We start from the raw sequence: 53,866 nt of genomic DNA on the forward strand, positions 1-53,866 counted from the left end.
CCCCTCCGCGGGCTGTGGGGGGGGGGGTGGGGTGGGGTGTGTCTGGGGGGGGGGGGGCGGGGGGGGGCCGGCCGGGGGGGGGGGGGGGCCCCCCGGGGCCGGTGGGGTGGTGGGCTGGTGGGTCAGGACGGGGTGGCGGGGTCCGTGGACATCGCCGGGGCCGGTGCCGCGGCGGCCGCCGCGACGATCGCGGAGACCAGGGCGCGCGGCTTGCGCCCCCGCATCGTCGTCGGGTCGAGGGCGGCGCGGCGCAGCGCCCTGGTGTACGGCTCGGCGGGGGCGGCGAGGACCGTCTCCGTGGAGCCGGACTCCACGACCCGTCCACCGCGCATCACCATGACCTCGGAGCTGATCTCGCGGACCACTCCGAGGTTGTGGGAGATCACGATGTAGGCCAGCTGCCGCTCGGCCTGGAGATCGCGCAGCAGCCGGAGCACCTGCGCCTGGACGGAGACGTCCAGCGCGGAGGTGGCCTCGTCGCAGACCAGCAGCTCGGGGTCGCTGGCCAGGGCGCGGGCGATGCCGATGCGCTGCCGCTGCCCGCCGGAGAACTCGCCGGGGCGCCGGTGGAGTGCGCTGGAGGGCAGCCCGACCTGGTCGATCAGCTCCGCCGCCCGGCGGGCCCGCTCGGCCTTGGAGGCGACGCCTGCCAGCCGCAGCGGCTCGGCCACGATCTCCTCGGCGCTCAGATGCGGGTCCAGGGAGCCGTACGGGTCCTGGAAGACCATCTGCACCCGGCGGCGCAGCGGGCGCAGCCGCCGCTCCGGCAGGGTGGCGATGTCGGTGCCGTCGAGCAGGATGCGGCCCTCGGTGGGGCGCAGCAGCCGGACGAGGGAGCGGGCGATGGTGGACTTGCCGCAGCCGGACTCGCCGACGATGGCGAGCGACCCGCCGCGCCCGACGGTGAAGCCGACGCCGTCCACGGCGCGGAAGTTCCCGCCGTGGACGGGGTATTCGACGACGAGGTTCTCGACGGCCAGCAGGGGTGTGGTCACAGCGCCTCCCGGTGTGCGGCGGCGGGGTCCTGGGGAGCGTCCTCGTCCCAGGGGCCCAGGGTGGGGACGGCGGCGAGCAGGCCGCGGGTGTACGGCTCGGCGGGGTGGTCGACGATCCGCTCGACGGGGCCGGACTCGACGAAGCGGCCGTCGCGCATGACGTGGATGCGGTCGGACACCAGCCGGGCCACACCCAGGTCGTGGGTGATCATCAGGATGCCGATGCCGGTGCGCTCCTGCAACTCCATCATCAGGTCCAGGACGCCGGCCTGGACCGTGACGTCCAGGGCCGAGGTCGGCTCGTCGGCGACCAGCAGCTCGGGCTCGGCGGCCAGGGCGATGGCGATGAGGACGCGCTGGAGCATGCCGCCGGAGAACTGGTGCGGGTAGGCGCCCCAGCGGGTCTCGGGGTGCGGGATCCGCACCCGGCCGAGGAGTTCGATGCCTCGGTTGCGCGCCTCGGCCTTGGACAGTTCGGGGTGGCGCAGCCGCAGGGCCTCGCCCAGCTGGTGGCCGATGGTGTGCACGGGACTGAGCGCGGTCATCGGGTCCTGCGGGATGAGGGACACGCCCCGGCCGCGGATCCGCCGGATCGCCTTGGGGTCGGCGATGATGTCGCAGCCGAGCACGCGGGCGGTGCCGGACAGCACGGCCAGCCCCTCGGGCAGCAGGCGCAGCAGGCCCATGGCGGTGGTCGACTTGCCGGAGCCGGACTCGCCGATGAGCGTGACCGTCTCGCCCGGGGCGATGGTGAAGCCGACGCCGTCGACGGCGCGGACCACGCCGCGGTCGGTGATCAGCTCGATCTGGAGGTCCTCGACCTCAAGCAGCGGGGCCTTCTCGCTGGTCCGGCTCATGAGGAGGCCTCCGTGGCGCGTCGGCGGGTGCGGTCGCGCAGACCGTCGCCCAGCAGGTTGACCCCGACCACCAGGAGCACGATGACGAGGCCGGGCAGGGTCACCAGCCACCAGGAGGTGGTGATGTAGTCCTGGCCGTCGGAGATGATCCGCCCCCAGGTGGCGAACGGCCGCTGGGGTCCGGCGCCGAGGTAGCTGAGCGCGCTCTCCAGCAGCACCGCCTGGGCGAGCAGCAGGAGGACGACCAGGGAGGCCTGGCGGACGATGTTGGGGATGATGTGGCGGGCCAGGATGGCGGCCTGACGCAGTCCGAGTACCCGGGCCGCGGCCACGTACGGCTTCTCCCGCTCGACCAGGACCAGTGACCGGGTGAGCCGGGCCACCTCGGGCCACTGGGCGACCGCGATCACGCAGGTGATGACGGTGACGGAGGGGCCGAAGAGGGCGACGACCAGCAGCAGCATCATCAGCAGCGGGAGCGACATCTGCGCCTCCAGCAGCCGGGAGACGACCGTGTCGATCCAGCGGCCGAAGTATCCGGCGGCCGCGCCGGCGACGATGCCGATGAGTCCGGAGACGACGACCGCCAGCACACCGATGGACAGCGACACCTGGCCGCCGTGCAGCACGCGGGAGAGCACATCGCGGCCGAGCTGGTCGGTGCCGAAGAGATGGCCGTCGGTCAGCGGCGGCAGCCGTCGCGCGGAGAGGTCCTGGTCATCGGCTCCGGCCAGTGGCAGCAGCTGGGCGAGGGCCACGGGGACCACCACCAGCAGAGTGCACACGGCGCCGGCCATAAGTTTCAGGCTCGCGCTGCGGTGGCGCCGGGTGGCGGTGGCGCGGGCCACGTCCTTCGCGGTGACCGCGCTCGGGCGGGCCGCTGCGGCCGTCTCGGCCGGGGCCGGGGGTTCGAGGGCGCCTTTCATGTCTCAGGCCGCCTTTCCCAGGCGTACCCGCGGGTCGAGCAGCGGGTAGGCCAGGTCGATGAGGAGTTGGACGAGGACCGCCAGGGCGGCGGTGACCAGGACGGTGGCCTGGATGAGGGGGTAGTCGCGGGTCTCCAGGGCACGGACGACCAGGGAGCCGACGCCGGGCCAGCCGAAGACCACCTCGACCACCACGACGCCGTTGAGCATCGCGGCGAACCGGGTGCCGAGCGCGGTCAGCACCGGGATGGCGGAGTTGCCGAGGGCGTAACGCCAGGTCAGAGCGCGTTCGGAGACGCCGCGGGAGCGGGCGACGGTGACATACGGGGAGGTCAGGGCCGCCACCATCTCGCGGCGGACCAGCCGGGAGATGAGCGCCATCTGGAGGATGGCCACGGTGACGGTCGGCAGGATCAGTCCGCCCCAGGTGGTGAACCCGGAGGCGGGGAGCACCGGGACCAGCACCGCGAACACGGTCAGCAGCATCACGCCGATCCAGAAGTCCGGCATGGACTGCCCGGCGATGGTGAGGACGTTGGCGCCCAGCTCGCGCTTGGTGTCGGCGCGGCGGGCCATCCATACGCCGAGCGGTACGGCGACGAGCGTGGTGAGCGCGATGGCGGCGGCGGAGAGGGTGATGGTGTACGGCACCCGGTCGAGCACCACGTCGAAGGCGGGGGCGTGGAAGGAGTAGCTGGTGCCGAGGTCGCCGGTGAACAGATCGCGCAGGAACACCCCGTACTGGGTGAGCAGGCTGTCGTTCAGTCCGAACTGTTCGCGGATCCGCGCCAGGTCCTCGCTGGTCGGGTTGGGCCCGGCCAGGGCCGTGGCGGGGTCGCCGGGTGCCATGCGCACCAGCACGAAGACGGTGGAGAGGGTCAGGAAGATGGTCAGGACACTCTGGCCGAGGCGGCGCAGGAGATAGCGGATCACGGCTCAGCCCTCCAGGCGCACGGCGGCGAGGTCGTAGGAGTTGACCTGGAGGAGCCGCACGTCCTGGACGCGGGTCCGGCGGGCCAGCACCACATTGGGGATGAAGGCCCACAGGCAGGGCCGGGTGTCCCAGATCGCCTTCTGAACAGCGGCGAGCTTCTTGTTGCGGACGTCCTCGTCGCTCTCGCGGGAGGCGTCGGCCAGGCGGGTCGCGATCTCGGGGAAGACATAGCCCTGGTAGGTGTCCCGGGTCTTCTCTTTTTCGGGGGTGCCTCCGTACATACCCTGGAGGCTGGTGCTGGCGTAGCCGGTGGGGACGGAGTAGCCGTTGCCGAGGACGTCCCAGTCGCCGCGGCGGCCCTGCCGCCACTGGAGGATGTCGCCGCCCGGCTGGAACTGCTGGAGGGAGGCGCGGACGCCGACGGCGCGCAGCATCTCCAGCACGGCCTCCATCACGGAGGTGTCGGCGGGGAACTCGCCCGACTCCCAGATGATCTTCACCTTGAGGTCGCCGGCGCCCAGCGCGGTCAGCCGTTTGCGGGCCTTGCCGGGGTCGTAGACATAGGACCCGGTGCGCACCGCGCCCCTGAGGGCGAGCGGGACCACGCCCTCGGCCTGCTGGGCGGAGCCGGTGAGCACATCGCGCACCAGGGACTCGCCGTCGATGGCGTAGCTGAGCGCCTCGCGCACCCGGGGGTCCGCCAGCGGGTGCCCCTTGGGCTTGCGGAAGTTGAAGAACAGCTGGTTGACCCGGGTGCCCGAGGTGCGCTCCAGGCGCACGCCGGGCAGGCCGCGCAGCTGCTCGGCGGAGTCGGGCGTGATGGTGTCGATCACGTCCAGCTCGCCGCTGCGCAGGGCGACCACGCGGCTGGACTCCTCCGGGACGAAGCGGACCCGCACCTTCTCGGTGCGGGGGCGCGCTCCCCAGTAGTTGCGGTTGGCGGCCAGGGAGTACTCGCCGGTGCCGGAGTTCGCCGAGGTGACGACGTACGGGCCGGAGCCCACCCCGCCGGACAGCTCCTCGGGGCGGTTTTTGGCGGCCGGGCTGATCAGGATGTTGGCCATCAGCTGGTCGAGGATCGGCACCGGATGTTTGGTGCGCAGATAGAACGTGCGCTCGTCCACCGGCTCGACGACGGGCAGCTCGGGGAACAGGCCGATCAGGAAGGAACCGTTGACGCCCGCGTACATCTTCAGGGCGGTGGCCACGTCCTTGACCGTGACCGGGGCGCCGTCGGAGTAGCGCACGCCGGACCGCAGCCGCACCGTCCAGCGGGTGGGCTCGGTCATCTCGAAGCGATCGGCGAGGACCAGCTCGGTCTTCATGCCCTGCCCGATCCGGGTGAGGGCCTGGCGGACGGCGCGCTGCACCGTGACCGCCGCGTCGAACTGGTTGAGCTTGTTGTCGAGGCTGACCAGGGAGCGGTTCAGCCCCAGGATGACGGTGCCGGGGCCGGGGGCCCCGGTGGGACCGGCGCACCCGGCCAGGGGACCGAGCGCGAGGCCTGCGGTGGCACCCGCGCCCAGACGCAGCACGGTCCGCCGGCTGGCGGCGGTCAGACCGGTTGGGAAACCGGATGGGTTACGGGTCATCGTTGACCTCTCGGCATTTCAGGCGAGCGACCGGCTCGCTCGATCCGTCCGGATCGCCGCCGGACGGGTCACAGTGTCGCGGCGGTCACCGTGGCATGGATGCGCGTTTCACGCAATACCCCTCGCACACTTCGCGCAGGGTGTGTCATCATCGAGACCGCCGGGGCGGCGTGTGCCGCCATCTGCCGCTGCCCTGCCATTCCGCGCTGTTCATGGTCATTGCTGTTCATGGTCGTTCGAGGAGGTACCGGTGTCACCGACGCCCAGTCGCCGGCTGCTCGCCGTCGCGGACGACCTGTCCGGCGCGGCCGAGACGGCCGCCGGGCTTGAATCGCGCACAACGCGCAGTCGGGTGGTGCTTGTTGGGGACTCCGCCGCCCCCCGCCACCCGGGCGAGGCCACCGTGCTCGACCTCGACTCGCGCCATCTGCCCGCCGCCGAGGCGGCCGAGGCGGTCCGCGCCGCGCTGGCCCTGCCGCCCCCGGGCGACCCCCTGGTCCTGAAGAAGATCGACTCGCTGCTGCGGGGGAATGTCGCCGCCGAGGTGGCCGCCCTCGCCGCGGGCGGGGCGGGCGTGGTCGTCGCCCCCGCGCTGCCCGCCGCCGGGCGCGCGGTGCGCGCGGGCGTCGTCCATCTGGGCACCACCCCGCTGCACCACAGCGACGCCTGGCGCGCCGAGCCGGTGCCCCCGCCGCCCTCCGTGGCCGCCGCGCTCGGCCCGGCCCGCACCGCGCTGGTGCCGCTGTCGGCCGTACGGGACTCCCGGCGCACCCTGCTGACCGCGCTGCGGACCGCCCTCGCCGAGGGGCGGGTGGCCGTCTGCGACGCCGAGACCGACGCCGACCTGGACGCGATCGTCGAGGCCGCGCTGGCCGACGGTCCTGGCACCCGCCTGGTCGGCTCCGGCGGCCTGGCCGCCGCCCTCGGCCGCCACCTGTCGGGCGGCGAGCCGCCCCAGGACGACGCGCCGCCCCCAGCCGTCCCACGCCCGCTGCTGGTCGTGGTCGGCACCGCCGAGCCCTCGGCCGCCGAACAGATCCGGCGGCTGGCCGCCGACGGCGCCGCCGTCCTGCGGCTGCCCGTCGAGACCCTGTGCGCGGACGGCCAGGTCGCGCCCATCGCGCCGATCGCACCGCCCCCGCTCAGCGCCGACGGGGTCACCGTCCTCACCCCCGCCTCCACGCGGGCCCCGGTCTCACCCCGGCGGCTGGTGCACGGCCTCGCCCGCGCCGTCGCCGCAGCCGTCGCCCGCCACGACGGGTCCGTCGACCTCGTCCTCACCGGCGGGGAGACCGCCCGGCGGGTGCTGGACGCGCTCGGCGTCACCGAGCTCCACCCCGTCGGCCAGGTGCACCACGGCGCCGTACATCTCCGTACCCCCGACGGGCGATCCGTCGTGACCCGCCCGGGCAGCTTCGGCGACGCCGACTCACTGCGGCAGATCGTCCACGCGCTGCGCCCCCACCCGACTCAACGGAAGGTCCGTCCATGAACCCATCCCCCAACCCCGCCTCCCCCGCCGATGCCCCGCTGCCCCTCATCGCGGTCACCATGGGCGACGGCGCGGGCATCGGACCGGAGGTGGTCGTCCCGGCCCTGCTCGACCAGGACACGCTGGGGCGCTGCCGCCCGGTGGTCATCGGGGACGCGGAGCGGCTGCGCCAGGCCGCCCGGCTACGGGGCGTCGACTGCCGGATCGTCCCCGTCGACACGCCCCAGGAGGCCGAGTTCACCCCGGGGCGGATCAATGTGATCGACCTGGACCTGCTCCCCGCCGACCTGCCCTGGGGCCAACTGTCCCCGGTGGCCGGGGACGCCGCCTACCAGTACGTACGGGCGGCCGCCGAACTCGCCATGAGCGGCGCGGTCCAGGGCATCTGCACCGCCCCCCTGAACAAGGAGGCCCTGCACGCGGGCGGCCACATCTTCCCCGGGCACACCGAACTCCTCGCCCATCTCACCGGCGTCGAGGAGGTGTCGATGATGCTGGCCACCCCGACCGTGAAGGTCATCCACGTCACCACGCACATAGGCCTGATCGACGCGGTCAACCGGATCGAGCCCGGCCTCGTCGAGCGCACCGTGCGCCGCGGCCACGAGGCGATGGTCCGGGCCGGCACCCCGAACCCGGTGATCGGGGTGTGCGGCATCAACCCGCACGCCGGCGAGAACGGGCTGTTCGGCTACGGCGAGGAGGAGGAGAAGATCGTCCCCGCGCTGGAGGTGGTGCGCGCGGACGGCATCGACGCCCGCGGCCCGCTCCCCGCCGACACCGCCTTCTTCCTGGCCGGCCGGGGCGACTACGACCTGATCGTGGCGATGTACCACGACCAGGGCCACGGCCCGGTCAAGGTGCTCGGCCTGGAGGCCGGGGTCAACCTGACCGTCGGACTGCCCGTCATCCGCACCTCCGTCGACCACGGCACCGCCTTCGACATCGCCGGTACCGGCAAGGCGGACGCCGGTAGCATGATCGAGGCCCTGCGGCAGGCGGCCGAGATGTCCTCGGTCCCCGCCCGGTGACCCGAACACCAGAAGAGACGAGCCACGAGTGACGATGCCTGCCCAGGGAGCGCGGGGCCGCCGCGACCAGATCGTCCACCTCGCCACCACCACGGGGCTGGCGAGCGTGGAGGAGCTGTCCCGCGCCTTCGGGGTCACCGCCTCCACCATCCGCCGCGACCTCGCCCAGCTGACCGCCGCCGGCCGGCTGGCGCGCACCTACGGCGGCGCGATGGCCCTGGTGGCACACCCCGAGGCATCGCTGCGCCAGCGCACCGGCGAGGCCTTCGAGGCCAAGCGGGCCATCGCCCGGTGGGCCGCGGGGCAGATCCGTACGGGCGAGACGGTCCTGCTCGACGCGGGCTCCACCGTCGGCGCCCTGGCCCATGAGCTGCGCACGGCCGGGGATCTGACGGTGGCGACGACCGGGCTCACCGCGCTCCAGGAGCTCTCCGACGTGGACGGCGTGCGGGTGGAGTGCCTCGGCGGCACGCTCCGCCCGCTGAGCCAGAGCTTCGTCGGACCGCTCACCGAGGCCGCGCTGGAGCGGATGACCTTCGACCGGGTCTTCCTGGGCGCCGACGGGGTGACGGCCCGCCACGGCCTGTGCGAGGCCGATCTGCGCCAGACCCGCCTCAAGGAGCTGATGGCCCGCCGGGCCGACGCCGTCTATGTGCTGGCCCACTCGTCGAAGATAGGCCGCCGTCCCTTCCACACCTGGGTCCAACTGCCGCCCGGGTGGACGCTGGTGACGGACGGCGCGGCCGACGAGGACGAGGTGCGGGCGCTGCGGGCGGCGGGCATCGAGGTCGTGCTCGTCGACACGGCGGCGTAAGGCGCTCGGCGCGCGCGGCCCCACCGGGCGCGCGCGCCGGGGTACGTCCGCCTGGCGGGCTCGCGGGGTCAGGTGCGGCCGTGCCAGGAGGCCCAGAGCGCGGCGTACGCGCCGCCGCGCCGCACCAGCTCCTCGTGCGGCCCGAGTTCGGTGATCCGCCCGTCCTCCATCACCGCCACCCGGTCGGCGTCGTGCGCGGTGTGCAGCCGGTGGGCGATCGCGACGACGGTGCGCCCTTCGAGGACCGCCGCGAGCGACCGCTCCGTGTCCCGGGCGGCGCGCGGATCGAGCAGCGAGGTGGCCTCGTCCAGGACCAGGGTGTGCGGATCGGCCAGGATCAGCCGGGCCAGGGAGAGTTGCTGCGCCCGGTCGGGCGGCAGCGCCGCGCCGCCCGACCCCACCCGGGTGTCGAGCCCCGTGCGCGCGGCCCACTCCCAGGCGCCGACCGCCCGCAGCGCCCGCTCCAGCTCGGCGTCGTCCGCGTGGGGCCGGGCGAAGAGCAGGTTGTCGCGCACCGTGCCGCGGAAGACATAGGTCTCCTGGGTGACCAGGGCGACCTCGCCGCGCAGTTCGGCCGGTGAGAGGTCGGTCAGCGGCACTCCCCCGACGGTGACCGCGCCGGTGCGCGGCCGGTGGATCCCGGCGAGCAGCCGGCCGAGGGTGGACTTGCCCGCGCCCGACGGGCCGACGACGGCCAGCCGCTCCCCGCGCTCGATCCTGAGGTCGATGTCGCGCAGCACGTCCCGGCCGTCCCGGTAGGCGTAACTCACCGCGCTCACCTCGAGATCTCGCGAGCGCTTGGGATCCGGGCGGGCCGCGGGGCCCGGCCCGCTCCCGCCGGACCCGCTCCCGCCGGACCCGCGGCCGACCCCCAGCAGCCGGGCCAGCGAGGCGGCGCCGGTCTGGAGATCGCCCAGCGAGTACAGCAGCATGTCGACCGGTCCGAGCAGCTGCTGGACGTAGAGCGTGGCCGCGGTGACCGACGCCAGCGAGACCAGGCCCTCGACGGCGAAGAGCCCGCCGACGACCAGGGTGGCGGCCACCGGCAGGACATACGCGGTGTCGCTGATCGGCAGATAGACGGTGAGCAGCCGCAGCGTGCGGCGCTCGGCGGCGTAGGACCCGGCGATGTCCTGGTCCGTGCGGGCGGTGCGGCGCCCGGCGACGCGCAGCGCCTCGACCGTACGGGCCCCCTCGACGGTCTCGGTGAGGCCCTCGGTGAGCTGTGAGTAGGAGGCGTTCTGGGCCAGGAACGCGTCGCGGGAGCGGCTGAAGAACCACCGGGAGGCGACCCACAGCACGGGGACGGCGATCAGGCAGGGGAACGCGAGCAGCGGGCCGACCACGACCATCGCCCCGAGGGTGACGAGGATCGTGACCAGCGCGGTGAGCGCGGCCGGGACGGCGCCGCGCACCACGCGCGCGAGCACGTCCACATCGCGCGTGGTCCGGGTGACCAGATCGCCCGAGCCCGCCCGCTCGACGGTGGCGAGCGGCAGCGTCAGCACATCGTCGACGAACCGCTCGCGCAGCTCGGCCAGGACCTTCTCGCCCAGCCTGGCCGAGGCATACCCGGCGGCATGGGTCAGCGCCGCCTGGGCGACGATGAACGCGCAGATCAGCAGCGCGGTGCGGGGAATGTCGGCGGTGCCGTGCGCGGCGTCCTCGACCAGGCCGCCGAGCAGCCAGGGGCCGACCAGGCCGCAGCCGGCGGCCAGGCCGTGCAGCGCCAAGGCGGCGGCCAGCCGGCGCGGGTGACGCCGGGCCAGCCGCCGGGCGTGGGCGCGGACCTCCTTCGCGGAGGCGACGGGCAGGGCGGCGCTCATGCCGCCCCGTTCCCGCTCGGTCCTGGCGCGCTCATATCGTTTCCTCCTCGCGGGCGACCACGGCCCGGTAGCGGGGGTCGCCGAGCAGTTCGCCGTGCGTGCCGTGGGCGACGGCCTTGGCGTTCTCCACGTAGACGACGTGCTCCGCCCGGTCGAGCAGGATCGGGCTGGTGGTGAACACGACGGTGGTGCGGCCCGCGCGATGGGCGCCGAGCCCGCGGGCGACGCGGGCCTCGGTGTGGGCGTCGACCGCGCTGGTGGGCTCGACCAGGACCAGCACCTCCGGGTCGGCCATGAGCGCCCGTACCAGGCGCAGCCGCTGCTGCTGGCCGCCGGAGAGGTCGCGTCCGGACGCGGCGATCACGGTGTCCGGCCCGTCCGGCAGGGCCTCGACGATGTCGCGCGCCGAGGCGGTGTCCAGCGCTCTCTCCAGCAGTTCGCGGGAGCCCGGACGGGGACCGGCGGGGTCCAGTTCGGCACTCAGCGGGCCGGCGAAGAGCACGTCGTCGTTGGTGGCGACGAGGATGCGCCGCCGCACCTCCGCGAGGGGCATATCCGCGAGCGGAGTGTCCTGCCAGGTGACGGCGGAGTCGGTGTAGCGGCCGAGCCGGTCGGCGAGGGTGGCGGCGTCGGCCGGGGAGGCGCAGGCCACGGCCGTGAACCGGCCCGGTGCCACGGTCAGCCCCGAGTCGGGGTCGGCCAGGGGGCCGGTGCGAGACCGGGGCTCAGCGGTGCCGGAGGCGAGTTCGGGCGCGAGCGCGAGAAAGCGGGTGACGCCGCGGGCGGCGACATGGCCCCGGGTGATCTGCCCGACGGCGTCGGTGAGCCGGCGCAGCGGGTCGACGAGGAAGACGGCGTAGCCGTAGAACGCGACGAACTGCCCGGCGCCGATCCGGCCGGACTCCACGGAACGGGCGCCCAGCCAGACCACGGCGCAGGTCAGCAGGCCCGGGAGCAGCACCTTGACGGCGCCGAACAGGGCGTCGACCCGGGCCAGCGCCACCCCAGCGCCGCGCAGCCGCTGGGAGTCGGCGCGATAGCGGTCGGCGAAGACCTCCTCGCCGCCGATGCCGCGCAGCACGCGCAGACCGCTGACGATGTCGACGGCCCGGCCGGTCAGTTCGGCCTGGTGCTCGCGCAGCCGCTTCTGGCGCCGGTGCAGCGGGCGGATCAGCAGCGCGACCGCCCAGACCATGAGCGGCACGCCGGCCAGCACCACGGCGCCGAGCCGCCAGGAGGCGTCCAGCATGATCGCGGCGATGGCGGCGATGGCCACGACCGCACCGCTGCCGCGGGCGGTGCCGGCCAGCGCCTCGCCGATCCGGTCGATGTCCGCCACTCCGGCGTTGACGATCTCCCCCTTGGCCATGCGCTTGGGCAGGGTGGCGCCGAGCCCGGCGGTCTGGCGGGTGATGAGCTGCATGGTGCGGTACGAGGCGCCGAGCCGGGTGGTGAGGGTGGCGCGGTCCCGCAGGATCCCCGTGACGGCCTGGACCACGCCGAGCACCAGCACGGCGCCGCCCCACAGCAGCAGCGCCCGGCGGTCCCGGTCGACGATCCCGTCGTCGATGGCGGCCCCGATCGCGGCCGGTACGAACGCCTGGGCCAGCACACAGAGAATTCCCCACAAAACGCCGAGGAGAATTGAATTGCGGAGATCACGGGCGAGCCATAACAGATAGGATATAGGTGACCGATGGTCTGGGATTCCGGGTTCCGGATCAGGGAAGCGTCGCATGGCACGCCGATGCTAGTGATGCCGTACCCCGCCCGACGATGGATTTTCCGGCAGGCATGGCCGGGGGCGGGCGGGGCACTCGCGGCGCGATGGATGAGTGGCCGTCGCAATGAATTCTGGAGGTCACCGTGACACGGCAGGCCGATCCCCGGCGCCTCTTCCCCGACGACCGCGCCCCCGCGCCGCCGTCGCCCGGCCCCGGCGGGCAGGGACCGGGCCCCGAGCCGGGGCCGGCGCCCGGGCCGCCGCCCGACCCCGTACCCAGCCCGCCGCCGAGCCCGCCGCCCCCGGGCCCCACGCCCGGTCCGCCGCCCGGCCCGGCGCCGGACCCGGTGCCGCACCCACCCGGCCCCGACCCGGTCCCCGACCCCTCACCCGCCCCGGGACCACTGACCCGGCAGGCCTGCGGCTAGGGGGTGTCCGGCGAATCTTTTCCCGCCCCTTCCCTTCCCGCAGTGTCGAGCCCCTGCCGATTTGCGGTTCCGCCGCGCGGGGCTCCGCCGCATGGCAGCGGGTGTGGGGCGGAGCCCCAGTTTCGGGAAGGGGCGGGGCGGGGGACGAGCCCGCCGCAGGCGTCAAGATCCGCGCTACGGCTTGGGCCGCTTCGGGGTGGCGGCCTTGGCCGCCTTCGCGGCCTGCTTGGTCTGCTGCTTGAAGGCGCGGACCTTGTCCAGCGACTCGGGTCCGGTGATGTCCGCGACCGAGCGGTACGAGCCCTCCTCGCCGTAGGGGCCCGCCGCCTCGCGCCAGCCCTTCGGCCGCACGCCGAGCTGCTTGCCGAGCAGCGCCAGGAAGATCTGCGACTTCTGCTTGCCGAAGCCGGGCAGCGCGTTCAGCCGGCCGAGCAGCTCCTCGCCGGTGGCGACGTCCCGCCACAGCGCGGCCGCGTCACCGTCGTAGTGCTCGACCAGGTACTGGCACAGCTGCTGCACCCGCCTGGCCATGGACCCCGGATACCGGTGCACCGCGGGCTTGGCCGACAGCACCTCCGCGAACCGCTCCGGGTCGCAGGCGGCGATCTCGTGCGCGTCCAGGTCGTCACCGCCCATGCGCCGCGCGATGGTGTACGGGCCGGAGAAGGCCCACTCCATGGGCACCTGCTGGTCGAGCAGCATGCCGGTCAGCGCGGCCAGCGGGCTGCGCCCGAGCAGTGCGTCGGCCTCGGGCTGCTGGGCGAGGCGAAGGGTGACGTCCATCCCGCCCGGATACCCCTCGCGGCCGGGCCGAACCAGCCTCCCCCGGCCGGGTTCCCCCGCACGGGGGAGGCACGGGGGTCAATTCGGCCGAATTGCGAGGCATTCGGGACCGTGCGAATCTGGTGGCGACCGTGAATTCGATCAACCACAAAGGGGGTATCTCCCGGCGACAGCCGGGGGAGGCCGAGCAAGCGGGACATCAGCGAACCTACCTAATGTGCCGCGGGCTGGATGTGACATCGGACCACGGAGACGAGTGACCATGTCAGCAACCGCGACTCGCCACCGGCGCCATGACGACACTCCCGATACCGACGGTGACTTCGCTCGCCTTTCCCGATTGCGGCCGGGACCGGAGCGCGACGCCCTGCGAGAGGCGATCATCTGCGCCTGGCTGCCCGTGGCAAAACGCCTGGCGCTGCGTTTCCGCAATAAGGGCGAGAATATGGAAGACCTCACCCAGGTCGCCTCGCTCGCCCTGGTGAAGGCGGTCGACCGCTACGACCCCGACCTCGGTCACGCATTTCCCTCGTATGCGATCCCCGTCATCACCGGCGAACTCAAGCGGCACTTCCGCGACTATCTGTGGACGCTGCACGTCCCCCGCAATATCCAGGAGGTCCGCTCCCGCACCCGCTCGGCGCGCGACGCGCTGGAACAGGAACTCGGCGGCCGCACCCCCACCATCACCGAGATATCCACCCGCACCGGCATGCCCAAGGAAGATGTGAAAGCGGGCCTGGAGGCCAGCGCCTCGTGCACCCCGCTCTCCCTCAACGCCGCCGTCCAGGGTGCCGAGGAGCGGCTGCTCGCCGAGACGGTGGGCGCGGACGACGCGGCGATCGAGCGCGTCGTCAACCGGGAGGCGCTCCGGGCGCTGATCACCCACCTCTCCGAGCAGGACCGTTACGTCCTGTATCTGCGGTTCTTCGTCGGCCTCTCGCAGAGCCAGATCGGCGAGATCCTCGGCTTCTCGCAGATGCACATCTCCCGCAGGCTCTCCCGGCTGTACAGCGAATTGAGGCAGGGCCTGCTGGCCCATGCCTGAGCCGCGCAGGAGGAGGTGGCCGATGGCCCCGGAGCCCGAGGACGAGACGGCCCGCATCGCCGCGGACGGCGCGATGCTCGTGGGCGACCTGGTGGTGCCCGAGGGGTCCGGCGGCATGGTGGCCTTCGCCCACGGCAGCGGCAGCTCCCGGCACAGCCCGCGCAATCGCGCGGTGGCCGAGGTGCTTCAGCGGGCCGGCCTGGGGACGCTGCTGTTCGACCTGCTGACCCTGGACGAGGAGCGGGTGGACGCGATCACCGCCGAGCACCGCTTCGACATCCCCCTGCTGGGCCGGCGCCTGGTGGCGGCGGTGGACTGGCTCGGCGGGCACCCGAAGACGGCCGCGCTGCCAGTCGGGCTGTTCGGCGCCAGCACGGGCGCGGCGGCGGCGCTGGTGGCCGCGGCGGAGCGGCCGGAGCGGGTGCGGGCCGTGGTGTCCCGGGGCGGCCGGCCCGATCTGGCGGGCGGCGCGCTCTCCCGGGTCCGCGCCCCGGTGCTGCTGGTGGTGGGCGGCGAGGACCGTGAGGTGCTGCGGCTCAACGAGCAGGCGGCGGCCATGCTCGCGGCGCCGCACTCCCTGCATGTGGTGCCCGGCGCGACGCACCTGTTCGAGGAGCCCGGGACGCTGGACCAGGCGGCCGCGGCGGCCCGCGACTGGTTCCTGGACATGACCGCCGCCCCCGCCGGAGGCCCGGGCGGCTCCCGGCGGTCCCCCCGGCGGCCCTGAGCGCCCCCGAGCGCATGCGCTTTACGCCCCCGGGTCGCACGGGGGAGCACTGCCGGGGCGCTCGGGGGGCACGGAGGGGCGCCGAGGGGCGCTGAGTGTGCGTCAGCCGCCCAGCACCTCGCCGAGGTCGTAGCGCACCGGCTCCTCCAGCTGGCTGTAGGTGCAGCCGTGCGGCTCGCGGTCGGGCCGCCAGCGGCGGAAGCGGGCCGTGTGGCGGAAGCGGTCGCCCTGCATGTGGTCGTACGCCACCTCGCACACCCGCTCCGGCCGCAGCGGCACCCACGACAGGTCCTTGACACCGGTCCAGCGGCTGGGCGCGCCGGGCATCCGGCCGCGCGTCTGCGCCTCCTCGCCGGCCCAGTCGGCCCAGGGGTGCCCGCCCAGGGAGTCCATCCGCAGCGGCTCCAGCTCGGCCATGAGCTCCTCGCGCCGCCGCATGGAGAAGGCGCCGCACACGCCGACGTGCTGGAGCCGGCCCGAGGCGTCGTACAGGCCCAGCAGCAGCGAGCCGACGACCGGGCCGGACTTGTGCGGGCGCATCCCCGCCACCACACAGTCCGCGGTCCGCTCGTGCTTGACCTTGACCATGACCCGCTCCCCCGGCCGGTAGCCGAGGTCGGGGCGCTTGGCGATGACGCCGTCCAGGCCCGCCCCCTCGAACTGCTGGAACCACCGCTCCGCGACCTCGATGTCATCGGTCCAGGGCGCGGTGTGGACCGGGTCGGCGGCGGCGCTCAGCGCCTCGGTCAGCGCGTCCCGCCGCTGCCGCAGGGGGGTGTCCATCAGGGACTCGTCGCCGAGCGCCAGCAGGTCGAAGGCGACGAAGCTCGCCGGGGTCACCTCGGCGAGGTGGCGCACCCGCGACTCGGCGGGGTGGATGCGCTCCAGGAGCGCGTCGAAGTCCAGGCGGCCGCCACGGGCGATCACGATCTCGCCGTCGAGGACGCAGCGCGGCGGCAGATTCGCGCGCAGGGCGTCGACCAGTTCCGGAAAGTAGCGGGTCAGCGGCTTGCCCGAGCGGCTGGCCAGCTCGACCTCGTCCCCGTCGCGGAACACGATGGCCCGGAAGCCGTCCCATTTCGCCTCGTACCGCATGCCCGGCGGGATGGCGGCCGCGGACTTGGCCAGCATCGGCTCCACGGGCGGCATGACCGGAAGGTCCATGCCCCGATTGTCTGTCCCTCGCGGGCCGCGCGCCCGCCGGGAGGTGGTCGGGGGCGCGCGGGCCTAGCGTGGAGTCCATGGGAGAGACGGCGGAGCTCACGGTCGGCGAGCGCACGGTACGGCTGACCAACCCCGGCAAGGTCTATTTTCCGCGGCGGGGCTTCACCAAGCTGGACGTCGCCCGCTACTACCTGGCCGTGGGCGACGGCATCCTGCGGGCGCTGCGGGACCGGCCGACGATGCTGGAGCGCTACCCGGACGGCGTAGAGGGCGAGTCGTTCTTCCAGAAGCGGGCGCCGAAGAACCTGCCCGAGTGGATTCCGACCGGGCGGATCTCCTTCCCCAGCGGGCGCCACGCGGACGAGATCTGCCCCACCGAGGCCGGGGCCGTGGTGTGGGCGGCGAATCTGGGGTGTCTGACCTTCCACCCGTGGCCGGTGCGGCGTCAGGACACCGACCACCCCGACGAGCTGCGGATCGATCTGGACCCGCAGCCGGGCACCGGTTACGAGGACGCGGTGTGGGCGGCCGGGGAGCTGCGGCCGGTGCTGGAGGGGCTGGGGCTGCGGGGGTGGCCGAAGACGTCCGGCGGCCGCGGGCTGCATGTGTTCGTGCCCATCGAGCCGGTGTGGACGTTCACCCAGGTGCGCCGGGCCGCGATCGCCATCGCCCGCGAGCTGGAGCGGCGCGCGCCACGGCGGATCACCACGGCGTGGTGGAAGGAGGAGCGCGGCGAGAAGGTGTTCGTGGACTACAACCAGACGGCCCGCGACCGGACCATCGCCAGCGCCTATTCCGTACGCCCCCGGGCGGATGCACCGGTCTCGGCGCCGCTGCTCTGGGAGGAGGTGCCGGACGCCCGGCCGGAGGACTTCGACCTGGCCACCATGCCGGTGCGGTTCCGGGAACTGGGCGATGTGCACGCCGACATGGACGGGCAGCCCTGTCGGCTGGAGGCCGCGCTGGAGCTGGCGGAGCGGGACGAGCGGGAGCACGGCCTGGGCGATCTGCCGTATCCGCCCGAGCATCCGAAGGTGAAGGGCGAGCCGAAGCGGGTGCAGCCGAGCCGCGCCAAGAAGTGACGCGCCGAGAAGTGAGGGGTGTGGCCGGACGGCCACACCCCTCACCGCTTCGGAATCAGCTCTTGGGGGAGGTGAACTCGGCGGTGCCCAGGGTGGCGAACCAGCCGCGGATCCGGTTCTGGTCGTGCGTCGCGGCGAGCGACAGCAGGAGCAGCAGCCGGGCCTTCTGCGGGGTGAGGTCCGCGGCGCCGATGACGCCGTCGGTGTTCGTGTCGTAGACGGCGCCGGAGCCGGTGCGGGTGGTGGCGGCGAAGAGCACGCCGTTCTTGATGGCGTCCTTGCGCGCCGCGGACATCTGCGGGGAGATGCCGCCCGCGCCGGTGCCCGCGGTCACCACCCCGTCCGCCCCGGCGTCGGCGAAGGCCTTGACCGCCTCGCCGCCGGCGTCCTGGTAGCTGTAGGCGATCTCGACCTTGGGCAGCCCCTTCTCGGCGATCCTGTCCAGGTCGAAGGGGGTCTGCCAGGACTTCCTGCCGCACTGCTGGACGCGCGCGGGCGCGCGGTTGAGCCGGATGGTGTCCTGGTCGACGACGCCGAGTTCGCCGCTGGCGCCGCTGGTGAACGTGTCCATCCGCAGCGCGTCCGTCTTGCGGACCTCACGGGCGGCCTGGATCTGGTCGTTGAGCATCAGGACGGTGCCGTAGCAGGTGGTCTTGGAGCTGGCGGCCAGGTGGATGGCGTTGTACAGGTTGGCGGGCGCGTCGGTGCCGATCACCGTCCAGGGGCGCATCGAGCCGGTGAGGACGACCGGCTTGTCGCTGCGGACGGTCAGGTCGAGCCAGTACGCGAACTCCTCCATGGTGTCGGTGCCGGTGGTGACCACGACCCCGTCGTTCGTCTTCAGCGCCTTGTCGACCGCGGCCGTGAGTCTGCGGTAGTCGGCGATCGAGTAGCCGCTGGAGCCCTTGTTGCCGAACTGCTCGGTGGAGACGTCGGCGACCGTGTCCACCTCCGGCTTGAGGTCGTCGACCAGCTCGGACACCGGCAGCTTCCCGGACTGGTAGTCCTGGAAGGACACCCGGCTCTTGCTGACGCCGGAGATGGTGCCGCCGGTGCCGATGACGGCCACCTTCGGCAGGGGCTTCTTGTCGGGCTCCGCTCCGGCGACCGAGGCGGTCGTGCCGAGGGCGAGGGATATGAGGGTGAGCAGCACGGTGGAGCGGCGGGTGAGCTTGCGCATCGGTGGGATGGTCTCCTCGGCCGGGGGCGATGTGAACCAGGCGGACGGAAACTTTCCGCATACATGTTTCCCGGGCGTTCGGTGATCGTGAACTGGCGATTGCCGTCCGCGCCAGGAGTTCCTACCCTCCGGGGGCCGGGGCGCGAAGCCGGGCCAGGAGCAGCGCCACATCGTCGTCGGGCGCCCCGTGCAGGGCGGCCAGCACCTGGTCGCAGGTGCGCTCCAGCGGGCCCTGTTGACGGCTCAGCAGCTCCAGCAGGGTGTGCAGACCCACGTCGATGGACTGGTGGCGCTTCTCGACCAGACCGTCGGTGAACAGGGCAAGCACGGTGCCAGGCGACAGTTCGCACTCGGCCGGGGCGAAGGGCACGCCGCCCACGCCCAGCGGTGCGCCGCTGGGCATCTCGAGGAGTTCGGCCTGTCCTCCCGGGGGCACCAGCACCGGTGGCAGATGGCCGGCGGTGGACATCCGGCACCGGCCGCTGCGCGGGTCGCAGACCGCGTACAGACAGGTGGCGATGGAGTCGCCCAGGGTGGTGGTGATGTCGTCGAGGTGGCGCAGCAGTTCGGCGGGGGCCAGGTCGAGCTGGGCGAAGGCCCGGGTGGCGGTGCGCAGTTGGCCCATGATCGCGGCGGCGTGGATGCCCTTGCCCATCACGTCCCCGACCACCAGGGCCACCTTGCCGTCCTTGAGCGACAGCACGTCGAACCAGTCGCCGCCGGCCGCGCTGACCGCGGGCAGATAGCGCGAGGCGATCTCCAGGCCGTCCAGGTCGCGCGGCTGCTGGGACAGCAGGCTGCGCTGGAGGGTGAGCGCGGCGTCGCGCTCCCGGGCGTACAGCCGGGCGTTGTCGATGCACAGCGCGGCGCGGGTGGCCAGTTCGCAGGCGAGGGTGAGGTCCTGCTCGTCGAAGGGGCGGTCGTTGATCGTGCGGTGCAGGCTGAGGGTGCCGAGCACGCTGCCGCGGGCGATCAGCGGGGCCGCGAGATAGGAGTGGACGCCCTCCTTGCGCAGCACGGCGGTGGCCGCCTCGTCCCGCGCGATGCGGCGCAGGTCCTCGTCGGTCACCTGGGGCACGAAGATCGGCTGGGCCTCGTGGACACAGCGGGTGATCATGCGGCTCGGGTCGTACCGGGCGATCTCGCCGACCGGGTCCGCGGCGTGCACGGCGTCGGTGGGGTAGCCCGCCGCCACGGCCAGCGCCCGGAAGCGGGCCGAGCCGTCCGCGCCCACCCGGGCCATGGGCTCGCGGCGCACCACGGCGTCCAGCACATCCACGGCGGCGAGGTCGGCCAGCCGGGGCACGGTCACATCGGCCAGCTCCTGGGCGGTCTGCCGCAGGTCCAAGGTGGTGCCGATGCGCACCCCGGCCTCGGCGATGAGGCCCAGCCGCTCGCGGGCCTCGGAGATCTCGCTGGTCGCCCGGTGGCGTCTGGACACATCGATCACCGAGATCGCGACGCCCAGGACGCGCCCGCTGGGGTCCTCCAGCCGGTAGTACGACTCCGACCAGGCGTGGTCGTGGTCCGGGTCGGCCGGGGTGCGGCCGACGGTCTGCTGGTCGAGCAGCGGCCGCCCGGTCTCCATGACATGCAGCATCGCGCCCTCGATGGCCCGGGTGTCCATGTGGGGCAGCACCTCCGCGAGGCGCCGGCCGCGCACCCGCTCCTGCGACAGGCCGTTCATCTTCCGCAGGGCCGGGTTGGCCAGGGCCCACCGCAGGTCGGTGTCGAACACGGCGAGGCCCACGGGCGACTGCTCGACCAGGAAGCCGGAGACGGCCAGGTCGGTCTCCAGCTGCCGTACGGTGCCCTCGTCGGCGGCGAGCCCCAGGGCGTAGGCGTCGCCGCGGGAGTCCCGCAGGCCCATGGTGCGGAACTCCACCCGCAGGGCGCCGCCGTCCTTGTGGCGGACCGGGAAGACCCCCGCCCACATCTTGCCCGCGCGCACCTGGGCGAACAGCTCCGCCGCTGACTGCCGGTTCTCGCGGTCGACCAGCAGCCGGGCGGCGTTGCGCCCCAGGGCCTCGGCGGCGCGGTAGCCCAGCAGCTGCTCGGCCTCCGGGCTCCACAGGGCGATGCGGCCGTCGCTGTCCAGCACCACCGCGGCGACCCGCAGCAGATCGAGGAGACCTCCCGGGGCGGCGGCCAGGTCGGCCAGGGCCGCCTCGCCGTCCCCTCGCGGGCGGTCTTGCGCAGTCATCCCGGCACCTCATTCCCGCTGCCCGTACGCAGGGGCGGGCCGACGTGGCACCAACGGTCGGCCGGGCGGGCCTCCGGAGTGCCCTTCTTCTGTCATACCTCTCCGGGCGCGGGCCCGCACACCCAGGTCACGCGGCCGGTGCGGCGGTGGCGGCCCCGTCGCGGGGCCGCGGGTGTTCAGGGGGTGACGGGCCGCGGCCGGGCGGACAGCGCGCGCAGCACGGTCTCGGTGGTGCGCTCCAGATAGTCGGCTTCGAGCCGCACGCCACGGACGGACACATGCCAGTAGACCAGCGCGGCGAGCAGGTCGAGCGCCGTCTCGCGGTCCGTGTCCGGGGGCAGCTCGCCGCGCCCCACCGCCCGGTCCAGGACCACGACGGCGCGTGCGCGGCGCGGCTCGCCGACGCTCCTGGCCAGCGCCTCGGCCAGCGCGGGGTCGCGGTGTGCCTCGGCGATCAGGTCCGGGAAGATCCGCGAGAACCGCGGATGGGTGAGCCAGTCGGCCACCGAGCGCAGCAGGGCCAGCACATCGCCGCGCAGCGAGCCGGTGTCGGGGGCCTCCAGGCGCTCGACGCTCAGCTCGGAGACGACCGCGATGATCATGTGCTGCTTGGAGGGCCAGCGGCGGTACAGGGCGCTCTTGCCGACCCCCGCCCGCTTGGCCACGGCCTCCATCGAGAGCCGCCCGTAGCCCTGCTCGGCGAGCTCGTCGAGCACGGCCTCGGCGATGGCCACGGTCTTGTCGGCGCGCAGGGCGGCGGCGCCGCTGGGGGCGCGTCGGGTCGGCTGAGGCATAGGGGCGAGGGTAACAGATGGACGGAACGGTCCCGTCCCGTTTAGGCTCGAGGAGACGACGGGACGGTACCGTTCCGTCCGATCGTTCCGTCCGTTTCGTCGCTGTTCCATCGCTGCTCCATCGCCTTCGAGGGATGCTCGTTCATGAAGACAACCCACCAGACCGCCCCCACCGGCCGGACCGATCCGGCGGCCCGTCCCCGTACTCCCCGTACTCCCCGTACGGCCGTCGAGGTGTTCGACCGGGCCAAGGAACTGCTGCTCGCCCACGACATGCTCGGGTTCGCCGACCTGTGGGCGGTCGACGGAACCATGGAGTTCCCGTTCGCGCCGCCCGGCCGGCCGAGCCGGCTGGAGGGGCGCGAGGCGGTGCGGGAGTATGTGCGCGACTACACCGACCATCTGGACGTACGCGCGGTGACCCATGACGTCAGACACCGGACCGAAGACCCGGACACCCTGATCGTCGAGTTCGCGGTGGAGGGCGTCGCCGTCCGCACCGGGCGCCCGTACCGCATGGCGTACGTCGCCTTCATCACGGTCGACGGCGGCGAGATCACCGCCTACCGCGACTACTGGAACCCGCTCGCCGCCGGCCACACGCTGGGCATCCTCGACGAGCTGACCACCGCGTACGCGGAGGGCCGGGCCGATGGCTGAACCCACCGTCCTGGTCACCGGCGCGACCGGGAACACCGGCTCCCGGCTGCTGCCGCTCCTCGCCGAGCGGGGCGCCCGGATCAGGGCGGCCGCCCGCCGCCCGGGCCCCGCGGCGGGGCCGTACGAGACCGTCCGGTTCGACTGGCGCGACCCGGCCACCCACGCCGCGGCGCTGCGCGGGGCGACCCATCTCTACCTCATCGCCCCGGTGGCGGAGGCCGAGCCGGTGTCGCTGGTCGAGCCCTTCCTGGCCGACGCGGTCCGCCAGGGCGTACGGCGCGTGGTGCTGGTCAGCTCCTCCGCGGTCACCGCCGAGACGCCGGGGCTGGGGGCCCTGCACCGGCTCGTCCAGGAGACCGCCCCCGAGTGGACGGTGCTGCGGCCCTCGTGGTTCATGCAGAACTTCACCCTCGACCACCCCGTGGCCCAGGGGATCCGCGCGACCGGCGAGATCGTCACCGCCACCGGGGACGCCAGGGTCGGCTTCGTCGACGCGGGCGACATCGCCGCCGTCGCGGCGCGGGCCCTCCTGGACGAACGGCCGCACGACACCGCGCACATCATCACCGGGCCCGAGGCGATCGGCTACGGCGACGCCGCGCGCATCATCGCCGAGGTGTCCGGCCGGGCCGTCCACCATGTCGCGGTGGACACCGCGGCCCTGGCCGGGCGGCTGACCGACGCCGGATACCCGAAGGAGTTCGCCGCCATGCTGGCCGGGCTCGACGAGGACATCCGGCACGGCGCGGAGGACCGCACGACCGACACGGTGCTCCGGGTCACCGGACGCGCCCCCCGCTCGTTCCGCGACTTCGCCGCCGAACACCGCGCGGACTGGGCCCAGCCAGGCCTGTCCGGCGGATCTTGACGCCTGCGGCGGGCCCACGCGGCGGAGCCCCGCGCGGCCGCCGGACACGGCCTACCGGAAGAGCGCGTACGAGGCGCGGTCCCGGGGCCGGGGCGGGGCGCTGTCCCGCAGCGCGGCCCATAACACCCGGCTGTCGGTGAGCGGGCCGCCCGGCACGACCAGCCAGATGTGGCCCTGCCGTACGCAGCCGGGCCGGGGGCAGCGCAGCACCCGGCCCGGCCCGGCGGCGGCCACGGCGCGGCGGCGGCCGTACCCGGTCCCCTCCAGCCACGCCTTCCACTCCCCGGCCGAGCCGGGCGGCACGAGGAACGACAGCACATGGCTGGCGGTGGCCAGCATCACCGGGCCGATCGCCGCGTCGCGCCCCCGCAGCTCCTGGACCACGGCGAACCCGACGTCGTCGGACATCCGGACCAGATCGAAGAGCGGGCCCACCGGGAGGTCGGCGAGGCCGTCGCCGCTGGCCCACTGGAGGCGCACCCGGCCGGGCTCCTCGCCGGTCGACGACAGCAGCCAGTCGGCCGCGCCGGTCTCCACGGTGCCTGGCCTACGCATAGCGCCTCCGCTCCCCCACTGTCCCGTCCGCTGTCCGCACCGCTGCCCGGAGGCCCCGCGCTCTGCCACTTCCCCGTCGGCCCGTCCTGCCGCCGGGGCTACCGCGCCCGGTCGAGCGCCAGCGTGAACCACACCTTCTTGCCCGCGCCGTCCCCGTCCGGCGGATCGGTGCCCCAGGCGCTGGCCAGGCCGTCGACGATGGCCAGCCCCCGCCCGCACTCCTCGGTCTCGGCCGCCGCGCGGAAGACCGGCGGGACCGGCGAGCCGTCGGCCACCTCGATGCGCAGCTCGTCCCCGGCGGGCTCCACACCCACCGTGACGGTGACGGTGTCGTCGGGGCCGCTGCTGCCGTGCTCCACCGCGTTCGCGAACAGCTCGTTGGTGGCCAGCACGGCGCTGTCCACGGCCTGGTCGAGCTTCCAGTACTTCAGGAAGGCGGTGAGCATCCGGCGGACGGCGAAGGCCCGGTCGGTCCGGGCCGGGAACTCGGCCCGGAAGAAGCGGCGGGTCGCCAAGGAGATCACCGGCCCCTCACCGCCTGTCGAGCCTGCCCCGCCCGCCCTGCCTCGTGGGCCCGGCGCGCCCGTAACGCGCCGGGCGCCGCGGGCGGTTGATGCCCTGCTAAGCGGGTAAGCGCATGCCGACGGCCCCCACCGCGGCATCCTCGCCGGGGGCGGGGGGTGCGTGCCCCTCGGCCCACCCACCGGGGCCGACTACCGCGGGCGGCTGCGGCCCGGTCACGGTGGGTGCCGGGTTGCGGCATGGAATCCTCCTTCGAAGACAGCGCGGGACGTGCGTCAGTCACCGTTCACGTAGACAAACGGTTGGACGGTCCGGTCGGCGAGGGGGCACGGGGGTTGTTCGGTTGTACGGGCGTAGTGGTTCGGGTCGCACACCGCGGGGACTGTACGGTCCGGGCGTGGCGAGCGCGAGTGAGGACCGCGGGCATCAGCCCTGGCCTGCGGGGTGGTCCGGGGTGAATGGCAAGCGGATCGTGGTCACCGGAGGCACCCGGGGCTTGGGTGAGCAGATCGTACGACTGTTGCTGGCGGATGGCGCGGCGGTCGCAACCTGCGCACGGACGGCGCACGATCTGGCCGCCCTGTCACGGTCGTTGCGCGGGCGGGAGCGGAATGCTCTGTTCAGCCGGGCGCTCGATGTCGTCGAGCCGGGGCGGCTGGAGGCGTTCGTCGATGCCTCGGCGGCGCGTTTCGGCGGTCTGGACGGCGTGGTGGCGTGCGCGGGCGGCGCGCGCGGGGGCGGCCTGGACGACGCGGACGCCCACGACTGGGCCGCCACCTGGGAGTTGAACGTCGGTCACACCGCCCGGCTGGTGCGGGCCGCCGCGCCGCATCTGCGCGCGGCGGGGGGCGGATCGGTCGTGGTCATCGCGTCCATATCCGGCTGGAAGCCGGGACCGCAGGCCCAGTACGGCGCGGCGAAGGCCGCCCAGATCCATCTGGCGGCCTCGCTCGCCCGCGAACTCGGGCCCGACGGCATCCGGGTGAACGCCGTCTCCCCCGGGTCGATGCTCATCCCCGGGAAGCGCTGGGACCGGATGCGCGGCGCGGAGCCGGAGGCGTTCGCCAGGTTCGCGGCGGAGTTTCCGCAGGGCGAGCTGGTCGCGCCGCAGGAGGTGGCCCGGGTCGTCGCGTTCCTGCTGTCGGACGCCGCCAGCGGCGTCTCCGGCGCGCATCTCCCCGTCGACCGCGCCCAGAACGCGCCGACCCCGGAGGGGTATTAGGCCCTGTCCGGCAGATCTTGACGCCTGCGGCGGGCCCGTCCCCCGCCCCCCTTCCCGCAGTGTCGATGTGCGGCTCCGCCGCGTGGCAGTGGCTTTGCCCCCGGACCCCGGGGTCTGGGGCGGAGCCCCCCGCGCGGCGGAGCCGCACATCGACAGGGGCCGGGAAGGGGCGGGGTGGGGGCTGCGTCGATTTGCTGCTCCGCAGCGTGGCCGCCGCAGGCGTCAAGATCCGCCGGGCGCCCCCGGGCGCTGCCCAGCAGTGGGCCGCGCCCGGCCCTGCGCACCCCCGGCGGCGCAGGGTCCGGGCGAGGTCCCCTTCCGGGCCGCATGGCGGTGGAGCCCGGAAGGAGCTGTGGGCGGGAGTCGCGTGGGACGCGCCTCAGGCCGCCGCGCCGAGCAGGGTCCGGGACCGGAACTCGAAGTCGCGGACCATGGGTTCGCCGCGGTGCGGCCGCAGCCGGCCGCGGAAGTCGCGCAGGGCCTGGACCGAGCGCTCGCTGTGCACACCGCTGAGCGCGCTCAGCGCCGCGTCGGCGGTGCCGATGGCCTCGTCGAGCCGGTTCTGCTGCAAATGCGCGGTGGCCAGGACCGAGCGGCTGATGGCCTGGCGGCGGCGCCGCTCGCCGTTGGCCCGCACCGACTTGTCCGCCGCGCGCTCGGCCTCCGCCGCGCTGCCCAGGTCGCGGAAGCACAGGGCGGCCTCGGCCGCCAGATAGTGGTGGTCGAGGAAGCGGACCCACTCCGACTCCTCCTCCGCGCCCCGGCTCGCCTCCAGCGCGGCGTCCGCCGCGCGCAGCGCGCGGGTGGCCTCGCGGGGCTCGTCGAGGGCGGCGTGTCCGCGGGCCGCCATCGCGTGCAGGCGCATCAGCCCCAGCGGGCTGCCCGCGCTCCTGGCCGTGGCCACGCCCACCCGGGCCAGCTCGACCCCCGCCTGGGGCTGGCCGAGGTTGGTGGCCAGATGGGACAGTCCGGCCAGGATCTGGCCGCCGAGGACCCGGTCGCCGCCTTCGGCGCACAGCCGCAGCGCCTGGGTCATATAGCGCTGCGCCAGGCCGTATTCGGCGTTGTCGTAGCTGCTCCAGCCGGCCATCGCGGCCAGCTTGGCGGCGGCGGTGAACAGCTCCCGCCGCTCGCCCGTGGCCACGCCGCGCCGCTGGAGCATGGGGACGACCTCGGTCGACAGATACAGGACGATGCTGGCGCGGACCTGGCCGCCGCCGAAACGGTTGTCCATCTCGTCGAACATGCTGATCGCGGCGCGGACCTGCTCGATCCGGCCGGCGTCGGCGGCCGCGGCCGGATCGCCTGCGGCCGGATCGCCGGCGGCTGGACCAGCGCCCTGGTTCTCGACCAGCCACAGCAGCCATTCGCGCTGCGGGGTCACCAGCGCGCCGGCGACGAAGGGGACCGCGCCCAGCAGGCTGCGGCGGGATATGTCGGTGGAGCCGAGTTCGGCGAGCGTGTGCAAGGTTTCCGCCACGTCCTCCCGGTAGGCCAGCGCCCTTGCGACGACCGGGCGCTGTCGGTCGGGGATGAAGCCGAGCTCGGCGGGGGCCACCGGCCGGCCGAGCCGGTGGGAGAGCACGGCCGCGATCAGTTCGGGCGTCGTACCGCGGGGCTGGCCGCCCTGGAGCCAGCGGGTGACGGACGCCTTGTCGTAGTTGGAGGAGTGTCCCTGACGGCGGCCCAGCTCATTGACGCGCAGCGCCAGTGAGGCGTATGAGCAGCCGGATTCTCTGAGGGCCGCGGCCAGCGCCTGATTGGGGGGCGAGCCCTGGTGCCGGGTGCCCGGCGCCGCGCCGCGGGTCACCGGGGCCACTCCTGGATCGGGACCGGGCCGCGCGGTGCGGAGCTGCTGAGTACCCGTAACGCCTTATCGGACAAGGCCGGTTGAGGGCACCAGCCGTGGTGCGTGAGATGGGTCACGTGCCCACTATGCGCGCCGACAGACTCAGCTCGCAACCTTCGTCCTGATAATTTCAGAACGATCCGCATCGCTCTGTCCGGTGCTATCAGGTCGTGGCACACTGCACCCACATGACGGTGATTCCGGGAGGCAGGACGTGAGTGAGGCACGGCCGGGGAGCGCCGCCCCCACCGTCTTACGCATGGTCCTGGGCAAGCGCCTGCGCGATCTGCGGGAGCGGGCCAAGGTGTCGTTCGAGGAGGCGGCCCGGGCCGTCGAGGTCACCCCGCTGACGGTGCGCCGGATGGAGAAGGCCGAGGTCGGCCTGAAGATCCCGTACGTCAAGGAGCTGTTGCGGACCTATGGCGTCCCCTCCCCCGAGATAGACGACTTCCTGGATCTGACCCGGGAGGCCAACCAGCCCGGCTGGTGGCACCAGTTCCGCGATGTGGTGCCGGAGTGGTTCAGCGCGTATGTGAGCCTGGAGAGCGCGGCCACCGTCATCCGCGCCTATGAACCCCACTACGTCCCCGGTCTGCTCCAGACCGAGGACTACGCCCGCGCGGTGCTGCGCGCCGGGTTTCCCAATCACACGGACGAGGAGATCGAGCGCCGGATCGCCCTGCGCGTCGAGCGCCAGAGCCTGCTCTCCAAGCCGGACGCCCCGGCCATCTGGGCCATCCTGGAGGAGACGGCGCTGCGCCGCCCCGTGGGCGGGCCCGAGGTGATGCGCCGGCAGATCGACCATCTCGTCGAGGCCCTGGCGGCGCCCAAGGTCCGGCTTCAGATCATGCGGTTCGCGGCGGGCCCGCACCCCGGGGCCTTCGGTCCCCTGCACTACTTCCGGTTCGGGTTCTCCGAACTGCCCGATGTCGTCTACACCGAGAGCGTGACCGGCGCGGTCTATGTGGACCAGCCGGGCGAGGTCGTCACCTGTCTCGAGGTGCTGGACCGGATGGCCGTCCAGGCCGAGCCGGTCGGCGAGACCATTCCCATCCTGGCCGAACTGCGTAAGGAGCTCTGACATGACGGACCCGGTCTACAGCGGAATGCCGGCCTTGGACCTCGGCACGGAGGGCTGGGAGAAGCCCTGGAGCGGAACCAACGGAGGCACCTGCATCGAGGCGAAGAAGCTGCCGGACGGCCGGGTCGCGCTCCGCCAGTCCACGGACCCGGCCGGCCCCGCCCTGATCTACTCCCGGGCCGAGGTGGCCTCGTTCCTGGAAGCCGCGAAGGCCGGCCGGGCGGACTTCCTGATCGCCTGACCGGCCCCGACACCCACGGAAACCACTCCGCAAGCCGTCCCGGAAACCACTACGCCCGCACAACCGCACAACCCGGCCCCGGACTCCCCCCGGACGACCGGGCCGCGCACACTGAATGCCCCGTGCGGGATCAACGAACGGAACGGCGGGTTGACCGGGATGTCGGCATGACCGGGGTGGCGCGGACGGACCTCCACGAGGCGGTGCGGCGCCGCGTCCTGATCGTGGAGGGCTGTGGCGGTGCCGCCCGCGCCGGGCTGCTGACCTGGCTGGCCCACCGCCACGGGTTCACCGTCGAGCGCCCGCCCCGCGAGCTGCCCGCGCTCGACCCGGCGCGCCCGTACCGCGAGCTGCTGCGGCGCGGCGGGCGGCTCGCCCTGGACTCCGGGTTCGTCGGCGAGCTGGTCTACGGGCCGCTGCGCCGGGGACACTCCCGGGTGACCTGGATCGAGGCCTTCGACTTCGCCGAGGCGGTGGCCGAGCGCGGCGGCGCGTTTCTGCATCTCGCGGCCCCGCCGCCCGCGCTCGCGGGGCGGCCCGGCGGGCGGGACGCGACGGCGGCCGCGGCGGAGACCGAGGCCGTGGCGGCCGCCTACGAGCGCGCCTTCGCCACCCTCGCCCAGCACGCCCCGGTGGTCACCGTGCGCCCCGGCGCGGCGAAGTCCCTTGCCTCGGCGGTAAGTTGGACCTCCGCGCACGGCCTCACGCAGGGCAGGAGAATCCCTAGATGACTCACGGCTCGTCCACCCCCCACCAGCAGCCGGCCTTAGGAAAGATCGATACCTCGGTTCCGCACTCGGCCCGGATCTGGAACTACTGGATGGGCGGCAAGGACAACTACGAGGTCGACCGGGTGGCCGGCGACCAGTACCGCGAGGTCGCGCCCACCATCGAGGTCATGGCCCGCGCGTCCCGGGCGTATCTGATCCGCACGGTGACGCATGTGGCCGGAGAGGCCGGGATCCGCCAGTTCCTGGACATCGGAACCGGGCTGCCCACGTACGACAACACCCACCAGGTCGCCCAGCGGGTCGCCCCCGAGGCCCGCATCGTCTATGTCGACAACGACCCCCTGGTGCTCCGGCACGCCCAGGCCCTGCTCACCAGCACCCCCGAGGGCGTCACCGACTACATCGACGCCGATCTGCACGACCCCGAGAAGATCCTTCAGGCCGCGAGCAAGACGCTCGACTTCAGCCGCCCCGTCGCGCTGATGCTCATGGGCATCCTGGGCCACATCCAGGACTACGACGAGGCCCGGGCGATCGTGCGGCGGCTCCAGGAAGCGCTTCCGCCGGGCAGCTACTTCGTGCACTACGACAGCACGGACACGGACCAGGCGCTCAAGCAGGCCCAGCAGGGCTACGACGACACCGGCGCGGTGCCGTACGTGCTGCGCAGCCCCGAGCAGGTCGCGCGCTTCTACGACGGTCTTGAGCTGATCGAGCCCGGCATCGTGTCCTGCCCCCTGTGGCGCCCCGAGCCCCCCGACGCGCCCGTCGAGAAGACCGACGTCTACGGGGGCGTCGCCCGCAAACTCTGACGCCCCCGCCGCTCCCCGTCAGCGGATCTGCATGCCGGACAGGGTGCGGGCGATGACCAGGCGCTGGATCTCGCTCGTACCCTCGAAGATCGTGAAGATCGCCGCATCGCGGTGCATCCGCTCCACCGGGTACTCACGGGTGAATCCGTTGCCCCCGAGGATCTGCACCGCCTGGGCCGTCACCGCCTTCGCCGTCTCCCCGGCGAAGAGCTTGGACATCGACCCCTCGGCGGCGGTGAAGGGCTTGCCCGCGGTGGCCATCCAGGAGGCGCGCCACACCAGCAGGCGCGCCGCGTCGATCCGGGTGCGCATGTCGGAGAGCTGGAAGGCGATGCCCTGGTTGTCGATGATGGGCCGGCCGAACTGCACCCGGTTCTTCGCGTAGTCGAGCGCCACCTCGTACGCCGCGCGGGCCACGCCGACCGCCTGGGCGCCGACGGCCGGGCGGGAGGCCTCGAAGGTCGCCATGGCGGCGTTCTTGCCGCGCTCGGTGCCGGCGCGGGCGCGCTCGCGGGCGCGGGCGAGGCGCTCGTCGAGCTTCTCCTTGCCGCCGAGCAGACAGTGGCCGGGGACGCGGACGCCGTCCAGGACCACCTCGGCGGTGTGCGAGGCGCGGATGCCGTGCTTCTTGAACTTCTGCCCCTGGGAGAGGCCGGGGGTGCCCGGGGGCACCACGAAGGACGCGTGGCCGCGGGCGCCCAGCTCCGGTTCGACGGAGGCGATCACGACGTGGACGCCCGCGATGCCGCCGTTGGTGACCCAGGTCTTGGTGCCGTTGATGACCCACTCGTCCTTGGCCTCGTCGTAGACGGCCCGGGTGCGCATCGCGGCGACGTCAGATCCGGCGTCCGGTTCTGAGGAGCAGAACGCGGCGACCTTCACGTCGTTCGCGTCGCCGTACATGGGCGGGATCCAGGTGCCGATCTGCTCCTCGGTGCCGTTGGCGAGGACGGCGACGGCGGCCAGGGAGGTGCCGACGATGGCGAGCGCGATGCCCGCGTCACCCCAGAACAGCTCCTCCATGGTCATCGGGATGCCGAGGCCGGTGGGGTCGAAGTACTGCTGGGCGTAGAAGTCCAGTGAGTACAGCCCGATCTTCGCGGCCTCCTGGATGATCGGCCAGGGGGTCTCCTCCCGCTCGTCCCATTCCGCCGCGGCCGGGCGCATCACATCGACCGCAAATCCGTGAATCCAGTCGCGCACCGCCTTCTGGTCGTCGTCGAGCTCGAACGAGAATTCCGGCATTACCCCTCCACCTCACTATTACCGTCGGTAACAAGAGTCTGTTACTCGCGAGTAGACGATGTCAACTCCCACGGCAGATCCATCCCCCCGCGCCAGCCTGGAGTGTTACGTTTCGCAGGCGTAAAGAACGACCAGGGGGCGGGAGGCGACTTCATGGACACCGGCACCAGCCAGCGTGACGATCAGCAGCAGGCGGCCCAGCGGCGGCGCAAGGAGCTGCTGGAGGCGGCGGACCGGGTGGTGCTGCGGGACGGGCCGGACGCCTCGATGAACGCGATCGCCGCGGAGGCGGGCATCACCAAGCCCATCCTGTACCGCCACTTCGGCGACAAGGGCGGGCTCTACCGCGCCCTCGCCAAGCGCCACACCGACGCGCTGCTCGCCTCGCTGCGCGCCGCGCTCGACGCCCCCAACGACCGCCGGGAGCGCGTCGAGGCCACGCTGGACACGTACCTCGCGGCGATCGAGGCGCGGCCCCAGGTCTACCGCTTCCTGATGCACCCCGCCGAGGACGCCCCCCAGGCGGAGCAGGGCTTCGACATCGGCCGCCACTCGGCCCCGGTGCTGCGCCGCCTCGGCGAGGAGCTGGCCAAGGTGATCACCGAGCAGCTCGATCTCGGCCCCGACGGCACGCGGGTGGCCCGCGTCTGGGGACACGGGATCGTCGGCATGATGCACGCGGCGGGCGACTGGTGGCTGCGCGAGCGGCCCTGCACCCGCGCCGAGTTGGTGCGGCACCTCACCGATCTGCTGTGGGGGCGGCTCACCATGGTGGACGACCGCATCGGCGCACCGCGCACCTGAGCGGCCCCGGGGAGCGGGCCTCAGGCCGTGTCCGCGGACCACGGCGCGCGCTGGGCGGCGCGCAGGGCGCGGCGGCGGCGCAGGCCGGTGAGCCGGTCGGTGAACAGGCGCCCGTCGAGGTGGTCGCACTCGTGCTGGAGACAGCGCGCGAAGAAACCCGTGCCCTCCACCCGCACCGGCTTCCCGGTCACGGTCACCCCCTCCACGACCGCGTGGTCGTGGCGCGGGGTGCCCGCCTCGATGCCGGGCAGCGAGAGACAGCCCTCCGTCCCCCGCACCGTCACCCCATCCGCCTCGACCAGCCGCGGATTGACCACATGCCCCAGGTGACGGCGGTCCTCGTCGTCCGGGCAGTCGTAGACGAACACCCGCAGGCCCACGCCGACCTGGTTCGCGGCGAGACCGACGCCCTGCGCCGCGTACATCGTCGCGTACATGTCCTCGACCAGCCGCCCGAGGGCCGCGTCGAACGCGGTGACCTCCTCGCAGGGCGTGGCCAGCACCGGATCGCCGAGCAGCCGCATCGGCCGTACCAGCCCGCGACTGCCGGGGATCGCGCCGTTTCGCATGGCAGCAAAGCCTACGTGCCCGGGGAGGCGCTCACGGCGCCGCCGGGGACTTGCCTCGTCCAGACCCTGCCTCCCCGGTCTCTGCGACGGTGACATCAGCGGCTACGCCGCGGGGGCCCACGGCGTCAGGGGGCACCGCCCAGCGGTAGCTGGGGGCGCGTGCGATCGCAAGGCGGAGGGTCGCCCTCCGGGGGCACCTCCCGGCCGAAGGCTGGGGGCGGGCCTACTCGGGCGGGCCCGACAACGCAGCGAGCGCGTGTGCCAGGCGTCGTGGGCCCGCTGAGATCGGGGAGGCAGGGTCTAGGTTGTGCGGGTGAGATTCGGGACAGCGCCCGGATCTCGATAGGCTGATCCCCGACCGTGGCCTCCCGGCTGGCGATTCGGCGCGGAGGGGGCGTACCACCGGCGCCTCAGGGGGCAGGAGCGGCGCCGGTATGCGAGGAGGACGAAGACGATGGCAGGCAACTCGGAGCCGCTGTCGCCGCGGGCCAAGCTGGCCGTGACGGCGGGCAAGGCCGCGGCAGCGGTGTCGCGGGCGGCGGGCCGCGGCAGCGGATCAGTGATCGGCGGCAAGGTGGCTCTGCGGCTCGACCCCGAGCTGCTGGGCAGGCTGGCGCGACACCTGGACGTGATCCTGGTGTCGGCGACCAATGGCAAGACCACGACCACCCGGCTCATCGCCGAGGCGCTGCGGGCGGCGGGGCCCGTTGTCTCCAACGCGCTCGGGGCGAACATGCCCGCCGGTATCACCTCGGCACTCGCCGGCGGCTCCGACGCCCGGTACGGCGTGATCGAGGTCGACGAGAAGTACCTGGCCGGGGTGGCGCGCGACACGGAGCCCAAGGCGATCGCGCTGCTCAACCTCTCGCGCGACCAGCTCGACCGGGCCGCCGAGACGCGCATGCTCGCGGAGAAGTGGCGTGAGGGCCTGTCCGGCTCCAAGGCCGTGGTGATCGCGAACGCGGACGACCCGCTGATCGTCTGGGCCGCCTCGTCCTCGCCCAATGTGGTCTGGGTCGCGGCCGGCCAGGAGTGGAAGGACGACGCCTGGTCCTGCCCCTCGTGCGGCGGTGTGCTTCAGCGCCCCGGCGACGACTGGGTCTGCGGCGACTGCGGCTTCCGCCGCCCCGTCCCCACCTGGGCGCTCAACGGCGACTACGTGATGGACCCGCACGGCTCGGCCTGGCCGATCCACCTCCAGCTCCCCGGCCGCGCCAACAAGGCGAACGCCGCCACCTCGGCGGCCGTCGCGGCGACCTTCGGGGTGCCGCCGCAGGTGGCGCTGGAGCGGATGTACCAGGTCCAGGCGGTCGCCGGGCGGTACGACGTGGTCACCTTCCAGGAGCGCCAGCTGCGGCTGCTGCTGGCCAAGAACCCGGCGGGCTGGCTGGAGACCTTCTCCCTCATCGACCCGCCGCCCACCCCGGTGCTGCTGTCGGTGAACGCCCGCGGCGCGGACGGCACGGACACCTCCTGGCTGTGGGACGTGGACTACACCCGGCTCGCCGGGCACCCGATCTGCGTGATCGGCGACCGCAAGCTGGACCTCGCGGTCCGGCTGGAGGTCGCGGGCCTGGACTTCCGGGTCTGCGAGAGCGTGGACGAGGCCTTGCAGATCGCCCCGCCCGGCCGGATCGAGGCGATCGCCAACTACACCGCGTTCCAGGACCTGCGCCGCCGCGTGGGCAACTGAGGCCGTACGAGCAAAAAGGGCAATCAAAATGCGACGGATGAACCAGAACAGCCTGCGGCTCGTGTGGGTCTACCCGGACCTGCTGAGCACGTACGGCGACCAGGGGAACGCGCTCGTCGTGGAGCGCCGGGCGCGCCAGCGCGGACTGGATGTCTCCCGCCTCGACGTCCGCTCCGACCAGCAGATCCCCACCTCCGGTGACATCTATCTGATCGGTGGCGGCGAGGACCGGCCGCAGCGGCTGGCGTCCGAGCGGCTGCGCCGGGACGGCGGGCTGAACCGCGCGGTCTCCAACGGGGCGATCGTGTTCTCGGTGTGCGCGGGCTACCAGATCCTGGGGCACGAGTTCATCAACGACCTCGGACAGCGCGAGCCGGGCCTGGGGCTGCTCGATGTGGTGAGCACCCGGGGCGAGGGCGAGCGCTGCGTCGGCGACGTCCTGGCCGACATCGACGACCGGCTGGGGCTGCCGCCGCTGACCGGCTTCGAGAACCACCAGGGCGTGACCCACCTGGGCCCGACCGCGCGCCCCTTCGCGCGCGTGCGGTTCGGGAACGGCAACGGCACGGGCGACGGCACCGAGGGCGCGTACAACGACACCGTCTTCGGCACCTACATGCACGGCCCGGTCATGGCCCGCAACCCGCACATCGCGGACCTGCTGCTCAAGCTGGCGCTGGATGTGAACGCGCTGCCGCCGGTGAACGACCAGTGGTACGACGCGCTGCGCAACGAGCGGATCACGGCGGCCACCCAGGCCTCCGCGTAACCGGCCCGGGCCCCTTCGGCCCGCCCGGTCCGCACCGTCCGCCCGCATGGCGGACACACCACGGCCCCGCCGCCCCCGCGCTTGTAGGGTGGCGGGGTCCCGCCGGACGACGCGGTCCGGCCGTCAGCCCACACTGCAGAGGTATCAGGGCCATGCGCATTGGTGTGCTCACGTCCGGCGGCGACTGCCCCGGCCTGAACGCTGTGATCAGGTCCGTCGTACACCGCGCCGTCGTCGATCACGGCGATGAGGTGATCGGCTTCCACGACGGCTGGAAGGGCCTGCTGGAAGGCGACTACCGCAAGCTCGACCTCGACGCCGTGGGCGGCATCCTGGCGCTCGGCGGCACCATCCTGGGCTCCACCCGGGTCCAGCCCACGCGGCTGCGCGACGGCGTGGAGCGCGCCAAGGGGCACGTCGCCGATCTGGGCCTGGACGCGATCATCCCGATCGGCGGGGAGGGCACGCTCAAGGCGGCCCGGCTGCTGTCGGACGCGGGGCTGCCGATCGTCGGCGTCCCCAAGACGATCGACAACGACATCGCGTCCACCGATGTGACCTTCGGCTTCGACACGGCGGTCGGCGTGGCCACCGAGGCCCTGGACCGGCTGAAGACCACCGCCGAGTCGCACCAGCGGGTGCTGATCGTCGAGGTCATGGGGCGGCACACCGGCTGGATCGCGCTGCACTCCGGGATGGCCGCGGGCGCCCACGCGATCGTGGTGCCGGAGCGCCCGTTCGACATCGACGAGCTGACCAAGGTGGTCGGGGCGCGCTTCGAGGCGGGCAAGAAGTTCGCGATCGTGGTCGTGGCGGAGGGCGCGAAGCCGCGCGAGGGCACCATGGCCTTCGAGGCGGGCGGCACGGACGTCTACGGCCATGAGCGGTTCGCCGGGGTGGCCCGGCAGCTCTCCGTCGAGCTGGAGCGGCGCCTGGAGAAGGAGGCGCGGGCGGTGATCCTCGGCCATGTGCAGCGGGGCGGCACGCCGACGGCGTACGACCGGGTGCTGGCCACCCGGTTCGGCTGGCACGCGGTGGAGGCCGTACACCGCGGCGACTTCGGGAGCATGACGGCGCTGCGCGGCACGGACATCACGCTGGTGCCCCTCGCCCAGGCCGTGGAGCACCTCAAGACGGTGCCCGCCGAGCGGTATGCCGAGGCCGAGTGCGTCCTGTGAACTGAGCGGTTCTACCCTGGTGCGAGGCGCTTGGCGGGGGCGCGCCGCAATGTCGCGGTACTACCAGGAGAACAACACATGGATCACGGCGGGCACGGTATGCCCATGGATCTGCCGCCGTTCACGCTGGCGCGCGGGCTGGAGTTCGGCGGGGACGCGTTCTTCCTGATCGGCTGCGTGGTGGCGCTCGCCCTGTACGGCTGGGGCGTGGCGCGGCTGGCGCGGCGCGGCGACCGCTGGCCGGTGAGCCGGACGGCGTCGTTCGCGCTCGGGGTCCTCACCATCGCGCTGGTGATGTGCACCAAGCTCAATGACTACGGCATGGTCATGTTCAGCGTGCACATGGTCCAGCACATGGTCGTCAGCATGGTCTCGCCGATCCTGCTGCTGCTCGGCGCCCCGGTGACGCTGACCCTGCGCGCCCTGCCGACGGCCGGGCGCGGCCGCAAGGGGCCCCGGGAGCTGCTGGTGGCGCTGTTGCACAGCCGCTATGTGCGGATCGTCAGCCACCCGGCGTTCACGATCCCGATGTTCATCGCGAGCCTGTACGGGCTCTACTTCACCCCGCTCTTCGACTTCCTCATGGACAGCAAGCTCGGGCACATCGCGATGATGACCCACTTCCTGCTGGTCGGCCTGTTCTTCTTCTGGCCGATCATGGGGGTGGACCCGGGCCCGCACCGGCCCGGCTATGTGATGCGGATGCTGGAGCTCTTCGCGGGCATGCCGTTCCACGCGTTCTTCGGGATCGCCCTGATGATGGCGAGCGAGCCCATGGTCGGCACCTACGAGCACCCACCCGCCTCGCTGGGCATCGACGCGCTGTCCGACCAGACGGCGGCAGGCGGGATCGCCTGGGCCTTCAGCGAGATCCCCTCGGTGATCGTCCTGGTCGCGCTGCTCGCCCAGTGGTACAAGTCGGACCAGCGCCAGGCGCGGCGCGCGGACCGTACGGCGGACCGGGACGGCGACCAGGAGCTCGCCGCGTACAACGCCTATCTGGCCTCGCTTCAGGGCCGCGGCCGTTAGCCGTTTCGGCCAAACCGAGCACCCCGCCGCCCCCGCCGCCGGACGATGTCTAGCGGCGGGGGCGGCGTCCGTAAGACGATGTCCTCGTGGGCCGTTGAGGCTGAGGAGGTTGCGGGGATGCCCGGATCTGCGAAGGCGATGACAGCGTGCACGGTGGGGGGCCTGGTCGTGGTGACCGCGTACTCGGTGGGCCTGGGCAGCAATGGATGGCTCTGGTTCGGCTGGGTGGTGCTCGGCCTGCTCACCGTGGGGGTGCTGGTGGCCCGGGCCTGAGCCCGCGCCACAGGGACCGCCACCAGGACCGGGCCCGGAACGGCCGCTTTCCGGGCTCGGCGACGGCCGTCCGCGGCGGCGCCGGCGTGGTCGACAACTCCGCCGGGTCCGCCGGGCCGGCCGGTTCCGCCCGGTCGGGCAGGGCCACATAGCGGGCCAGGAAGTCCGGGGCCAGCAGGCCCCTCTCGGTCTCCACGGTGTCCGAGTCGCCCTGCCGCGGGGTGAACTCGGCGGGCAGCGACACGAGGTGGCGGGAGACCCATGAGGCGCTCCAGCGCAGCTCGGTCTCCGGGACCGCCAGCCGCAGATCGGGCAGGCGCAGCAGCAGGGCGTCGATGCCGGTGTCGGCGATGGCGCGGCCGATGTCCTGGCCGGGGCATTCGTGTGGCCCGCCGCTGAAGGCGAGATGGGACCGGTTGCCGTACATGGGCGCGCCGATCTCGGGGCGGACGGCGGGGTCGACGTTTCCGGCGGCCAGGCCGAGCAGCAGCATGTCCCCGCCCTTGATCTGCCGCCCGGCGAGCTCGGTGTCGCCGGTCGCCCAGCGGCCGGGGATGATGGCGAGCGGCGGTTCGTTCCACAGCACATGCTCGATGGCGTCCGGCAGGGTCATCTGGCCGCCGGCCAGGGAGGCGCGGAAGCGCGGGTCGGTGAGGACCATCAGCAGCGTGTTGGCCATCAGGTTGGTGGTGGTCTCGTTGCCGGTGAGGAGCACCAGCCGCAGATGCTGGACGATCTCCTCCCCGGTCATCCCGGCGGGGTGGCTCAACAGCCAGGAGGCCAGGTCCTGGCCGGGCTCGACGCGCTTGCGGGCCACCAGGTTCTCGAGGGCCCGGATGACGTACTCGTTGCTGCTGATGGCCGTCTCCGTGCCCTTGATCAGGTCACGGCTGGCCTCGACCAGGCGCGGACCGTCCTCGTCGGGCATGCCGAGCAGCTGGGTGAGCACCAGCATGGGCAGCTGCTCGGCGAATTCCGTCACCAGGTCGGCGTGTCCGTCGGCGGCGAACTTCTCGACCAACTGCTGGGTGAACCGGGTGACATGGCGGCGCATCCCGCGCCGGTCGAGGCGGTTCATGCTCTCGGTGAGCGCCGTGCGCAGCCGCTCGTGCTCGGCGCCGTCGGCGAAGGTGCACATGGGCTGCCAGGCGACCACCGGCAGCAGCGGTGAGTCGGGGGCGACCCGGCCCTCCCGCCAGTCGCCCCAGTGGCGGGAGTCGCGGGAGAAGCGGGAGGGGGTGCGGGCCACTTCCAGGTTCTCCCGGTAGCCCAGGAGCAGCCACGCGGGCAGGTCGCCGGCGACCCGGACAGGGGCGACCGGGCCGTGTTCGGCGCGCAGCCGCTCGTAGAAGCCCTTGGGGTCGGCTTCGTGGCCGGGTCCGAAGAGGTCCGCCAGAGCGGAGGCGGAAGCGGGGGCGGCGGCGTGAACGGCGGCGTGGGCGGGGCATTCGGGGGGAGGCATGGCCACCTGCCCGGTGCCGAGGTGGTCGGTGCCCGGGTGCTCGGGTGGAGGGGTCACGGGGTCTCCGGGGTCACGGTGATCAGGGAGTGCAGATAGCGCACGAGGGTCAGCAGGGCGTCGCGGCTGGACCCGCGGTCCCGGGCGTCGCAGTCGATCATGGGTACGGATTCGGGCAGGTCCATCGCGGCGCGCAGCTCCGCGATGGGGTAGGCCGGGGCCTCGGGGAAGGCGTTGACGGCGACGACGAAGGGCACCGCGCGCTCCTCCAGCCGGCCGACCACGTCGAAGCTGACCTCCAGCCGCCGGGTGTCGATGAGCACCACGGCCCCCAGGGCGCCCTCGAACAGGCCGTCCCACAGGAACCAGAAGCGCTCCTGGCCGGGCGTGCCGAACAGATAGAGCACCAGCTGGTCGTTGAGGCTGATCCGGCCGAAGTCCATCGCCACGGTGGTCTCGGTCTTGCGCTCGACCCCGGCGAGGTCGTCCACGCCGACCCCGGCCTGGGTCATGGTCTCCTCGGTGGTCAGCGGACGGATCTCGCTCACCGAGCCGACCATGGTCGTCTTGCCGACGCCGAACCCACCGACGATCACCACCTTGACCGCCGCGTTCACCGAGGACGGCAGGACGTCCTCGGCACGCGGTCCGGCGACCGCCTCAGAGCTTCTGTAGTCCATGCATCACCGCCTGGAGGAGTGCGGGGTCGGGCAGTTCGGCGGCGGGGACCGGCGCCCGGGTCTCCACCTGGTCCTCCGCGAGCAGCTCCGCGAGCACCTCGGTGACGCCGGAGACGGGCAGGGCCAGATACGCGGAGATCTCGGCCACGGACAGCGGGAACTGGCACATTCTCAGGACGGCCGCGCACTCGGGGCGGGTCCCCGGCTCCGTCTCGGCCCGCGCCACGATCAGGGTGACCAGCTCCACGTCGGCCCGCGGGGTGCGGCGCGCCCGGCTGTCGGCGAGGGTGTACAGCCGCTCGGGGGCGCCTTCGGCGAGGCGCTCCCGCGGTTCGCTCATGCCGTCCGCCCGTCGACGCGCGGCGGGCTGCTGAGGTGTTCGCCGAGCCGGGCCACCAGGCTTCTCATGCACTGGCCCATGAGCCCGGCGTCCACGCTGTCCTCGGCCAGCACCGCCAGATACGCTCCGACGCCGGCCGCCATCAGATAGAAGAACCCGCCGTCGACCTCGATGGCGACGAGTTTCATCCGCCCGTCGCCCTCGGGGAATTCGGCGGCGATCGCCCCCGAGAGGCTCTGGAGCCCCGCGCAGGCGGCGGCCAGCCGGTCGGCGGTTTCCTCGTCGGCGCCGATCTGCGCCATGCACAGGCCGTCCGAGGAGAGGAGCACCACGTGGCGGGTCTGCGGAACGCTGGTCGCCAGGTCCCGGAGCATCCAGTCCATGTTGTACCGCGGTTGCGTCACTTGCCTATTCACCCTTATCCGACTCATTCGAGGTGTTCGACGATTCATCACGGTGCGGACGGCCGGATTCGGTGTTCTCGGCCGCACCGGAAACGCCCTGGAAGAAAGGGCCCAGCCACAGTCCGGGCTCCACGGCCGGCTCGGCCGGGGCGCCGGGCCCGGCGCCGCTCTCGGGCCGGGCGGCCCGGGCAGTCCGGGTGACCTGGGGCATCCGGCGGCGCCGCTGCGGCAGTCCGGCCGTGTTCTGCACCGCGGGGCCGCGGCCGGTGGGGACCGGGCCGGTGCGCGCCGGGGCCGGGGTGGGCGTGGCCCGCCGCACCGGCTTGGGCGGGGGCAGCTTGGCGGCGAGGGCGATCATGCCGCCGGGCGCGGGGGTGGTGCAGGTGATGTCCTGCGGTACGACCAGGACCGCGCGGACGCCGCCGTACGCGGAGGGGCGCATCGAGAACTGGAAGCGGTACTTGTGGGCGAGCCGGCCGACCACCGCGAGCCCCAGACGCGGCGTCTCGCCCAGGTCGTTGAGGTCGAGTCCGGCCGCCGCGTGGGCCAGCACCAGGTCGGTGCGGCGGCGGGCCTCCTCCGTCAGGCCCACCCCGGCGTCCTCGATCTCGATGGCGACCCCGGACTGGACCTCGACCGCGGTCAGATGCACCCGGGTCTTCGGCGGTGAGTAGCGGGTGGCGTTGTCCAGCAGTTCGGCCATGGCGTGGATCAGCGGCTCGACGCTGGGGCCGACGATGCCGACGTCCGCCACCGAGTGCAGATCGACCCGCCGGTACTCCAGGATCCGTGAGATGGCGCCGCGGCAGACGTTGTACAGCGGGATCGGGCTACGCCACTGGCGGCCCGGGCGGGAGCCGCCGAGCACCGCGATGCTGTCCGCCATGCGGCCGATCAGCGCGTTGCCGTGGTCGAGGTGGAGCAGATCGGCGTACACCTCGGGGTCGGCGCCGTGCTTGTCCTCCATCTCCCGCATGTCGTAGGCCTGTTGGTTGGTGATGGCCTGGACGCGGCGGGCGATGTTGACGAAGGCCCGCTGGGCGGCGTCCCTGAGGTCCTCCTCGGCCCGCACGGTGTACAGCATCGCCTCCAGGACCGACCGGTGCGCGGACTCGAAGTCCGGGTCGAGGCACGGCGAGTGGTCGATGTCCTTCATCACGTCGACGGGTTCGGCGCCGGCCCTCAGCCGGGCCACGGCCGCGGGGAGCAGTTCCTTGGCCAGCCGTCTGGTCTCCACCTCCTGGTCGGCCAGGCGCTGCCGCAGCGCGGCCTCACGCTCCGCGGCCCGCAGGCGCAGGGTCGCGGTGGCGCGCCCGCGGCGCACCGCCTCGCCCGCCACCACGGCCACCGCCAGCGTCGCAGCCAGGCCGCACCAGACGGCCGCCGCCCGCGCCCCGGTGGGCACGCGGGTGACGGCCAGCGCCGCGCAGAGCGCCGTGGCGGCGGGAGGGATCAGCCATAAGAGCGCGGAGGCGGGCCGCCGGCCTCCGGGTGACGAGCCAGCAAAAACCATGGGCGTCCTTCTTGAGAACTGCGGGGAGAAAATAAGTGCGAAGGGCTCGTAATGAGCCAGGGAGAGTTCGCTATGAGCCAAGGAGCATAGCGCTTTCGCCGACGACCGAGACGAATATGCGTTTTTCTCGGCAATGCACTGAAGTACGAATTGAAATAGCCCAAGAACCGATCGCGTTCTTTCATTTTCATTGCGTTCTCGAAATTTTCCGGAACGCACGGCCGTTGCGCCCAGAGCTGATCCGCGCAGGGTGAACGCGGCTGGGCGGTGCCCCAGGGGGCACGTAGCGTCCGCGTATGACCATCGGAGACGCATTCGTGATCGGGGCGACGGGACAGATCGGGCGGGCGGCCGTACGGGCGCTCGCCGCCGAGGGATGGCGGGTGCGGGCCGCCTCGCGCGGCGGTGGCCGCGACGAGCGATGGCCCGAGGAGGTGCGGGCCGTGACCATGGACCGGGAGGACGACGCCGCGCTGGCGGCGGCGCTCGGGGACGGCTGCGATGTGCTGCTGGACTGCGTGGCCTACGGGTCGCGCCACGCCCGGCAGTTGCTCGGCCTCGCGGACCGGATCGGCTCGGCGGTGGTGATCTCCAGCGTCGCGGTGTACCAGGACGACCGAGGCCGCGGCTTCGACACCCAGACCGAGCCGGACGGCGTCCCGGACTACCCGGTGCCGATCCCCGAGTCGCAGCCGACCGTCGCGCCGGGCGACGACACGTACAGCACCGCCAAGGTCGCGCTGGAGCGGGAGTTGCTGGCCGCCGGGGACCGGCTGCCGACCACGCTGCTGCGCGCCGGGGCGATCCACGGCCCGTTCAGCCCCCTGCCCCGCGAGACGTACTTCGTCAAGCGGGTGCTCGACGGGCGGCCGGTGCGGATCCTCGCCCACGGGGGCGCCAGCCGGTTCCACCCGGTGCACGTGGACAACCTGGCCGAGCTGGTGCGGCTGGCCGCCCGCAGACCCGGCTCCCGGGCGCTCAACGCGGGCGATCCGCAGGCGCCGACGGTCGCCGAGATCGCGGCCGCGGTGGACGCGGCGATGGGCGCCACCAGCGAGCTGATCACGTTCGACGGCGAGCCGCCGCGCCCGGGTCTTGGACAGACCCCCTGGAGCACGGCCCGGCCGGTGGTGATGGACATGTCGGCGGCGGAGCGCGAGCTGGGCTACCGGGCGGCGACCGGATACGCCGAATCGCTGCCGGAGACGGTCGAGTGGACGGCCCGCCGGCTGGCGGGCGGCCGGGACTGGCGGGAGGCGTTCCCGCTCCTGGCCAAGGCATACGGGTCCATCGGCCTCTTCGACTACGCCGCGGAGGACGCGTGGCTGGCCGCGCGCGGGTCCGCCGCCGGCTCCGTGCGCTGACTCCGGGCGCTGACGGCACCGGGCCCCGCCCCGGGGGTGCGTCGCGCACCCCCGGAACGGGGCCCGGCCCGGTGTGCTCCGGCTACTTGGCGGCGGCCGGTACGGGCGTGGCGTGCGGGCCGCACGTCACGTCCGCGGCGTCCACCGTGCCCTTCAGCAGATAGGTGTCCACCCGGTCGTTGATGCAGGAGTTGACCAGACCGGTGACCCCGTGCGAGCCGGCGTCCTTCTCGGTGATCAGGCGCGACCCCTTCAGCCGCTTGTGCAGCTCGACGGCGCCCTCGTACGGGGTGGCGGCGTCGCGGGTGCTCTGCACGATGAGCGTCGGGGGCAGACCCTTGTCCGCGCCGACCTCAATCGGGGTCTGCTGCCGGGCGCCCCAGGTGCTGCACGGCAGGTTCATCCAGGCGTTCGCCCAGGTCATGAACGGGTAGTCCTTGTGCAGCCGGGTGTTGTCGCGGTCCCAGGTGCGCCAGCTGGTCGGCCACTTGGCGTCCGCGCACTCCACCGCTGTGTAGACGGCGTTGCCGTTCTCCGAGGAGATGTTGCCCGCGGTGTCGGACAGATCCGGGCCCGCGGCCTCGACCAACTGCTTCTCGTCACCGGCGAGATAGGCGCTCCACACCGCGGCGACCGGGGCCCACGAGGAGTCGTAGTACGGCGCGCTCTGGAAGAAGCCCACCAGCTCGGCCGGGCCGACGACCCCGCCGATCGGGTGCTTCTTCGCGGCCGCGCGCAGCGTCTCCCACTGCTTCTGGACCTTCTGCGGGGTGTCGCCGATGTGGTAGGCCGCGTCGTTCTTGGCGACCCACGCCGTCCAGTCCTTCCAGCGCATCTCGAAGGCGACGTCCTGGTCCAGGTTGGCCTGGTACCAGATCTTCTCCCGCGACGGGTTGACCACGCTGTCGACGATCATGCGGCGCACATGGGTCGGGAAGAGCGTGGCGTACACGCCGCCGATGTAGGTGCCGTAGGACACGCCGAGGTAGTTGAGCTTCTTCTCGCCGAGCGCGGCCCGGATGACGTCGATGTCACGGGCGGTGTTGGGCGTCGTCATGTACGGCAGCATCCAGCCGCTGCGGTCCGCGCACCCCTGCGCGTACTCCTTGGCGAGCTTGCGCTGCGCGCGCTTGTCCGCCTCGCTGTCCGGCACCGGGTCCGCCTTCGGCGCCTTGACGAACTCCTGCGGGTCGACGCAGGAGATGGCGGCGGAGTGGCCGACCCCGCGCGGGTCGAAGCCCACGAAGTCGTAGGCCTTCGAGGCCTTCTTCCACAGCGGGTTCTCGGTGGTGACCCGGCGCGGGAACTTCAGGCCCGAGCCGCCGGGCCCGCCCGGGTTGTAGAGCAGCGCGCCCTGGCGCTCGGTGGCGCTCCCGGTGCTGCCGATCCGGTCCACGGCGAGCTTGATGGTGCGGCCGTTGGGCTTGGCGTAGTCGAGCGGAACCGTCACATAGCCGCACTGGATGGGCTTCTCCAGGCTCCAGTCGGCCGGGCAGTCCTTCCAGTCGACGCCCGCCTCGGCGGCCCTGGCCGCGGCGATCGCCACACCGCGCGCCTCCGCCGCTCCCCCCGGCGTACGCGCCTTGGCGCTGGCCACCGGCGTGGCCAGGGCGCCCGCTATCAGCGCCCCGGTGAGCACACCGCCGGCCGTGCCGAGCATTGCTGTACGTCTCACGTAGCTACTCCCCCTGCCATGTCGCGCCGCCCCTGCGGCGATGATCACAGATTGTCAGAAGGATCCTCGCGCCTGACTCACCGCTGGGTACAGCGCGAACCGGGATTTCTTTGTCAATTCGTGAACATGCGGCCATCGGCGGTCACCTCGTCGAGCAGCCGGCGCAGCCGCAGCGCGTCCGGCGCCACCGCGGTGACCAGGGCGGCGGGGCCCGCGAGCGGGGTGAGGACCGCCGTCTCGCCCAGCTGCCTGACGGGCACGGGCCGGTCCTCGAAGGCCGGGTCGACGAGCAGGAGTTGGCCGGTGGCCCGGTGCCCCCCGAGGACCGCGCCGCCGTCCCAGCCGGGCGTCCCCGGCCCGTAGCCGAGCTCCTGGTCCAGCAGGGCCCGCCCGGCGCGGCGCACCGTCAGACGGGCCGTCAGCCGTCCCGGCGGCTCCCCGGCCCGGCCGAGCACCTGCTCCTCGCGGAGCAGCAGCCGGGCGGTGGGGGCCAGCTCGACGCGGCAGGTCATCCGCAGATCGCTGCCGCGCGCTGAGATGAGCGGCTCGGGGAGCCAGCACAGCGTCGCGCCGTCGCCGACGGTGAGCCGTACGTCGTAGTGGGCGGGTTCGGCCGACCGGCCGGGCAGGGCGATGGTGGCGGCCGCCGCGCCCATCCACAGCCGGGCGCCGGGCCCGGCCGTCACGTCCAGCGCGAGCCGGTCGCCGCCGAGCGGGGCGCTCATCGCCCCCACCACGGTCACCCGCGCCGCACCCGCGCCGCCGCCGGCCCCGCCGGCCCCGCTTGGCCGGGTCCGCCGCAGCGCGAGCGGGCCGTCCCCGGCGAGCACGGGCAGCGCGGTTCCGCCCCGCCCGTCCGCCTCGGCGACGACGCGGGCCGTGGCTCGTACGCCGATTCCCGTGGCCGGTACGGCCGGTGCCGTCACGCCGGGGCCGCCGTCCAGGCGGTCAGCCGCTCGCGCACCCAGTCGGCGACCGGCTTGACGCCGTTCTCGGCGACCAGGGAGGTGAAGGCGACGGGCAGGTCGCCGCGCTGGGCCCGTGCGTCATGGGCCATGCGCTCCAGGTCGGAGCCGACGTACGGCGCGAGGTCGGTCTTGTTGACGACCAGGAGGTCGGCGGTGGTCACGCCGGGGCCGCCCTTGCGCGGGATGTCGTCGCCGCCCGCCACGTCGATGACGAAGATCTGCGCGTCGACCAGGCCCTTGGAGAAGGTCGCGGTGAGGTTGTCGCCGCCGGACTCGATGAACACGATGTCCAGGCCGCCGAGCGCGTCCTCGAGGTCCTCGACCGCCTCGAGGTTGGCGGAGATGTCGTCGCGGATGGCGGTGTGCGGGCAGGCGCCGGTCTCCACCGCCGTGATGCGGGTCGCGGGCAGCACGGCCTCGCGCAGCAGGAACTCGGCGTCCTCGCGGGTGTAGATGTCGTTGGTGACCACGGCGATGGACAGTTCGTCGCGCAGCGCGCGGCACAGCGCGGCGACGGTCGCGGTCTTCCCGGAGCCCACGGGGCCGCCGAGGCCGATGCGCAGGGCGCGCCGGGCGCCGTCGGGGCGGCGGGGGTCGGCGGCGCTGTGGGTGTGGCGCTGGGGGTAGGCGCCGGCGTGGTCGAGGTGGTCGTCGAGATGCATGACGGCTCCGGATGGCTGGGGGCTGCGGGATGGGGCTGGGCGGGCTGCGGGCGCTCAGGAGGCGAAGAGGCGTACGGGCCAGGCCGCGTGCGCCTCGGCGGTGATGTCGAGCAGGGGCGCGGAGGCGGCGGGCAGCGCGTCCGGGCCCTCGTCGAGGGCCCGCCGGGCCGCCGCGGCGGCGCGCGCCGCCACCTGGTCGAGTTCGGGGACGAGGCGGGCGAGCACGGCGGTGGCGTCGAAGGGGTTGAGGCTCAGCAGCCGTACGACGGCGGTCGCGGGCCCGCTGACCGACTCGTACGCGGCGATGTGCGCGGCGTCCAGCGGGCTCGCCCCGGCGGCGCGCGCGGCGAGGCCGAGGACGACCGGCTGGTGGGCGCCGCGCGGGCGGGCGGCGGCCAGGGCGTCGAGCTCCGGTCCCGGCCAGGCGGCCCGGGCGGCGCGCATCATCTGTCTGCCGAGCCGCCGCGCGGTGGCGCGCAGGGCGGGGGCCGGGGTGCGGGCGTCGGCGGCCTCGTCGAGCGCGAGCGGGTCGAGCCCGGCGGCGGCCGCGGCGGCGAGCCCGGCCGCCGTGAGCCCGGCGGTGTGCAGCCGGCCCCGGCAGAACTCCTCCAGGGTGGCCGCGTCCCGGATCCGGCCCGCCTTGACGGCGGCCTCGGCGCCCCCGGAGTGCGCGTGGCCCCCGGCGGGGAACCGGCCGTCGGCGAGGACGAGCAGGGCCGCCCGGGCGGTGGTCGCGGACATGGGCACGGTCATGGTCGCCACGTCCGCTCAGAAGAGGAAGTAGCGCTGCGCCATGGGCAGTTCCGCCGCCGGGGCCGGTTCGACCGGCTCGCCGTCGATGGTCACCGTGAAGGTGTCCGGGTCGACCTCGACGCGCGGGCGGGCGTCGTTCTCCCGCATGTCGGCCTTGGTGACGCCGCGTGTGCTGCGGATCGGGACGAACCGCTTGCCGAGCCCGAGCCGCTCGGCGAGGCCGTCGTCGAGCGCGGTCCGCGTGACGAAGTTGAGCGAGTTGGTGGCCGGGGCGCGGCCGATCGCGCCGAACATGGGGCGCGGCAGGACCGGCTGGGGCGTGGGGATGGAGGCGTTGGCGTCGCCCATCTGCGCGTACGCGATCTGTCCGCCCTTGATGACCAGCTGCGGCTTGACGCCGAAGAACGCCGGGTCCCACAGCACCAGATCGGCGAGCTTCCCCGTCTCCACGGACCCGATCTCGTGGTCCAGGCCCTGGGCGACGGCCGGGTTGATGGTGTATTTGGCGACGTAGCGGCGCGCCCGGTGGTTGTCGGCGCGGCCGTCGCCGGGCAGGGCGCCGCGCCGGCGCTTCATGACGTGCGCGGTCTGCCAGGTGCGCAGCACGACCTCGCCGACCCGCCCCATGGCCTGGGAGTCGGAGGAGATGATCGAGATGGCGCCGAGGTCGTGGAGGATGTCCTCGGCCGCGATGGTGCTGGGCCTGATGCGGGACTCGGCGAAGGCGAGGTCCTCGGGGACGGCGGGGTTGAGGTGGTGGCAGACCATCAGCATGTCGAGGTGTTCCTCGACGGTGTTGACGGTGTGCGGGCGGGTCGGGTTGGTGGAGCTGGGCAGCACGTTGGGCTGGGACACCACGGTGATGATGTCCGGCGCGTGCCCGCCGCCCGCGCCCTCGGTGTGGTACGCGTGGATGGAGCGCCCGGCGATGGCGGCGAGGGTGTCGCCGACGAAGCCCGCCTCGTTGAGCGTGTCGGTGTGGATGGCGAGCTGGGCGCCGCTCTCCTCGCACACGCCCAGGCAGGCGTCGATGGCGGCGGGGGTGGCGCCCCAGTCCTCATGGATTTTGAACCCGAGTGCCCCGCCGCGCAGTTGGGAGTACATCGCCTCGCGGGAGACGGTGTTGCCCTTGCCGAGCAGCCCGATGTTGACGGGGTAGGCCTCCAGCGCCTCGAACATCCGGGCGAGGTGCCAGGGGCCCGGGGTGATGGTGGTCGCCTTGGTGCCCTCGGCGGGTCCGGTGCCGCCGCCGACCAGGGTGGTGATGCCCGCCGCCAGAGCCTCGTCGGCGATGGTGGGGGAGATGAGGTGGACGTGGGCGTCGATGGCCCCGGCGGTGAGGATCCTGCCGTTGCCCGCGATGACCTCGGTCTCCGGCCCGATCACGAGGTCGGGGTGGACGCCGTCCATGGTGTCCGGGTTGCCCGCCTTGCCGATGCCGGTGATCCGGCCGTCGCGCAGGCCGATGTCGGCCTTGACGATCCCCCAGTGGTCCAGGATCACGGCGCCGGTGATCACGGTGTCGGGGGTCCCTTCGGCGCGCGTGGCGCGGGACTGGCCCATGGACTCGCGGATCACCTTGCCGCCGCCGAAGACCGCCTCGTCCCCGGCGCGGCCGGGGCCGCCCGCGCGGTCCTCCTCGATCTCGATGAGCAGGTCGGTGTCGGCGAGTCGTATACGGTCGCCGGCGGTCGGCCCGAAGAGGTCCGTGTACGCGGCGCGGCTGAGTTCAGCCATCGAGGGCACCTCCGGTTTCCCCGCGCAGCCCGGGTACGACGCGCGCGCCCGCGATCGGGACCAGCTCGACCTCGACGGGGATGCCGGGCTCGAAGCGCACGGCGGTGCCCGCGGCGATGTGCAGGCGCTGGCCGTGGGCGGCGGCGCGGTCGAAGTCGAGGCCGGGGTTCGCCTCGGCGAAGTGGTAGTGGGAGCCGACCTGGACGGGCCGGTCGGCGGCGTTGAGCACGGTGAGGCGGGTGACGGGACGGCCCTCGTTGAGGCCGATCGGCTCGTCCGCGTGCAGGATCTCTCCGGGTGTCACGGAAGGCGTCCTCCGTCAGGCGATCGGCTGGTGGACGGTGACGAGCTTGGTGCCGTCGGGGAAGGTGGCTTCGACCTGGACGTCGTGGATCATCTCGGGGACGCCCTCCATGACCTCCTCGCGGGTGAGCACCTTGCGGCCGGAGGACATCAGCTCGGCGACCGTACGGCCGTCGCGGGCGCCCTCCAGGATGTGCGCGGTGATCAGCGCGATGGCCTCCGGGTGGTTGAGGACCACTCCGCGGGCCCGCCGCTTCTCGGCCACGTCGGCGGCCACATGGATGAGCAGCCGTTCCTGTTCGTGCGGGGTCAACTGCACGCCTACCACCTCACACTCGTCCCGTCGGGCGTGTCCCTCGTCAAGGGGAGAATCGCCCGTTCACCTGCGGCCCAGGGCGGCTCGCACCCGGTTTCGGAAGGCTAGTTCCGCGGCGTTTCCACGGCGTTAACTGCGACGGGTGCGGCGGTTGGCGGGTGGGCGGCTGTGTCAGGCGCGGCCGGGCCGCCGGTCCCCGGTGTCCGGGCCGCGGTGCTCCGCCGCGATGCCGAACCGCCGCCGTTCGCCGGGAGCGGACGCCACCGGGCGCACCGCGGAGACCGTGCTGATCACCTGATCCTCCGCCTCCGACTCGTTCTCCTCGAGTCGCCGCAGGTCATCGGCCGAGACCAGGGCCACGAGCGGCTTTCCGTGCCGGGTCACGACCACGCGCTCGCCGCCGTAGACAACGCGGTTGATGAGCTCCGCGAGCTCTGCTCGGGCTTGCGTCACCGGAATCTCGTAGGCCATGCTCCCCATCATAACGAGGTGTACGTCCTGTACATTTTTTACAGGTTCCTGGCTACCGACTGACACCGAGAGGTGACGCGATGGAACGCCCGACGGCGCGCTATGTCCTGCCCGAGTTCACCGAGCGCACGAGTTCCGGGATCCGCACCATGGACCCGTACTCCAAGCTCCTGTCCGAGCGCATCGTCTTCCTCGGCACGCCGGTCGACGACACCTCGGCCAACGACGTGATCGCACAGCTCATCCACCTCGAGCACGCCGGGCCCGACCAGGACATCTCGCTCTACATCAACTCGCCCGGCGGCTCGTTCTCCGCCATGACGGCGATCTACGACACCATGCACTTCGTCACCTGCGACGTGGAGACGGTCTGCCTGGGCCAGGCCGCCTCCGCGGCCGCCGTGCTGCTCGCCGCCGGCGCCCCCGGCAAGCGCTTCGCGCTGCCCGGCGCGCGGGTCCTCATCCATCAGCCGTCGTTCAGCGAGCCCGTCCAGGGCACGACGTCCGACCTGGAGCTCCAGGCCAAGGAGATGCTGCGCACCCGCGAGCTGCTGGAGGAGCTGCTGGTGCGGCACACCGGGCAGAGCGCGGAGCGCATCCGCGCCGATGTCGAGCGCGACAAGATCTTCGACGCGGCGGGCGCGGTGGCGTACGGGCTGGTGGACCGGCTCACCCAGAGCCGCAAGCGCCCGCCGGCGCCGCGCGGGGCGAGGTGAGCGGCCGTGCCGCCGCCCGAACTCCCCCCGCTGCCCGCGCTCACCCGCGCGGAGGGCGCGCTGGTGGACGGCTATCTGGACGTGGTCGACCTGCTGGGCCGCATCAACCCGGCCCGCGGCAGTGACACCTACGCGGGGCTGCGCGCCGCGCAGGCCCTGGTCGGAAAGGCCACGGCGCTCCGGGACGCGCTGGCGCTGATGCACGAGCGCGGGGAGAGCCGGCTGCACGCCGCGACGCTGGAGCGGGCCCTGCGCGTCCTGGACGGCCAGCGGCGCACCGAGCGCGTCACGCTTCCCCCGGCGTCGGCGCCCTGAGGCCGGACCCCGTTCACCCGGACGGCGCAATCCGTGCCCGTCCGGCTCGGCATGCCGGGCACGGCTGCGGCACCATCCCAAGGACGACAGGACCCGCCGTGCCGGGCGCCTGGCCGGCCCGGTCCGGGCGGGCCCCGGCGGACGGAAGGGGGTGCGCCATGAATGCGCACATGCGAGTCCCCGCAGTGGTGTCCAGGGCCGGCGCCGTCTCGGCCATAACCGTCGCCGCGGTCGGCGGCCCCGTAGCGGCGCCAGGGCTTCCACAGCAGGCCGACGCGGCGTCCGCCGCCGCGAGGGCGCTACAGATCGCCGCCTCGAAGAAGGGCGCCCCGTACAGGTACGGGGCGGCGGGCCCCAGCCGCTTCGACTGCTCGGGCCTGACCCAGTACGCCTACAAGCGGGCCGGGAAGCGGCTGCCGCGCACGGCGTCCGCGCAGTACAACCGCACCCGCCATATCAAGGCCGCCTCCCGCCACGGCGGCGACCTGGTGTTCTTCCACTCCGGGAGCAGCGTCTACCACGTGGGCCTGTACGCGGGGCGCGGCCGGATCTGGCACGCGCCCAAGCCGGGGACCGTGGTGCGGCTGGAGCGCATCTGGACCAAGAAGGTCTGGTACGGCAAGGTGCGCTGATGCCTGGGCCCGGCTGTCGGTGGGCGCCGGTACGTTGGCGGGGTCGGGAAGGCCCGTCCATCGCCGCGAGGATCACATGTCGTATCTGAACCCGGTCCGGAACATCACCTTCGACGCCCATGACCCGTACGCCCTGGCACAGTTCTGGTCCGCCCTCACCGGGTACCCGCTGGAGGGCTCCGCGCCGGGCGACGACGAGGTGCTGATCTCGTCGGGCCAGACGGGGGCTCCGGGCCTGCTGTTCCTGCGGGTGCCGGATGCCAAGGCCGTCAAGAACCGCGTCCACCTCGACATCCAGCCGCCCTCGGGCACGCGGGACGCCGAGGTGGAGCGGCTGCTCCCGCTGGGCGCGCGGGTCGTCGACGACCGGCGCACGGACGACGGGCTGGGCTGGGTGGTGATGGCGGACCCCGAGGGCAATGAGTTCTGCGTGGAGCGCAGCGCCGTCGAGCGCGGCCTGGTGGAGCCGATGTGACGCGGGTCTTCTGCGACGGGGGTCTTCGACGCCTGCGCCAACGCGCGTAGCGTGGCCCGGTGTCGGCAGCAGGAGGGGGCTTGTGGTGACCGAGCAGTTCGAGGCGGACCGGACCTACGACCATGTGTATCTGGTGTTCGTCGACACCGCGGGGTATTCGACGATCGTTCTGTCGAATCCGAGAGACCGCGCCGCCCACGCCTTCGATCTGCTGCGCGAGCGGATGCGGAGCCGGATCGAGCAGCTGGCGGCGGAGCGCCGCTGCGCCCGCAGCGGGGTGTGGAGCTGGCGGGGCGACGGCGGCTTCTTCGCCGTCCACGACGACAGCGAGAGCGTGGCCCGCGATGTCGCGCTGGAGGCGGCCAGGACGTTTCTCACCCTGGATCTGATCCATCTGCGGGACGAGTTCGCGCGGGCGGGTGTGGGCGGCGAGCTGCATCTGCGGATGGCCGTGCACAAGGGCACGATCCAGCACACCGGCGAGGGGCGGACGGGCGCGATCCACTCCCCCGACATCAATCTGGCCGCCCATCTGGAGAAGGCGACCCCCCGGGACTGCCTGGCGATCTCGGAGGACGTGTACCGCACCGCGGGCCCGCACGCGGAGCGGTTCGCGCTCGTGGGGAGCCACGAGGGCAAGCGGGTGTATCTGATGGCCGGGGACGGCGGGCCGGAGCGGGCGGCCAAGGCCTGGCTGGGGAGCCGCGGTCTTGACGGGGGCACCACGGTCCACGCGTATCCCGAGCGGCCCAGCTCCGAGGAGAAGGCGCGGCTGCTGGACGCGGCGTCCGAGGAGGTCCTCGACATGGGCACGGCGCTGCGCACCTCGTCCGGCCGGCTGGTGACCACGGAGCGCCCGGCCCGCTATCGCGACGCGGTGCTCGGTCTGCTGCGCCGGGGCGGCGTCTACAGCTGCTATCTGCTGGATCCGTCCTCGGACGCCGCGGCCACGCTGTCGCGCCAGTACCAGGAGGACATGACGCGGAAGATCAAGGACTCGCTGGAGCGGTTCGGCCGGTTCAAGGAGCGCTACGGCGCCGAGGCCGAGGGGCTGCGGGTGTATCAGACGGACGAGTTCCCGGGCTTCTCGGCGCTGGCCGTCGATATGCGGCGGCCCGACGGGCTGATCCTCTACTCCTCGTATCTCATGGGCGCCGGCAAGTACGGCGTGATCGAGCGCGGCGATATGCCGCACCATCTGATCAGCCCCGCGGCCGGGCCGGTGTTCGGGCGCATCCGGGAGCTGGCCGAGGCGCGCGGCACCACGGGGGGAGTCGAGCGCGTCCTGTGAGCCCGCTCAGCCCACGGGAACGCTCCAGGGCAGCGCGATCCAGACGGTCTTCCCGCCCTCGGGCGTCGGGATGACGGACACCTCGCCGCCCC

At 73.3% G+C, this 53,866-nt stretch carries 56 protein-coding genes (1 of these 56 cut by a window edge); 25 read left to right on the forward strand and 31 right to left on the reverse strand.

Annotation, left to right across the window (positions count from 1 at the left end; translation table 11 throughout):
* Positions 1-122 precede the first annotated feature (122 nt).
* From ABTY62_RS30260 to ABTY62_RS30280, 5 genes are read right to left on the reverse strand one after another with little or no spacing between them, the layout of a single operon-like run.
* The gene (locus ABTY62_RS30260) at positions 123-995 is read right to left on the reverse strand and encodes an ATP-binding cassette domain-containing protein (protein WP_352132602.1); all 873 of its coding nucleotides are present in this window, start codon (positions 993-995) and stop codon (positions 123-125) included.
* Positions 992-1,852: an ABC transporter ATP-binding protein gene (locus tag ABTY62_RS30265; protein WP_352132603.1), complete on the reverse strand. Its 861-nt coding sequence runs from the start codon at positions 1,850-1,852 to the stop codon at positions 992-994. Before ABTY62_RS30265 ends, ABTY62_RS30260 begins: the two co-directional genes overlap by 4 nt.
* Complete coding sequence (locus tag ABTY62_RS30270; protein ID WP_352132604.1) at positions 1,849-2,778, reverse strand: ABC transporter permease; 930 nt, start codon at positions 2,776-2,778, stop codon at positions 1,849-1,851. The genes ABTY62_RS30265 and ABTY62_RS30270 overlap by 4 nt, the downstream gene beginning before the upstream one ends.
* A 3-nt stretch (positions 2,779-2,781) precedes the next feature.
* Positions 2,782-3,711: an ABC transporter permease gene (locus ABTY62_RS30275; protein WP_352132605.1), complete on the reverse strand. Its 930-nt coding sequence runs from the start codon at positions 3,709-3,711 to the stop codon at positions 2,782-2,784.
* Positions 3,712-3,714: 3 nt separating this feature from the next.
* Complete coding sequence (locus tag ABTY62_RS30280; RefSeq protein ID WP_352132606.1) at positions 3,715-5,304, reverse strand: ABC transporter substrate-binding protein; 1,590 nt, start codon at positions 5,302-5,304, stop codon at positions 3,715-3,717.
* Between the two features lie 250 nt (positions 5,305-5,554).
* Between ABTY62_RS30280 and ABTY62_RS30285 the strand changes: the two genes are divergently transcribed.
* From ABTY62_RS30285 to ABTY62_RS30295, 3 genes are read left to right on the forward strand one after another with little or no spacing between them, the layout of a single operon-like run.
* Positions 5,555-6,796, forward strand: a complete 1,242-nt coding sequence (locus ABTY62_RS30285) for a four-carbon acid sugar kinase family protein (RefSeq protein WP_352132607.1) — start codon at positions 5,555-5,557, stop codon at positions 6,794-6,796.
* On the forward strand, positions 6,793-7,827 hold the full coding sequence (gene pdxA / locus ABTY62_RS30290) for a 4-hydroxythreonine-4-phosphate dehydrogenase PdxA (RefSeq protein ID WP_352132608.1): 1,035 nt from the start codon (positions 6,793-6,795) through the stop codon (positions 7,825-7,827). The genes ABTY62_RS30285 and pdxA overlap by 4 nt, the downstream gene beginning before the upstream one ends.
* A gap of 34 nt (positions 7,828-7,861) precedes the next feature.
* Positions 7,862-8,641 (forward strand): DeoR/GlpR family DNA-binding transcription regulator, encoded by a 780-nt coding sequence (locus ABTY62_RS30295; protein WP_352132609.1) that lies wholly within the window; start codon positions 7,862-7,864, stop codon positions 8,639-8,641.
* 68 nt (positions 8,642-8,709) lie between these two features.
* On the opposite strand, the gene ABTY62_RS30300 is transcribed toward ABTY62_RS30295, so the two are convergent.
* The 3 genes from ABTY62_RS30300 to ABTY62_RS30310 form a co-directional block, all read right to left on the reverse strand.
* Positions 8,710-10,467: an ABC transporter ATP-binding protein gene (locus tag ABTY62_RS30300; protein WP_352132610.1), complete on the reverse strand. Its 1,758-nt coding sequence runs from the start codon at positions 10,465-10,467 to the stop codon at positions 8,710-8,712.
* Positions 10,468-10,498: 31 nt separating this feature from the next.
* Complete coding sequence (locus tag ABTY62_RS30305; protein WP_352132611.1) at positions 10,499-12,097, reverse strand: ABC transporter ATP-binding protein; 1,599 nt, start codon at positions 12,095-12,097, stop codon at positions 10,499-10,501.
* A 695-nt stretch (positions 12,098-12,792) separates the two neighbouring features.
* On the reverse strand, positions 12,793-13,401 hold the full coding sequence (locus tag ABTY62_RS30310) for an HhH-GPD-type base excision DNA repair protein (RefSeq protein ID WP_352132612.1): 609 nt from the start codon (positions 13,399-13,401) through the stop codon (positions 12,793-12,795).
* A 262-nt stretch (positions 13,402-13,663) separates the two neighbouring features.
* Between ABTY62_RS30310 and ABTY62_RS30315 the strand changes: the two genes are divergently transcribed.
* Both ABTY62_RS30315 and ABTY62_RS30320 read left to right on the forward strand, forming a co-directional pair.
* Positions 13,664-14,449: a SigB/SigF/SigG family RNA polymerase sigma factor gene (locus tag ABTY62_RS30315; protein ID WP_311730625.1), complete on the forward strand. Its 786-nt coding sequence runs from the start codon at positions 13,664-13,666 to the stop codon at positions 14,447-14,449.
* Between the two features lie 22 nt (positions 14,450-14,471).
* A complete protein-coding gene (locus ABTY62_RS30320; RefSeq protein WP_311730623.1) occupies positions 14,472-15,176 on the forward strand; it encodes a dienelactone hydrolase family protein in 705 nt (234 codons plus the stop codon).
* A 102-nt stretch (positions 15,177-15,278) separates the two neighbouring features.
* Here the strand turns inward: ABTY62_RS30320 and ABTY62_RS30325 are convergent, their stop codons facing one another.
* Entirely contained in the window at positions 15,279-16,340 is a 1,062-nt protein-coding gene (locus ABTY62_RS30325; RefSeq protein ID WP_352132613.1) for an ATP-dependent DNA ligase, read from the reverse strand.
* 77 nt (positions 16,341-16,417) lie between these two features.
* On the opposite strand from ABTY62_RS30325, the gene ligD reads away from it, so the two are divergent.
* Positions 16,418-17,422, forward strand: coding sequence for a non-homologous end-joining DNA ligase (ligD, locus tag ABTY62_RS30330; RefSeq protein WP_352132614.1), 1,005 nt, complete (start codon positions 16,418-16,420; stop codon positions 17,420-17,422).
* A gap of 55 nt (positions 17,423-17,477) precedes the next feature.
* Here ligD and ABTY62_RS30335 read toward each other — a convergent pair whose 3' ends face one another.
* The 3 genes from ABTY62_RS30335 to ABTY62_RS30345 form a co-directional block, all read right to left on the reverse strand.
* Positions 17,478-18,602, reverse strand: a complete 1,125-nt coding sequence (locus ABTY62_RS30335) for an asparaginase (RefSeq protein WP_352132615.1) — start codon at positions 18,600-18,602, stop codon at positions 17,478-17,480.
* Positions 18,603-18,723: 121 nt separating this feature from the next.
* Complete coding sequence (locus tag ABTY62_RS30340; RefSeq protein ID WP_352132616.1) at positions 18,724-20,805, reverse strand: SpoIIE family protein phosphatase; 2,082 nt, start codon at positions 20,803-20,805, stop codon at positions 18,724-18,726.
* Between the two features lie 176 nt (positions 20,806-20,981).
* Positions 20,982-21,599: a TetR/AcrR family transcriptional regulator gene (locus tag ABTY62_RS30345; protein ID WP_352132617.1), complete on the reverse strand. Its 618-nt coding sequence runs from the start codon at positions 21,597-21,599 to the stop codon at positions 20,982-20,984.
* Between the two features lie 144 nt (positions 21,600-21,743).
* On the opposite strand from ABTY62_RS30345, the gene ABTY62_RS30350 reads away from it, so the two are divergent.
* Together ABTY62_RS30350 and ABTY62_RS30355 are read left to right on the forward strand one after the other, a co-directional pair.
* Positions 21,744-22,259 carry a nuclear transport factor 2 family protein gene (locus ABTY62_RS30350; RefSeq protein ID WP_352132618.1) on the forward strand — a complete coding sequence of 172 codons (516 nt, stop codon included), beginning with the start codon at positions 21,744-21,746 and terminating at the stop codon, positions 22,257-22,259.
* Positions 22,252-23,127, forward strand: coding sequence for an NAD(P)H-binding protein (locus ABTY62_RS30355; protein WP_352132619.1), 876 nt, complete (start codon positions 22,252-22,254; stop codon positions 23,125-23,127). The genes ABTY62_RS30350 and ABTY62_RS30355 overlap by 8 nt, the downstream gene beginning before the upstream one ends.
* A gap of 51 nt (positions 23,128-23,178) precedes the next feature.
* Here the strand turns inward: ABTY62_RS30355 and ABTY62_RS30360 are convergent, their stop codons facing one another.
* Positions 23,179-23,682, reverse strand: coding sequence for a hypothetical protein (locus tag ABTY62_RS30360; RefSeq protein WP_352132620.1), 504 nt, complete (start codon positions 23,680-23,682; stop codon positions 23,179-23,181).
* A 98-nt stretch (positions 23,683-23,780) separates the two neighbouring features.
* A complete protein-coding gene (locus ABTY62_RS30365; protein WP_311730614.1) occupies positions 23,781-24,206 on the reverse strand; it encodes an ATP-binding protein in 426 nt (141 codons plus the stop codon).
* A gap of 395 nt (positions 24,207-24,601) precedes the next feature.
* On the opposite strand from ABTY62_RS30365, the gene ABTY62_RS30370 reads away from it, so the two are divergent.
* The gene (locus ABTY62_RS30370; protein ID WP_352132621.1) at positions 24,602-25,426 is read left to right on the forward strand and encodes an SDR family NAD(P)-dependent oxidoreductase; all 825 of its coding nucleotides are present in this window, start codon (positions 24,602-24,604) and stop codon (positions 25,424-25,426) included.
* 379 nt (positions 25,427-25,805) lie between these two features.
* On the opposite strand, the gene ABTY62_RS30375 is transcribed toward ABTY62_RS30370, so the two are convergent.
* The gene (locus tag ABTY62_RS30375) at positions 25,806-27,245 is read right to left on the reverse strand and encodes an NsdA family TPR-like regulatory protein (RefSeq protein WP_502997549.1); all 1,440 of its coding nucleotides are present in this window, start codon (positions 27,243-27,245) and stop codon (positions 25,806-25,808) included.
* A 289-nt stretch (positions 27,246-27,534) separates the two neighbouring features.
* Here ABTY62_RS30375 and ABTY62_RS30380 point away from each other — a divergent pair, with 289 nt between their 5' ends.
* The 4 genes from ABTY62_RS30380 to ABTY62_RS30395 all read left to right on the forward strand — a co-directional run bounded on the left by ABTY62_RS30380 (position 27,535) and on the right by ABTY62_RS30395 (position 30,140).
* The gene (locus ABTY62_RS30380) at positions 27,535-28,356 is read left to right on the forward strand and encodes a Sco1979 family transcriptional regulator (protein ID WP_352132760.1); all 822 of its coding nucleotides are present in this window, start codon (positions 27,535-27,537) and stop codon (positions 28,354-28,356) included.
* Position 28,357: 1 nt separating this feature from the next.
* Complete coding sequence (locus ABTY62_RS30385) at positions 28,358-28,597, forward strand: DUF397 domain-containing protein (RefSeq protein ID WP_311730611.1); 240 nt, start codon at positions 28,358-28,360, stop codon at positions 28,595-28,597.
* Between the two features lie 167 nt (positions 28,598-28,764).
* The gene (locus tag ABTY62_RS30390) at positions 28,765-29,328 is read left to right on the forward strand and encodes a hypothetical protein (protein ID WP_352132623.1); all 564 of its coding nucleotides are present in this window, start codon (positions 28,765-28,767) and stop codon (positions 29,326-29,328) included.
* On the forward strand, positions 29,325-30,140 hold the full coding sequence (locus ABTY62_RS30395) for an SAM-dependent methyltransferase (protein ID WP_352132624.1): 816 nt from the start codon (positions 29,325-29,327) through the stop codon (positions 30,138-30,140). Before ABTY62_RS30390 ends, ABTY62_RS30395 begins: the two co-directional genes overlap by 4 nt.
* An 18-nt stretch (positions 30,141-30,158) precedes the next feature.
* Here the strand turns inward: ABTY62_RS30395 and ABTY62_RS30400 are convergent, their stop codons facing one another.
* A complete protein-coding gene (locus ABTY62_RS30400; RefSeq protein ID WP_352132625.1) occupies positions 30,159-31,385 on the reverse strand; it encodes an acyl-CoA dehydrogenase family protein in 1,227 nt (408 codons plus the stop codon).
* Between the two features lie 153 nt (positions 31,386-31,538).
* Here ABTY62_RS30400 and ABTY62_RS30405 point away from each other — a divergent pair, with 153 nt between their 5' ends.
* On the forward strand, positions 31,539-32,189 hold the full coding sequence (locus tag ABTY62_RS30405; RefSeq protein ID WP_311730607.1) for a TetR/AcrR family transcriptional regulator: 651 nt from the start codon (positions 31,539-31,541) through the stop codon (positions 32,187-32,189).
* A gap of 20 nt (positions 32,190-32,209) precedes the next feature.
* Here the strand turns inward: ABTY62_RS30405 and def are convergent, their stop codons facing one another.
* Positions 32,210-32,758: a peptide deformylase gene (gene def / locus ABTY62_RS30410; protein ID WP_311730606.1), complete on the reverse strand. Its 549-nt coding sequence runs from the start codon at positions 32,756-32,758 to the stop codon at positions 32,210-32,212.
* Positions 32,759-33,212: 454 nt separating this feature from the next.
* Between def and ABTY62_RS30415 the strand changes: the two genes are divergently transcribed.
* From ABTY62_RS30415 to ABTY62_RS30435, 5 genes are all read left to right on the forward strand, one after another.
* A complete protein-coding gene (locus ABTY62_RS30415; protein ID WP_352132626.1) occupies positions 33,213-34,451 on the forward strand; it encodes a Mur ligase family protein in 1,239 nt (412 codons plus the stop codon).
* Between the two features lie 37 nt (positions 34,452-34,488).
* Positions 34,489-35,220, forward strand: coding sequence for a type 1 glutamine amidotransferase (locus tag ABTY62_RS30420; protein ID WP_311730604.1), 732 nt, complete (start codon positions 34,489-34,491; stop codon positions 35,218-35,220).
* A 152-nt stretch (positions 35,221-35,372) separates the two neighbouring features.
* Positions 35,373-36,398, forward strand: a complete 1,026-nt coding sequence (locus ABTY62_RS30425; RefSeq protein ID WP_352132627.1) for a 6-phosphofructokinase — start codon at positions 35,373-35,375, stop codon at positions 36,396-36,398.
* Positions 36,399-36,476: 78 nt separating this feature from the next.
* A complete protein-coding gene (locus tag ABTY62_RS30430; RefSeq protein ID WP_352132628.1) occupies positions 36,477-37,427 on the forward strand; it encodes a cytochrome c oxidase assembly protein in 951 nt (316 codons plus the stop codon).
* A gap of 117 nt (positions 37,428-37,544) precedes the next feature.
* On the forward strand, positions 37,545-37,700 hold the full coding sequence (locus ABTY62_RS30435) for a hypothetical protein (protein WP_352132629.1): 156 nt from the start codon (positions 37,545-37,547) through the stop codon (positions 37,698-37,700).
* Here ABTY62_RS30435 and ABTY62_RS30440 read toward each other — a convergent pair.
* The 5 genes from ABTY62_RS30440 to ABTY62_RS30460 are packed head-to-tail and all read right to left on the reverse strand — an operon-like array spanning position 37,669 to position 42,096.
* The gene (locus tag ABTY62_RS30440; protein ID WP_352132761.1) at positions 37,669-39,162 is read right to left on the reverse strand and encodes a cytochrome P450; all 1,494 of its coding nucleotides are present in this window, start codon (positions 39,160-39,162) and stop codon (positions 37,669-37,671) included. The genes ABTY62_RS30435 and ABTY62_RS30440 overlap by 32 nt on opposite strands.
* 53 nt (positions 39,163-39,215) lie before the next feature.
* The gene (locus ABTY62_RS30445; protein ID WP_352132630.1) at positions 39,216-39,839 is read right to left on the reverse strand and encodes a GTP-binding protein; all 624 of its coding nucleotides are present in this window, start codon (positions 39,837-39,839) and stop codon (positions 39,216-39,218) included.
* The gene (locus ABTY62_RS30450) at positions 39,820-40,179 is read right to left on the reverse strand and encodes a DUF742 domain-containing protein (protein WP_311730598.1); all 360 of its coding nucleotides are present in this window, start codon (positions 40,177-40,179) and stop codon (positions 39,820-39,822) included. The genes ABTY62_RS30445 and ABTY62_RS30450 overlap by 20 nt, the downstream gene beginning before the upstream one ends.
* On the reverse strand, positions 40,176-40,562 hold the full coding sequence (locus tag ABTY62_RS30455; protein ID WP_311730652.1) for a roadblock/LC7 domain-containing protein: 387 nt from the start codon (positions 40,560-40,562) through the stop codon (positions 40,176-40,178). The genes ABTY62_RS30450 and ABTY62_RS30455 overlap by 4 nt, the downstream gene beginning before the upstream one ends.
* Positions 40,563-40,587: 25 nt before the next feature.
* Positions 40,588-42,096, reverse strand: a complete 1,509-nt coding sequence (locus ABTY62_RS30460) for an ATP-binding protein (protein ID WP_352132631.1) — start codon at positions 42,094-42,096, stop codon at positions 40,588-40,590.
* Positions 42,097-42,392: 296 nt separating this feature from the next.
* On the opposite strand from ABTY62_RS30460, the gene ABTY62_RS30465 reads away from it, so the two are divergent.
* A complete protein-coding gene (locus ABTY62_RS30465) occupies positions 42,393-43,460 on the forward strand; it encodes an NAD-dependent epimerase/dehydratase family protein (RefSeq protein WP_352132632.1) in 1,068 nt (355 codons plus the stop codon).
* Between the two features lie 82 nt (positions 43,461-43,542).
* On the opposite strand, the gene ABTY62_RS30470 is transcribed toward ABTY62_RS30465, so the two are convergent.
* The 8 genes from ABTY62_RS30470 to ABTY62_RS30505 all read right to left on the reverse strand — a co-directional run bounded on the left by ABTY62_RS30470 (position 43,543) and on the right by ABTY62_RS30505 (position 50,345).
* Positions 43,543-45,120: an alpha/beta hydrolase gene (locus tag ABTY62_RS30470; protein WP_352132762.1), complete on the reverse strand. Its 1,578-nt coding sequence runs from the start codon at positions 45,118-45,120 to the stop codon at positions 43,543-43,545.
* A 128-nt stretch (positions 45,121-45,248) separates the two neighbouring features.
* Complete coding sequence (locus ABTY62_RS30475; protein WP_352132633.1) at positions 45,249-46,061, reverse strand: urease accessory protein UreD; 813 nt, start codon at positions 46,059-46,061, stop codon at positions 45,249-45,251.
* Positions 46,058-46,765, reverse strand: a complete 708-nt coding sequence (ureG, locus tag ABTY62_RS30480) for an urease accessory protein UreG (protein ID WP_352132634.1) — start codon at positions 46,763-46,765, stop codon at positions 46,058-46,060. Before ureG ends, ABTY62_RS30475 begins: the two co-directional genes overlap by 4 nt.
* Before the next feature lie 54 nt (positions 46,766-46,819).
* Complete coding sequence (locus ABTY62_RS30485) at positions 46,820-47,518, reverse strand: urease accessory protein UreF (protein ID WP_352132763.1); 699 nt, start codon at positions 47,516-47,518, stop codon at positions 46,820-46,822.
* A gap of 15 nt (positions 47,519-47,533) precedes the next feature.
* Positions 47,534-49,255 (reverse strand): urease subunit alpha, encoded by a 1,722-nt coding sequence (locus ABTY62_RS30490; RefSeq protein WP_352132635.1) that lies wholly within the window; start codon positions 49,253-49,255, stop codon positions 47,534-47,536.
* Positions 49,248-49,559, reverse strand: a complete 312-nt coding sequence (locus tag ABTY62_RS30495) for an urease subunit beta (protein WP_352132636.1) — start codon at positions 49,557-49,559, stop codon at positions 49,248-49,250. The genes ABTY62_RS30490 and ABTY62_RS30495 overlap by 8 nt, the downstream gene beginning before the upstream one ends.
* A gap of 15 nt (positions 49,560-49,574) precedes the next feature.
* Positions 49,575-49,877, reverse strand: a complete 303-nt coding sequence (locus tag ABTY62_RS30500) for an urease subunit gamma (protein ID WP_352132637.1) — start codon at positions 49,875-49,877, stop codon at positions 49,575-49,577.
* Between the two features lie 168 nt (positions 49,878-50,045).
* On the reverse strand, positions 50,046-50,345 hold the full coding sequence (locus ABTY62_RS30505) for a type II toxin-antitoxin system Phd/YefM family antitoxin (protein ID WP_352132638.1): 300 nt from the start codon (positions 50,343-50,345) through the stop codon (positions 50,046-50,048).
* An 80-nt stretch (positions 50,346-50,425) separates the two neighbouring features.
* Here ABTY62_RS30505 and ABTY62_RS30510 point away from each other — a divergent pair, with 80 nt between their 5' ends.
* From ABTY62_RS30510 to ABTY62_RS30530, 5 genes are all read left to right on the forward strand, one after another.
* Complete coding sequence (locus ABTY62_RS30510) at positions 50,426-51,061, forward strand: ATP-dependent Clp protease proteolytic subunit (protein WP_352132639.1); 636 nt, start codon at positions 50,426-50,428, stop codon at positions 51,059-51,061.
* Between the two features lie 6 nt (positions 51,062-51,067).
* Positions 51,068-51,376 (forward strand): hypothetical protein, encoded by a 309-nt coding sequence (locus ABTY62_RS30515; protein ID WP_352132640.1) that lies wholly within the window; start codon positions 51,068-51,070, stop codon positions 51,374-51,376.
* Between the two features lie 158 nt (positions 51,377-51,534).
* Complete coding sequence (locus ABTY62_RS30520; protein ID WP_352132641.1) at positions 51,535-52,008, forward strand: C40 family peptidase; 474 nt, start codon at positions 51,535-51,537, stop codon at positions 52,006-52,008.
* Between the two features lie 76 nt (positions 52,009-52,084).
* Positions 52,085-52,483, forward strand: a complete 399-nt coding sequence (locus tag ABTY62_RS30525; protein WP_352132642.1) for a VOC family protein — start codon at positions 52,085-52,087, stop codon at positions 52,481-52,483.
* Positions 52,484-52,568: 85 nt separating this feature from the next.
* Positions 52,569-53,774 carry a nucleotidyl cyclase domain-containing protein gene (locus ABTY62_RS30530; RefSeq protein WP_352132643.1) on the forward strand — a complete coding sequence of 402 codons (1,206 nt, stop codon included), beginning with the start codon at positions 52,569-52,571 and terminating at the stop codon, positions 53,772-53,774.
* 6 nt (positions 53,775-53,780) lie between these two features.
* Here ABTY62_RS30530 and ABTY62_RS30535 read toward each other — a convergent pair whose 3' ends face one another.
* A protein-coding gene (locus ABTY62_RS30535) for an ATP-binding protein (protein ID WP_311729478.1) crosses the window boundary here: on the reverse strand, positions 53,781-53,866 show its end. It continues 343 nt past the right edge of the window; 86 of the gene's 429 nt are visible here — the last part of the coding sequence; the start codon falls outside the window, past its right edge; its stop codon occupies positions 53,781-53,783.

This window comes from Streptomyces sp. NPDC097640, from assembly GCF_040302705.1.
Taxonomy (GTDB): domain Bacteria; phylum Actinomycetota; class Actinomycetes; order Streptomycetales; family Streptomycetaceae; genus Streptomyces.

Bases quoted from the DNA above. Each gene is read 5' to 3' on its own strand.
- ABTY62_RS30265 (WP_352132603.1), bottom strand. From the start codon at position 1,852: ATGAGCCGGACCAGCGAGAAGGCCCCGCTGCTTGAGGTCGAGGACCTC.
- ABTY62_RS30270 (WP_352132604.1), bottom strand. From the start codon at position 2,778: ATGAAAGGCGCCCTCGAACCCCCGGCCCCGGCCGAGACGGCCGCAGCG.
- ABTY62_RS30280 (WP_352132606.1), bottom strand. From the start codon at position 5,304: ATGACCCGTAACCCATCCGGTTTCCCAACCGGTCTGACCGCCGCCAGC.
- pdxA (WP_352132608.1), top strand. From the start codon at position 6,793: ATGAACCCATCCCCCAACCCCGCCTCCCCCGCCGATGCCCCGCTGCCC.
- ABTY62_RS30295 (WP_352132609.1), top strand. From the start codon at position 7,862: ATGCCTGCCCAGGGAGCGCGGGGCCGCCGCGACCAGATCGTCCACCTC.
- ABTY62_RS30300 (WP_352132610.1), bottom strand. From the start codon at position 10,467: ATGAGCGCCGCCCTGCCCGTCGCCTCCGCGAAGGAGGTCCGCGCCCAC.
- ABTY62_RS30310 (WP_352132612.1), bottom strand. From the start codon at position 13,401: ATGGACGTCACCCTTCGCCTCGCCCAGCAGCCCGAGGCCGACGCACTG.
- ABTY62_RS30315 (WP_311730625.1), top strand. From the start codon at position 13,664: ATGTCAGCAACCGCGACTCGCCACCGGCGCCATGACGACACTCCCGAT.
- ABTY62_RS30320 (WP_311730623.1), top strand. From the start codon at position 14,472: ATGGCCCCGGAGCCCGAGGACGAGACGGCCCGCATCGCCGCGGACGGC.
- ABTY62_RS30325 (WP_352132613.1), bottom strand. From the start codon at position 16,340: ATGGACCTTCCGGTCATGCCGCCCGTGGAGCCGATGCTGGCCAAGTCC.
- ligD (WP_352132614.1), top strand. From the start codon at position 16,418: ATGGGAGAGACGGCGGAGCTCACGGTCGGCGAGCGCACGGTACGGCTG.
- ABTY62_RS30335 (WP_352132615.1), bottom strand. From the start codon at position 18,602: ATGCGCAAGCTCACCCGCCGCTCCACCGTGCTGCTCACCCTCATATCC.
- ABTY62_RS30340 (WP_352132616.1), bottom strand. From the start codon at position 20,805: ATGACTGCGCAAGACCGCCCGCGAGGGGACGGCGAGGCGGCCCTGGCC.
- ABTY62_RS30345 (WP_352132617.1), bottom strand. From the start codon at position 21,599: ATGCCTCAGCCGACCCGACGCGCCCCCAGCGGCGCCGCCGCCCTGCGC.
- ABTY62_RS30350 (WP_352132618.1), top strand. From the start codon at position 21,744: ATGAAGACAACCCACCAGACCGCCCCCACCGGCCGGACCGATCCGGCG.
- ABTY62_RS30355 (WP_352132619.1), top strand. From the start codon at position 22,252: ATGGCTGAACCCACCGTCCTGGTCACCGGCGCGACCGGGAACACCGGC.
- ABTY62_RS30360 (WP_352132620.1), bottom strand. From the start codon at position 23,682: ATGCGTAGGCCAGGCACCGTGGAGACCGGCGCGGCCGACTGGCTGCTG.
- ABTY62_RS30380 (WP_352132760.1), top strand. From the start codon at position 27,535: ATGGTCCTGGGCAAGCGCCTGCGCGATCTGCGGGAGCGGGCCAAGGTG.
- ABTY62_RS30385 (WP_311730611.1), top strand. From the start codon at position 28,358: ATGACGGACCCGGTCTACAGCGGAATGCCGGCCTTGGACCTCGGCACG.
- ABTY62_RS30390 (WP_352132623.1), top strand. From the start codon at position 28,765: ATGACCGGGGTGGCGCGGACGGACCTCCACGAGGCGGTGCGGCGCCGC.
- ABTY62_RS30395 (WP_352132624.1), top strand. From the start codon at position 29,325: ATGACTCACGGCTCGTCCACCCCCCACCAGCAGCCGGCCTTAGGAAAG.
- ABTY62_RS30400 (WP_352132625.1), bottom strand. From the start codon at position 31,385: ATGCCGGAATTCTCGTTCGAGCTCGACGACGACCAGAAGGCGGTGCGC.
- ABTY62_RS30405 (WP_311730607.1), top strand. From the start codon at position 31,539: ATGGACACCGGCACCAGCCAGCGTGACGATCAGCAGCAGGCGGCCCAG.
- def (WP_311730606.1), bottom strand. From the start codon at position 32,758: ATGCGAAACGGCGCGATCCCCGGCAGTCGCGGGCTGGTACGGCCGATG.
- ABTY62_RS30415 (WP_352132626.1), top strand. From the start codon at position 33,213: ATGGCAGGCAACTCGGAGCCGCTGTCGCCGCGGGCCAAGCTGGCCGTG.
- ABTY62_RS30420 (WP_311730604.1), top strand. From the start codon at position 34,489: ATGAACCAGAACAGCCTGCGGCTCGTGTGGGTCTACCCGGACCTGCTG.
- ABTY62_RS30425 (WP_352132627.1), top strand. From the start codon at position 35,373: ATGCGCATTGGTGTGCTCACGTCCGGCGGCGACTGCCCCGGCCTGAAC.
- ABTY62_RS30430 (WP_352132628.1), top strand. From the start codon at position 36,477: ATGGATCACGGCGGGCACGGTATGCCCATGGATCTGCCGCCGTTCACG.
- ABTY62_RS30435 (WP_352132629.1), top strand. From the start codon at position 37,545: ATGCCCGGATCTGCGAAGGCGATGACAGCGTGCACGGTGGGGGGCCTG.
- ABTY62_RS30440 (WP_352132761.1), bottom strand. From the start codon at position 39,162: ATGCCTCCCCCCGAATGCCCCGCCCACGCCGCCGTTCACGCCGCCGCC.
- ABTY62_RS30445 (WP_352132630.1), bottom strand. From the start codon at position 39,839: ATGGACTACAGAAGCTCTGAGGCGGTCGCCGGACCGCGTGCCGAGGAC.
- ABTY62_RS30450 (WP_311730598.1), bottom strand. From the start codon at position 40,179: ATGAGCGAACCGCGGGAGCGCCTCGCCGAAGGCGCCCCCGAGCGGCTG.
- ABTY62_RS30455 (WP_311730652.1), bottom strand. From the start codon at position 40,562: ATGGACTGGATGCTCCGGGACCTGGCGACCAGCGTTCCGCAGACCCGC.
- ABTY62_RS30460 (WP_352132631.1), bottom strand. From the start codon at position 42,096: ATGGTTTTTGCTGGCTCGTCACCCGGAGGCCGGCGGCCCGCCTCCGCG.
- ABTY62_RS30465 (WP_352132632.1), top strand. From the start codon at position 42,393: ATGACCATCGGAGACGCATTCGTGATCGGGGCGACGGGACAGATCGGG.
- ABTY62_RS30470 (WP_352132762.1), bottom strand. From the start codon at position 45,120: ATGCTCGGCACGGCCGGCGGTGTGCTCACCGGGGCGCTGATAGCGGGC.
- ureG (WP_352132634.1), bottom strand. From the start codon at position 46,765: ATGCATCTCGACGACCACCTCGACCACGCCGGCGCCTACCCCCAGCGC.
- ABTY62_RS30485 (WP_352132763.1), bottom strand. From the start codon at position 47,518: ATGACCGTGCCCATGTCCGCGACCACCGCCCGGGCGGCCCTGCTCGTC.
- ABTY62_RS30490 (WP_352132635.1), bottom strand. From the start codon at position 49,255: ATGGCTGAACTCAGCCGCGCCGCGTACACGGACCTCTTCGGGCCGACC.
- ABTY62_RS30505 (WP_352132638.1), bottom strand. From the start codon at position 50,345: ATGGCCTACGAGATTCCGGTGACGCAAGCCCGAGCAGAGCTCGCGGAG.
- ABTY62_RS30510 (WP_352132639.1), top strand. From the start codon at position 50,426: ATGGAACGCCCGACGGCGCGCTATGTCCTGCCCGAGTTCACCGAGCGC.
- ABTY62_RS30520 (WP_352132641.1), top strand. From the start codon at position 51,535: ATGAATGCGCACATGCGAGTCCCCGCAGTGGTGTCCAGGGCCGGCGCC.
- ABTY62_RS30525 (WP_352132642.1), top strand. From the start codon at position 52,085: ATGTCGTATCTGAACCCGGTCCGGAACATCACCTTCGACGCCCATGAC.